This is a genomic window from Aquimarina atlantica (assembly GCF_000626715.1).
Taxonomy (GTDB): Bacteria; Bacteroidota; Bacteroidia; order Flavobacteriales; family Flavobacteriaceae; genus Aquimarina; species Aquimarina atlantica.
In genome coordinates this window covers 403701-461371 of the sequence record NZ_AQRA01000001.1, presented here as the reverse complement: position 1 = coordinate 461371, position 57671 = coordinate 403701, and the positions used below count along the sequence as shown (strand labels likewise).

The 57671-nt window shown below is 32.0% G+C and carries 60 protein-coding genes (2 of these 60 cut by a window edge); 31 read left to right on the top strand and 29 right to left on the bottom strand.

Translation table 11 applies throughout. The annotated features are described in order from the left end of the window. Positions 1 to 925, bottom strand: the 5' portion of a protein-coding gene (locus tag ATO12_RS02055) for a hypothetical protein (protein WP_034238192.1). The gene continues 182 nt to the left of window position 1, outside the view; only the first 925 of its 1107 coding nucleotides appear in the window; it begins with the start codon at positions 923 to 925; the stop codon falls past the left edge of the window. A 122-nt stretch (positions 926 to 1047) separates the two neighbouring features. Here ATO12_RS02055 and ATO12_RS02050 point away from each other — a divergent pair, with 122 nt between their 5' ends. After that, positions 1048 to 2319, top strand: a complete 1272-nt coding sequence (locus ATO12_RS02050; RefSeq protein ID WP_034238190.1) for a hypothetical protein — start codon at positions 1048 to 1050, stop codon at positions 2317 to 2319. A 4-nt stretch (positions 2320 to 2323) separates the two neighbouring features. On the opposite strand, the gene ATO12_RS02045 is transcribed toward ATO12_RS02050, so the two are convergent. The 4 genes from ATO12_RS02045 to ATO12_RS02030 all read right to left on the bottom strand — a co-directional run bounded on the left by ATO12_RS02045 (position 2324) and on the right by ATO12_RS02030 (position 7899). After that, the gene (locus tag ATO12_RS02045; RefSeq protein WP_034238188.1) at positions 2324 to 2749 is read right to left on the bottom strand and encodes an Lrp/AsnC family transcriptional regulator; all 426 of its coding nucleotides are present in this window, start codon (positions 2747 to 2749) and stop codon (positions 2324 to 2326) included. Positions 2750 to 2775: 26 nt separating this feature from the next. Continuing rightward, entirely contained in the window at positions 2776 to 3345 is a 570-nt protein-coding gene (locus ATO12_RS02040; RefSeq protein WP_034238186.1) for a hypothetical protein, read from the bottom strand. A gap of 90 nt (positions 3346 to 3435) precedes the next feature. Continuing rightward, the gene (locus ATO12_RS02035; protein ID WP_034238183.1) at positions 3436 to 7008 is read right to left on the bottom strand and encodes an ABC transporter permease/M1 family aminopeptidase; all 3573 of its coding nucleotides are present in this window, start codon (positions 7006 to 7008) and stop codon (positions 3436 to 3438) included. A gap of 3 nt (positions 7009 to 7011) precedes the next feature. Continuing rightward, positions 7012 to 7899: an ABC transporter ATP-binding protein gene (locus ATO12_RS02030; protein ID WP_034238181.1), complete on the bottom strand. Its 888-nt coding sequence runs from the start codon at positions 7897 to 7899 to the stop codon at positions 7012 to 7014. A 211-nt stretch (positions 7900 to 8110) separates the two neighbouring features. Between ATO12_RS02030 and ATO12_RS02025 the strand changes: the two genes are divergently transcribed. Both ATO12_RS02025 and ATO12_RS02020 read left to right on the top strand, forming a co-directional pair. Continuing rightward, positions 8111 to 9238 carry a sensor histidine kinase gene (locus ATO12_RS02025; protein WP_034238179.1) on the top strand — a complete coding sequence of 376 codons (1128 nt, stop codon included), beginning with the start codon at positions 8111 to 8113 and terminating at the stop codon, positions 9236 to 9238. Continuing rightward, entirely contained in the window at positions 9235 to 9942 is a 708-nt protein-coding gene (locus ATO12_RS02020; RefSeq protein WP_034238177.1) for a LytR/AlgR family response regulator transcription factor, read from the top strand. Before ATO12_RS02025 ends, ATO12_RS02020 begins: the two co-directional genes overlap by 4 nt. 66 nt (positions 9943 to 10008) lie before the next feature. On the opposite strand, the gene ATO12_RS02015 is transcribed toward ATO12_RS02020, so the two are convergent. The 3 genes from ATO12_RS02015 to ATO12_RS02005 all read right to left on the bottom strand — a co-directional run bounded on the left by ATO12_RS02015 (position 10009) and on the right by ATO12_RS02005 (position 11665). After that, positions 10009 to 10548, bottom strand: coding sequence for a class I SAM-dependent methyltransferase (locus ATO12_RS02015; protein ID WP_165583309.1), 540 nt, complete (start codon positions 10546 to 10548; stop codon positions 10009 to 10011). A gap of 23 nt (positions 10549 to 10571) precedes the next feature. Further along, positions 10572 to 11132 (bottom strand): TVP38/TMEM64 family protein, encoded by a 561-nt coding sequence (locus ATO12_RS02010; RefSeq protein WP_034238171.1) that lies wholly within the window; start codon positions 11130 to 11132, stop codon positions 10572 to 10574. Positions 11133 to 11314: 182 nt separating this feature from the next. Beyond that, positions 11315 to 11665 (bottom strand): hypothetical protein, encoded by a 351-nt coding sequence (locus ATO12_RS02005; RefSeq protein WP_034238169.1) that lies wholly within the window; start codon positions 11663 to 11665, stop codon positions 11315 to 11317. A 103-nt stretch (positions 11666 to 11768) separates the two neighbouring features. On the opposite strand from ATO12_RS02005, the gene ATO12_RS02000 reads away from it, so the two are divergent. Next, on the top strand, positions 11769 to 11990 hold the full coding sequence (locus tag ATO12_RS02000) for a hypothetical protein (RefSeq protein WP_131248749.1): 222 nt from the start codon (positions 11769 to 11771) through the stop codon (positions 11988 to 11990). Positions 11991 to 12165: 175 nt separating this feature from the next. Here ATO12_RS02000 and ATO12_RS01995 read toward each other — a convergent pair whose 3' ends face one another. Both ATO12_RS01995 and ATO12_RS01990 read right to left on the bottom strand, forming a co-directional pair. Beyond that, positions 12166 to 13497, bottom strand: a complete 1332-nt coding sequence (locus ATO12_RS01995) for a S41 family peptidase (RefSeq protein ID WP_051575534.1) — start codon at positions 13495 to 13497, stop codon at positions 12166 to 12168. 106 nt (positions 13498 to 13603) lie between these two features. Continuing rightward, positions 13604 to 14392 carry a helix-turn-helix transcriptional regulator gene (locus tag ATO12_RS01990; RefSeq protein ID WP_034238165.1) on the bottom strand — a complete coding sequence of 263 codons (789 nt, stop codon included), beginning with the start codon at positions 14390 to 14392 and terminating at the stop codon, positions 13604 to 13606. 183 nt (positions 14393 to 14575) lie between these two features. On the opposite strand from ATO12_RS01990, the gene ATO12_RS01985 reads away from it, so the two are divergent. Together ATO12_RS01985 and ATO12_RS01980 are read left to right on the top strand one after the other, a co-directional pair. Next, positions 14576 to 15688 carry a hypothetical protein gene (locus ATO12_RS01985; RefSeq protein WP_034238163.1) on the top strand — a complete coding sequence of 371 codons (1113 nt, stop codon included), beginning with the start codon at positions 14576 to 14578 and terminating at the stop codon, positions 15686 to 15688. Then, the gene (locus ATO12_RS01980) at positions 15673 to 16755 is read left to right on the top strand and encodes a PH domain-containing protein (protein WP_034238161.1); all 1083 of its coding nucleotides are present in this window, start codon (positions 15673 to 15675) and stop codon (positions 16753 to 16755) included. Before ATO12_RS01985 ends, ATO12_RS01980 begins: the two co-directional genes overlap by 16 nt. Before the next feature lie 5 nt (positions 16756 to 16760). Here the strand turns inward: ATO12_RS01980 and ATO12_RS01975 are convergent, their stop codons facing one another. Then, the gene (locus ATO12_RS01975) at positions 16761 to 17474 is read right to left on the bottom strand and encodes a LytR/AlgR family response regulator transcription factor (RefSeq protein ID WP_034238160.1); all 714 of its coding nucleotides are present in this window, start codon (positions 17472 to 17474) and stop codon (positions 16761 to 16763) included. Beyond that, positions 17475 to 18452 (bottom strand): sensor histidine kinase, encoded by a 978-nt coding sequence (locus tag ATO12_RS01970; protein WP_034238157.1) that lies wholly within the window; start codon positions 18450 to 18452, stop codon positions 17475 to 17477. It lies immediately after the preceding gene. A 349-nt stretch (positions 18453 to 18801) separates the two neighbouring features. Here ATO12_RS01970 and ATO12_RS01965 point away from each other — a divergent pair, with 349 nt between their 5' ends. Together ATO12_RS01965 and ATO12_RS01960 are read left to right on the top strand one after the other, a co-directional pair. Continuing rightward, complete coding sequence (locus ATO12_RS01965) at positions 18802 to 19662, top strand: ABC transporter ATP-binding protein (protein ID WP_034238156.1); 861 nt, start codon at positions 18802 to 18804, stop codon at positions 19660 to 19662. A 12-nt stretch (positions 19663 to 19674) separates the two neighbouring features. Then, the gene (locus ATO12_RS01960; protein ID WP_034238155.1) at positions 19675 to 21228 is read left to right on the top strand and encodes a hypothetical protein; all 1554 of its coding nucleotides are present in this window, start codon (positions 19675 to 19677) and stop codon (positions 21226 to 21228) included. Between the two features lie 73 nt (positions 21229 to 21301). Here ATO12_RS01960 and ATO12_RS24530 read toward each other — a convergent pair whose 3' ends face one another. The 3 genes from ATO12_RS24530 to ATO12_RS01940 form a co-directional block, all read right to left on the bottom strand. Next, entirely contained in the window at positions 21302 to 24535 is a 3234-nt protein-coding gene (locus ATO12_RS24530; RefSeq protein ID WP_081801938.1) for a M14 family zinc carboxypeptidase, read from the bottom strand. Positions 24536 to 24757: 222 nt separating this feature from the next. Further along, the gene (locus tag ATO12_RS01945; protein WP_051575532.1) at positions 24758 to 26212 is read right to left on the bottom strand and encodes a DUF692 domain-containing protein; all 1455 of its coding nucleotides are present in this window, start codon (positions 26210 to 26212) and stop codon (positions 24758 to 24760) included. Between the two features lie 8 nt (positions 26213 to 26220). Next, entirely contained in the window at positions 26221 to 26628 is a 408-nt protein-coding gene (locus ATO12_RS01940; protein ID WP_034238154.1) for a hypothetical protein, read from the bottom strand. A 270-nt stretch (positions 26629 to 26898) separates the two neighbouring features. Between ATO12_RS01940 and ATO12_RS01935 the strand changes: the two genes are divergently transcribed. From ATO12_RS01935 to ATO12_RS01920, 4 genes are all read left to right on the top strand, one after another. Further along, the gene (locus ATO12_RS01935) at positions 26899 to 28422 is read left to right on the top strand and encodes an aldehyde dehydrogenase family protein (protein WP_034238151.1); all 1524 of its coding nucleotides are present in this window, start codon (positions 26899 to 26901) and stop codon (positions 28420 to 28422) included. A gap of 12 nt (positions 28423 to 28434) precedes the next feature. After that, positions 28435 to 28809 carry a DUF779 domain-containing protein gene (locus ATO12_RS01930; RefSeq protein WP_034239159.1) on the top strand — a complete coding sequence of 125 codons (375 nt, stop codon included), beginning with the start codon at positions 28435 to 28437 and terminating at the stop codon, positions 28807 to 28809. Between the two features lie 110 nt (positions 28810 to 28919). Beyond that, positions 28920 to 30053, top strand: coding sequence for a helix-turn-helix domain-containing protein (locus ATO12_RS01925; RefSeq protein WP_051575531.1), 1134 nt, complete (start codon positions 28920 to 28922; stop codon positions 30051 to 30053). 97 nt (positions 30054 to 30150) lie between these two features. Next, positions 30151 to 31386, top strand: a complete 1236-nt coding sequence (locus tag ATO12_RS01920; RefSeq protein WP_051575530.1) for a serine hydrolase domain-containing protein — start codon at positions 30151 to 30153, stop codon at positions 31384 to 31386. Positions 31387 to 31395: 9 nt separating this feature from the next. On the opposite strand, the gene ATO12_RS01915 is transcribed toward ATO12_RS01920, so the two are convergent. The 3 genes from ATO12_RS01915 to ATO12_RS01905 all read right to left on the bottom strand — a co-directional run bounded on the left by ATO12_RS01915 (position 31396) and on the right by ATO12_RS01905 (position 33420). Further along, entirely contained in the window at positions 31396 to 32055 is a 660-nt protein-coding gene (locus ATO12_RS01915) for a class I SAM-dependent methyltransferase (RefSeq protein ID WP_034238150.1), read from the bottom strand. A 99-nt stretch (positions 32056 to 32154) separates the two neighbouring features. Beyond that, the gene (locus ATO12_RS01910; RefSeq protein ID WP_034238148.1) at positions 32155 to 32550 is read right to left on the bottom strand and encodes a cupin domain-containing protein; all 396 of its coding nucleotides are present in this window, start codon (positions 32548 to 32550) and stop codon (positions 32155 to 32157) included. Positions 32551 to 32574: 24 nt separating this feature from the next. After that, positions 32575 to 33420: a sterol desaturase family protein gene (locus ATO12_RS01905; RefSeq protein ID WP_034238147.1), complete on the bottom strand. Its 846-nt coding sequence runs from the start codon at positions 33418 to 33420 to the stop codon at positions 32575 to 32577. A 166-nt stretch (positions 33421 to 33586) separates the two neighbouring features. Here ATO12_RS01905 and ATO12_RS01900 point away from each other — a divergent pair, with 166 nt between their 5' ends. Then, positions 33587 to 34012, top strand: coding sequence for an SRPBCC family protein (locus tag ATO12_RS01900; RefSeq protein WP_034238145.1), 426 nt, complete (start codon positions 33587 to 33589; stop codon positions 34010 to 34012). Next, entirely contained in the window at positions 34002 to 34325 is a 324-nt protein-coding gene (locus tag ATO12_RS01895; protein WP_034238144.1) for an ArsR/SmtB family transcription factor, read from the top strand. Before ATO12_RS01900 ends, ATO12_RS01895 begins: the two co-directional genes overlap by 11 nt. A gap of 20 nt (positions 34326 to 34345) precedes the next feature. Here ATO12_RS01895 and ATO12_RS01890 read toward each other — a convergent pair whose 3' ends face one another. Next, positions 34346 to 34756, bottom strand: a complete 411-nt coding sequence (locus ATO12_RS01890; RefSeq protein WP_034238142.1) for a hypothetical protein — start codon at positions 34754 to 34756, stop codon at positions 34346 to 34348. Positions 34757 to 35086: 330 nt separating this feature from the next. Between ATO12_RS01890 and ATO12_RS01885 the strand changes: the two genes are divergently transcribed. Together ATO12_RS01885 and ATO12_RS01880 are read left to right on the top strand one after the other, a co-directional pair. Beyond that, positions 35087 to 35515, top strand: a complete 429-nt coding sequence (locus ATO12_RS01885; RefSeq protein ID WP_034238141.1) for a hypothetical protein — start codon at positions 35087 to 35089, stop codon at positions 35513 to 35515. Positions 35516 to 35764: 249 nt separating this feature from the next. Then, positions 35765 to 36934 (top strand): M12 family metallopeptidase, encoded by a 1170-nt coding sequence (locus ATO12_RS01880; protein WP_051575529.1) that lies wholly within the window; start codon positions 35765 to 35767, stop codon positions 36932 to 36934. Between the two features lie 84 nt (positions 36935 to 37018). Here the strand turns inward: ATO12_RS01880 and ATO12_RS01875 are convergent, their stop codons facing one another. The 3 genes from ATO12_RS01875 to ATO12_RS01865 form a co-directional block, all read right to left on the bottom strand. Next, a complete protein-coding gene (locus tag ATO12_RS01875) occupies positions 37019 to 37636 on the bottom strand; it encodes a hypothetical protein (protein ID WP_034238140.1) in 618 nt (205 codons plus the stop codon). A gap of 5 nt (positions 37637 to 37641) precedes the next feature. Then, positions 37642 to 38130, bottom strand: coding sequence for an RNA polymerase sigma factor (locus tag ATO12_RS01870; protein WP_034238139.1), 489 nt, complete (start codon positions 38128 to 38130; stop codon positions 37642 to 37644). A gap of 154 nt (positions 38131 to 38284) precedes the next feature. Then, entirely contained in the window at positions 38285 to 38947 is a 663-nt protein-coding gene (locus ATO12_RS01865) for a hypothetical protein (protein ID WP_131248748.1), read from the bottom strand. 362 nt (positions 38948 to 39309) lie between these two features. On the opposite strand from ATO12_RS01865, the gene ATO12_RS01860 reads away from it, so the two are divergent. Continuing rightward, on the top strand, positions 39310 to 40566 hold the full coding sequence (locus tag ATO12_RS01860) for a response regulator (RefSeq protein WP_034238138.1): 1257 nt from the start codon (positions 39310 to 39312) through the stop codon (positions 40564 to 40566). On the opposite strand, the gene ATO12_RS01855 is transcribed toward ATO12_RS01860, so the two are convergent. After that, positions 40567 to 41466 carry a M23 family metallopeptidase gene (locus ATO12_RS01855; RefSeq protein ID WP_051575527.1) on the bottom strand — a complete coding sequence of 300 codons (900 nt, stop codon included), beginning with the start codon at positions 41464 to 41466 and terminating at the stop codon, positions 40567 to 40569. It abuts the gene before it with no gap. 396 nt (positions 41467 to 41862) lie between these two features. Here ATO12_RS01855 and ATO12_RS01850 point away from each other — a divergent pair, with 396 nt between their 5' ends. Together ATO12_RS01850 and ATO12_RS01845 are read left to right on the top strand one after the other, a co-directional pair. Next, positions 41863 to 42696 (top strand): OmpA/MotB family protein, encoded by an 834-nt coding sequence (locus ATO12_RS01850; protein ID WP_034238136.1) that lies wholly within the window; start codon positions 41863 to 41865, stop codon positions 42694 to 42696. A gap of 150 nt (positions 42697 to 42846) precedes the next feature. Next, a complete protein-coding gene (locus ATO12_RS01845; RefSeq protein WP_034238134.1) occupies positions 42847 to 43257 on the top strand; it encodes a DUF2541 family protein in 411 nt (136 codons plus the stop codon). A 45-nt stretch (positions 43258 to 43302) separates the two neighbouring features. On the opposite strand, the gene ATO12_RS01840 is transcribed toward ATO12_RS01845, so the two are convergent. Then, positions 43303 to 44517 carry a class I SAM-dependent rRNA methyltransferase gene (locus ATO12_RS01840; RefSeq protein ID WP_034238132.1) on the bottom strand — a complete coding sequence of 405 codons (1215 nt, stop codon included), beginning with the start codon at positions 44515 to 44517 and terminating at the stop codon, positions 43303 to 43305. A 213-nt stretch (positions 44518 to 44730) separates the two neighbouring features. Next, on the bottom strand, positions 44731 to 44922 hold the full coding sequence (locus tag ATO12_RS01835) for a hypothetical protein (RefSeq protein ID WP_034238129.1): 192 nt from the start codon (positions 44920 to 44922) through the stop codon (positions 44731 to 44733). 589 nt (positions 44923 to 45511) lie between these two features. On the opposite strand from ATO12_RS01835, the gene ATO12_RS01830 reads away from it, so the two are divergent. The 5 genes from ATO12_RS01830 to ATO12_RS01810 are packed head-to-tail and all read left to right on the top strand — an operon-like array spanning position 45512 to position 48416. Beyond that, the gene (locus ATO12_RS01830; RefSeq protein ID WP_034238126.1) at positions 45512 to 45823 is read left to right on the top strand and encodes an ArsR/SmtB family transcription factor; all 312 of its coding nucleotides are present in this window, start codon (positions 45512 to 45514) and stop codon (positions 45821 to 45823) included. 56 nt (positions 45824 to 45879) lie between these two features. After that, positions 45880 to 46245: a cupin domain-containing protein gene (locus tag ATO12_RS01825; protein ID WP_034238124.1), complete on the top strand. Its 366-nt coding sequence runs from the start codon at positions 45880 to 45882 to the stop codon at positions 46243 to 46245. 13 nt (positions 46246 to 46258) lie between these two features. Then, on the top strand, positions 46259 to 46858 hold the full coding sequence (locus tag ATO12_RS01820) for a short chain dehydrogenase (protein WP_034238121.1): 600 nt from the start codon (positions 46259 to 46261) through the stop codon (positions 46856 to 46858). A 19-nt stretch (positions 46859 to 46877) separates the two neighbouring features. Further along, a complete protein-coding gene (locus ATO12_RS01815; protein WP_034238118.1) occupies positions 46878 to 47663 on the top strand; it encodes a PhzF family phenazine biosynthesis protein in 786 nt (261 codons plus the stop codon). A 48-nt stretch (positions 47664 to 47711) separates the two neighbouring features. Continuing rightward, complete coding sequence (locus tag ATO12_RS01810) at positions 47712 to 48416, top strand: aspartate/glutamate racemase family protein (RefSeq protein WP_034238117.1); 705 nt, start codon at positions 47712 to 47714, stop codon at positions 48414 to 48416. A gap of 72 nt (positions 48417 to 48488) precedes the next feature. Here the strand turns inward: ATO12_RS01810 and ATO12_RS01805 are convergent, their stop codons facing one another. Beyond that, a complete protein-coding gene (locus ATO12_RS01805; protein ID WP_034238113.1) occupies positions 48489 to 50009 on the bottom strand; it encodes a DEAD/DEAH box helicase in 1521 nt (506 codons plus the stop codon). A gap of 257 nt (positions 50010 to 50266) precedes the next feature. Here ATO12_RS01805 and ATO12_RS01800 point away from each other — a divergent pair, with 257 nt between their 5' ends. The 5 genes from ATO12_RS01800 (at position 50267) to lpdA (ending at position 54202) form a co-directional block, all read left to right on the top strand. Then, the gene (locus ATO12_RS01800) at positions 50267 to 51136 is read left to right on the top strand and encodes an alpha/beta hydrolase (RefSeq protein WP_034238112.1); all 870 of its coding nucleotides are present in this window, start codon (positions 50267 to 50269) and stop codon (positions 51134 to 51136) included. Between the two features lie 72 nt (positions 51137 to 51208). Next, a complete protein-coding gene (msrB, locus tag ATO12_RS01795) occupies positions 51209 to 51691 on the top strand; it encodes a peptide-methionine (R)-S-oxide reductase MsrB (RefSeq protein ID WP_034238111.1) in 483 nt (160 codons plus the stop codon). 4 nt (positions 51692 to 51695) lie between these two features. Beyond that, positions 51696 to 52091, top strand: a complete 396-nt coding sequence (gene msrB / locus ATO12_RS01790) for a peptide-methionine (R)-S-oxide reductase MsrB (RefSeq protein WP_034239145.1) — start codon at positions 51696 to 51698, stop codon at positions 52089 to 52091. A 27-nt stretch (positions 52092 to 52118) separates the two neighbouring features. Then, positions 52119 to 52616, top strand: coding sequence for a hypothetical protein (locus ATO12_RS01785; protein WP_034238110.1), 498 nt, complete (start codon positions 52119 to 52121; stop codon positions 52614 to 52616). Positions 52617 to 52810: 194 nt separating this feature from the next. Further along, a complete protein-coding gene (gene lpdA, locus ATO12_RS01780; protein WP_034238108.1) occupies positions 52811 to 54202 on the top strand; it encodes a dihydrolipoyl dehydrogenase in 1392 nt (463 codons plus the stop codon). An 89-nt stretch (positions 54203 to 54291) separates the two neighbouring features. Here lpdA and aroQ read toward each other — a convergent pair whose 3' ends face one another. Both aroQ and ATO12_RS01770 read right to left on the bottom strand, forming a co-directional pair. Next, positions 54292 to 54711, bottom strand: coding sequence for a type II 3-dehydroquinate dehydratase (gene aroQ / locus ATO12_RS01775; RefSeq protein WP_034238107.1), 420 nt, complete (start codon positions 54709 to 54711; stop codon positions 54292 to 54294). 55 nt (positions 54712 to 54766) lie between these two features. Then, the gene (locus tag ATO12_RS01770) at positions 54767 to 55396 is read right to left on the bottom strand and encodes a porin family protein (RefSeq protein ID WP_081801936.1); all 630 of its coding nucleotides are present in this window, start codon (positions 55394 to 55396) and stop codon (positions 54767 to 54769) included. 275 nt (positions 55397 to 55671) lie between these two features. On the opposite strand from ATO12_RS01770, the gene ATO12_RS01765 reads away from it, so the two are divergent. Beyond that, positions 55672 to 56205 carry a hypothetical protein gene (locus ATO12_RS01765; protein ID WP_034238106.1) on the top strand — a complete coding sequence of 178 codons (534 nt, stop codon included), beginning with the start codon at positions 55672 to 55674 and terminating at the stop codon, positions 56203 to 56205. A 77-nt stretch (positions 56206 to 56282) separates the two neighbouring features. Continuing rightward, entirely contained in the window at positions 56283 to 57179 is an 897-nt protein-coding gene (gene xerD, locus ATO12_RS01760) for a site-specific tyrosine recombinase XerD (RefSeq protein ID WP_034238104.1), read from the top strand. 100 nt (positions 57180 to 57279) lie between these two features. Here xerD and ATO12_RS01755 read toward each other — a convergent pair whose 3' ends face one another. Next, positions 57280 to 57671, bottom strand: the final stretch of a protein-coding gene (locus ATO12_RS01755) for an anti-sigma factor (protein WP_051575525.1). It continues 490 nt past the right edge of the window; the window shows 392 of its 882 coding nt (coding positions 491–882); its start codon lies beyond the right edge, outside the window — the gene reads right to left on this strand; its stop codon occupies positions 57280 to 57282.

Sequence of the window (57671 nt, the reverse complement as noted above, 5' to 3'; positions counted from 1 at the left end):
TATATATAGGTCTACCGTTTAAAATAGCTACTACTCTATCACTGTATCCAAATTCAAACAGTTTTATTTGATCTTTGTTTGAAGTAATATTGATTTTTGTAAAAACAGTGTTTGCGGGAGCTCCATTAACCAAAACTACTTCTCTTGCAATATTTGCTGCCGTACCTTCTTCTACCTGGATTGTTTTTCCCCATTTTCTAGATTGAATTACTTCTTTTAGTTTCTTTGGGTTATTTACCAGTTTTTCTTCAAACATATCAGATACTTGCCATTTTGAAATCAATCCTTCAATTGGTTTTCTTTTTATAGGCTTAAAATCTACTATTTCATATTTACTTTTATCAATCTTAAAATTCGCATAGTGCATGGCTGCGGCACCCCCGCCTCCTATTGCAATTCCTCCTTCCTTGGGATCATGAACTAGATTCCATGATAGATGTGGAGTTTCAGAATAGTCTAGGTATATCTGTGCTCTACGGCCATTAACGACTATTTTTACATGGGTCCAGTCATCATAATTATAGTCATATGCAAAAGAGTATTTTGGCCCAAAATAAAGTTGCCATGGTGTTATACCATTAATAACAGGAGCCGCTTGATTGGCATCGGGTTTACCCGAAAGATGAGCTCGCAGGTAAAAAGATTCCATATTATTTCTATCAGATGCTCTAAAACGAATACCAGGAAACCCTTGTCGATTGGTAAGATATACATCAAATTCAATAGTACCATTCAAGAATTTGGTATCTTTCAAATAGGCCAAGCCACGCTGAATATAAATGGCATCTTTCCCTTTATAATTTTCTAAGACATAAGATTGAGCATTTATTTCCCAATGAATCGTATCTAAAGGAATTATATTTTGAGAATTCCCATTTTGAATAAAAAAAGTGCAGGCTATAATGATTACAATATATCTGATCATAAGTATTATTTTTTGATTTTATTCAAAGATCCTATCTATGGGTATACAAAGCATAAACAAGTTCGTGCAAATCGGTTCAATGTTGTTCAAGTCGTAATTTTTAATGATTTTTGTTTGATATTATGAACACGTATCCAGAACATACATTAGTGCAACAATGTTTGCTAGAAATCGAAGAGAAACTCGAGTGGGGAAACTCTGATCAATGGCATAATGATGTATTTATAGAACTTAGTGAAAGTATCCAGCAAAGCACAGGTATTCTTTTAAGTCCAACAACCTTAAAACGTGTTTGGGGTAAGGTAAAATATAAGAGTGCTCCTAGTATTAGTACACTAAATACGCTTTCACAATTTGCAGGATATGCAAACTGGAGAGATTTCAAAAATAAAAAAGATGTCAAAAAGCCTTCATGGCTAGGAAAAAAGATAACTCATAACCTTGGTGTTATTATGGTTTCTGCCTCGATCATGACTATCGTGTTTATTTCGTTTTATTCTATGATTGGAGCCAAAAAAAATGAAGATACTACTATTGATTTCTCAAAAATCACTTTTAGTAGTAGACCAATAACCCAAGGATTACCTAATTCTGTAGTCTTTGATTTTGATCTAAATACGATTAAATCTGATAGCATATACATTCAACAATTCTGGGATGTTACCAAAACCATTAAAATAAAACCAGGGCAAAAAAAAGCTACTGGTATTTACTATTTTCCTGGATATTTTGGTGCCAAACTTCTGGTTGATGGGCAAATCATAAAGGAGCATGATTTGTTTATTACTTCTAATAACTGGGTAAGTACTATAGATTATAAACCTATTCCAAAATACGTCTCTAATACAGACATGCTTCGAGATAGGCTATCGTTTTCAAATACAATCCTCAATGAAATAAAATCTGCCACAGAACCTGTGGTTTCTACTTTTCATTTGGTAAAGGATTTTAAAGATGTATCTGGAGATAATATTAAAATCAAGACCTCTGTTCGTAACCTGTATAGAGAAAAATGGGCTGTTTGTCAAAAACTCAGAATAGTTATATTAGGTACTAATGGAGCTATAATAGTACCATTTTCTATTCCGGGATGTGTTTCAGATATTAATGTAATGCTTAATGATGTGTACTTAAAAGGTAAGGAACATGATCTTTCTGCCTTTGGTGTTGATTTTTCTGATTTCAGAATTATTGATATCAATATTATAGAAAAAAAATTGACTGTCTTTGTTGATGATACAGAAATCTATTCGAGACAATACAACGAGTCTATAGGAAAATTAGTGGGTATTCGTTATCGATTTTTAGGTGCTGGAGAAGTTCGTCACTTAAACATTACAGAACAACCTAATGGAGCTACAATCATAAATGATGATTTTAAAATAGATCCATGATATTTTATTGCTTCTCTTCTATAAGGTTTGATAAAATCAAATATGTTGTAGGGTCACCATATCGCAATAATTTATCAATAAACTGTTGTAAATGTAATTGATCAACCAATATCACCTTCATAGAGATATTGTGAGAACCTGTAACACGATGTGCTTCAGTAATTTCTGGAAATTTATCCAATTCTTCACAAAATACATTCAGGTTTCCACTAAATAATTTGAGCATAATAAGAACTTCTATACCAAAGCCTAGTTTTTTAGTATCTAACTCGAGTCTATACCCCTTTATTATCCCAAGATCCTCTAATTTTTGAATACGCTCTCTAACCGAAGATGGAGAAAGTCCTATATGTCGACCAATTTCTACATAGGATGCTCTTGAATTATCTTTAAGCCTATTGATAATTTTATGATCTATATTATCCAACATAATACAACACTATACTTAAGAATGTATTAATTATCTTCCCAACCCCAAGGAGCTTCGGGGTTTTCTACTGGTTTTGTGATATCCATTACAACTTTAAAAACACGTGGAGTTCCTAAACGTCTTAAGTTATAGGTAAAAGTTGTATCATCAACCGTAATCCACCAAACATTAGTAGAGGCCGCCGGGATCATTTTTTTTGTTTCTTCATCTGCAGGAAACACTTGTATACCTTGCTGCCCTGTATTTGTTGTACTACCACCGTATTGCGTAATTTTATCCTCAGAACCATCTTCATGTCTATGATCATGTTTTAAAATAATACGGTTATCCTTATACGTTAACACCCAGGTTCTGGATCTATCATCTCCAACAAAAAAAGGGATTTTTATAATACTATCACTACAATAACGCACATGCATCACTAATCGTTTACCACCAAATTGCTCGTCATCTACAGGTAACTCCAGGGTTCCTTCAAATGATTTTCCACATAAATTCTGTAATGAGTTCCAAAATTGCTGAGCTTCATTTACATCCTGAGAGAAGGATGCTGTAAAACAACCTAACAAAAAAATAAGGAAGTGTATTTTATTCATAAATTCAATGTAATAGAATTTCGAAAGTTATGAATTCTTTTTTACACTCCCATTATTTTTCACCATATCATAAATTATACTACTTACACTTTAAATACGTGTGGGTTTCTTAGTGTTGTCAATAGTATTTTCATCCAAACGAGTACCAAAAGGATCAATTGAGATATATTGAGGAATCTCATCTACGATAAATTTAAGCTTCATTTGATTTGTATTGATCTGATGAGGCTTTAAATATAGTATGGCATCTTGATTATCTATTGTACCAGGCTCTTTTGAAAACATTCCAATTTGAATAGGCTCATCTATTAAAATTGCTACCGCTTCTCCATTTTCTTTGGTTTCAAAACGTTTTGCCGAAACCTCTATAGTAACTTCATATTTACCAGTATCGAGTACAGCAACTTCTGCATTTTCGATTTTTAAATCATAGGTAATAATACGTTTAAACCAATCATCTATCAAAATATGGTATTTCTCTGGAGTAACCGCATAAAATTCGTTTAATAATTCTGTTGATGTAACTTTAGATTCTTTTTCATCTTTATATTGGATTATTAACCCTCTTAGGGCTTCGTTCATTTTCTGTTCTCCTATCAAATCTTTAAGAGCTACCAGAGAAACATAGCTTTTTCCGTAAAGTAAATAAGACTGTCCTTCTTCAGTGTATAAAGGAGGTTCTGGATCAGTAGCATAAGAACGACCAGTAAAATATCTTGTGGTAGCAGATTTGCTTAATTGCCAAATTGCCTTTTTGCCATAATATTTTTCCATAATCACTGCTTCGGTATATTTGGTTAATCCTTCTGTGATTACCCCTCCTCCATCTACATTTTTAGGAGTAAGCATATGACCCCACCATTGGTGTGCAACTTCATGAATAGTTCGTTTGGCTACAAGATCAAAATTATCCGTATTACGATTGTCGGTTAAATATAATCGATTTTCTACCATCGCAATAGTTCCTGGTTGTGCTTGTCCGCCAAATCGCCAATGCCCTGGTATTTCTGCAATTCGAATATGATCAAATTTATACTCTGTAAAGTGTTTTTGGCAATAGTCCAACGTTTGCCTGGTACTCTTAGAAATAGTATTGATGTTATAATAATGCCCTGGGTGATAATATTGTTCGATTTCTACTCCTTTATAGTTTTCTTTCTCGATCTTATAAGATCCTGAATAGTAAGCTATAAAAGGAATAATATCATGAGACGATTTATAATGGTAATAGTTCCTATCGTTTTCTTGCCAGGTTTTTACTAATTCTCCTGCTGCTATAGCAGTTTGGTTTTTTTGCGTGGATACAACAGTTTCATATGGTAATTTAACATGTGATACATCAGCATGAAAATGGCTAGCATTGTCTTCATTCTCTATTTGTTTTGGCAATCCTCGTTTTTCTCTTTCAAACGCATCTGTAATTTCTAAACTCGTAGTATATCCCAAAATGGGTTCAAAATTACTATGCTGTATAAATGACCCGTTATTAACCAAAATAGAACTGGTTTCAAACCCTTTTTTTTGGTAGGTTAGTATATAGGAGTATTTTACCTGTTCTCCTGGAGCCAAAGGTTCTTCGAATTTAAAAATTCGAATATCATAAACACTATCATGTTTTTCTAATACTGCATTTTCTATAAACATGTTGGTAACCGGAACCCTCTCTGAAATAAAGATTTCTCGTAAACTATCTTTCCCTCTATTTTCGAGAATATAATTGGCTTTAATAGTATAGAAATTTTCATCTGGATATATGTCCATCTTGGTTTTCATTGCCACCGGAACGAGCTGCCTGGGAACATCGTATTTCTTATATTTTTTTTCATATGTTTCACAAAAATCTAAACTATCACTTACTGTAACATATTCATTTATGACATTTTTGTTATAGTAAATAGTTACTCCCGAGGCTATAAAAAGTATTCCAAAAAATACTAGTGTCACAAGTTCCCATTTTTTCCAATGATATCGAAGTTGTTTTAACCTGAAAATAAACTTGTGTATTGTCCCTCGTTGCCATAATTTAAAAGATAATACGGTGAGTACTAAACCTAATGAAGTCCAATAAACAGCATAATGATGAAAAGGTTTGGTATAATCTCCATAACCTGTCATATTGGTATATTCTGTAGCAGGTAAACTCCCTATTCTTAACAATGGATGTTCAATTCCTATAAATGAAGCCAGAGAGCTCCCGAAAAGAATAATAATCAATCCCGTAATTGCCATACCTACATATTTATTAGGTGATAAACTTTGGGTAAACAGGGCTAATAAAATGTAAAAGAGAAAACTCATTCCTAAATAATAAAACATAGAGAGGTATTGCCCGATTTCAAAAAGATAATAGCCTTTTGTAATTTGAATCCCAATAGCGGTAATAATACTTATTGTGATTAATATAACCGGTAGTAGAATAAGTGTTATGGCTTTTGATAAAAAGAATACCATATTTGATGCTGGCGTAGCATCAATTATACCATTAAACTGCAAGCTACGTTCACGCCAAACTAATTCTCCGCTATAAAATACAATTAGCAATAACCCTAAAAATGGTAATGGATCTTTAATTAGCCAAATGAGTAGATCTGTTGTTGGATATAAACTATCATTATATGCTCCTCCCTGATTAACTCTTGTATACATTTCGGTAACAAGAATAACGATCCAAATTAATATAATAGCGATAAACGGTAAACTTTTAAATACATTGGTAAGCTCAATTCTTAATAGGGATTTAAAACCTTCTACATGCGCTTTTATAGCTGTCGTTATAGTAGTAATGGGTTGATATACTCTCTTTACCATTTCTTTTTCTTCAATAGGTGTTGTCTTTTTTCTTTTTTGTTTTAATTTCTTAAATGAAAAATAGGTATACGTTATTTTTAAGAGTAGTAATGATATCGAAATCCAGAGTACCCTGTTCCACAGAAAATTACCCGAAAAAGAAAGTAATCTTGTATTTTTTTCAAAAGGAGTCCAGTATTGAGTTTGTTCAAAAAAGGCCGAAAGCCCAAATGGATCTGCCAATGCCGCTATAATCAAATTTTCTGGAGAAGCAGGTGTTGCATTAGCCAACAAGGGAGAGTTAAAAAAGATAGAGCAAATCCAATATAGTGCATATATTGTAATTGCGCTACTATATGTGGCGATGTTATTTTTGGTAAATGCACTAACCGAAAAAACAAATGCAGTACAAACAAAAACATTGGGTAAAACTACGAGTAACCATGTCCATAGATAATAACTTAAATGAAAAGAGGTTAAACGTTCTGGATCTAACCAAGGCATAAATGTACCCAAAGCAAAACCGATTAGAGTCATCGAGAAAACAAGCAAACTAAATACAAATACTCCAAGAAATCGACTAAGAAAAAAATGAGATTTCTTTATTGGTGTACTATAGATTATAGCTTCCATTCGATATTGCTTATCTCTTAGCATTCCGCTAATAGCAAAAAACATAATAGCAAACATACACCCCAGTGATAATATAGCAATGTTATAACTAATCTGATATGCAGAATTAAAATTTACTTTAGCCAAAGAAGCTCCCTGGCTTCCCAACATAAATCCAAAAAGAAGGAAAATAATGATAAAACCAATAAATGCCTTTTGTTTGAGTTGGTAGCTGGCTTCAAAACGTAATAAAGAAGATATCATAGCTTAGCTGTTTATATGTTGGTTATTAAATAATGTAGAGAAGTACACACTTTCGAGATCAGGTTGCATAGTTTCAAATCCATTTTCGGGAATGATCTCGGCAAAAACCTGAATCTGTGTTTTTCCCGAAACTAATCGTGTAGAAATTACATTAAACTGCTCTTTATAGAATTGAAGTTCTTCTTTTGCTATAGTCTTTGTCCAAACATTTCCGGTTAACGCCTTAGTAAGCTTTATAGGGTTGCCTTGTTTTATAATTTTTCCTTCTCCCATAATAGCCATATTTGCACATAAATCACGAACATCTTCTACAATATGGGTAGATAGAATAACAATCACATTCTCTCCTATTTCGCTTAATAAGTTCAAAAATCGGTTACGTTCCTCGGGATCTAATCCTGCAGTTGGCTCGTCTACAATAATGAGCTGTGGGTTACCTAATAGTGCCTGGGCTACTCCAAACCGTTGCCGCATACCACCAGAAAATGTATGTACAGCTTTTTTTCGATGTTGGTATAAGTTTGTTTGTTGTAATAGCGCTTCTATTTGTTCTTTGCGTTCTTTGCTATTCAGTATGCCTTTTAGTATAGCTATATGATCTAATAATCGAATTGCTGATATTTTGGGATATACCCCAAATTCTTGAGGTAAATACCCTAAATGATTTCTAATCTCCTGGGGGTTATTAACAATATCTTTGTCATTAAAAGTTATAGTACCCGATGTAGGTTCCTGTAATGAGGCAATTGTTCTCATTAAAGATGATTTTCCTGCTCCATTGGGTCCTAATAGACCAAACATCCCATTGGTAATAGTAAGAGAGATATTATCCAAAGCTCTTACTCCATTAGGATATGTTTTTGATAAATTTTGAATATGCAATCTGTTCATAATCTGATTAATTAATGATTTCTTACACGAACCTATTCGGAAATAAGATCACTAACCAACTTTCATGATCACTACACTAAAAAAGTTGATACAAACATGTGTAATCGTTACAAAATAGAGTTGATCTAAAAAAGGAATGGGTTTGGGCAAAAAAAAATATCGTTCATCAAATTAATTGTCAAGACACTACAACATCTGTATTTTTGTGGATATGATTACATTTCTGAAAAAATATAAAGCTTTTGTAATTGGTTTTTTTGTAGTTTTTTTTACCATACTATACCTAGAATATATAGGGTTTATAAAAATTTCCAAAGATGAATATATAGAGGTCATTGTTATTTTTACATTTTGGTGGCTTATTGCATCAGTTCCTATTTATAAATTCGAGTATTTCAAAAAAAATAAAATTGTAGTATACAAAATACTTGGGCTAATACTTCTACTCATAGTAGCTGTTATAGTAGATAGTTATTGGAAAACTCCTGATAACCCTATTGTTATATTTTTAATTACATCGTTTTGGTTAGGTATTTTTTATGTAGCGTTTTCTTCATTTTTTAAAAAATATAAGCTCTTCATTTTAGTATTTTATACCATTGCAATATCCTATTTCTTTTATGTTCGCTTGTTTTCTAAAAACTTAGACACCTACCTAAATAATGAAAAAGATACTGCATTCATTATTCTTACTTTACCTATACCCATTCTAATTATACTTTGGTTATTTGAACAATGGAAATGGCTAAAGACATTAAAAGCAGAAAAAGGGAAAGCTGAGTTGGCTTTATTAAAAAGCCAGGTAAATCCACATTTCTTTTTTAATACATTAAACAATCTATATGGCCTAACAGTCGAAAAATCTGATAGTGCTCCAGAAGTAGTTCTAAAACTATCTGATATGATGCGATATACTATTTATGAAGGGAAGCAAGATGTTGTATCATTAAAAGATGAAATCAAATATTTAGAGAACTATATAGAATTACATAAAATACGGTATCAAAAAAAAGTGGTTATAACATTTGATTATACGTATCATGAAGATGATAAAGTTGCACCATTGTTGTTTATTATTTTATTAGAAAATGCATTTAAGCATGGTGTTGAGCGATTAACAAAAGATGCTTATATTCATATTAATTTAACAACCAAAAACAATACTATTTTATTTTGTATTGAGAACAATTATGAGGAACAGAAAGTAACTGATCAAAAAGGTATTGGATTAGATAATTTAAAAGACAGATTAAAACTTATTTATCCCCAAAAACATAGATTACTTATCGAAAAAAACAAGACTGTTTACAAAACAACATTAGAGATAGAAACACAATGATACGATATATTATTATAGACGACGAACCTATTGCACATCGTATTATCGAAGGGTATTGCAATAATCTACCGCACCTGGAAAAAGCAGGTAACTGTTATGATGCTTTCGAGGCTATGCAAATGCTTAATAAAGAACAAGTAGATCTTATGTTTTTGGATGTGAATATGCCAAAATTGTCGGGTTTCGAATTCTTAAAAACATTATCTAACCCTCCTAAGATTATTGTTACAACAGCGTATAAAGAGTTTGCTATCGAGGGATATGAACTAGATATTACGGATTACCTATTAAAACCATTTTCTTTTGAGAGGTTTGTAAAAGCTATTAATAAAACCATTAATACTGTTGTAAAAAATAGATCAGCAACTACCTCATCATCAGCTTTAAAACCAACTCGCTTTTTTATTAAAGGCGATAAAAAATACCACCAAATTGCTACAGAAACAATTTTGTTTATAGAAGCTTATGGAAATTATACCAAACTCTATCTTAATGATGATATAATTGTTAGTCATGAAAAAATATCGTCTTTAGAAGAACTTTTATCAAAAGACAATTTTATACGAGTTCACAAATCTTTTATTGTTGCTATCGATAAAATAAAAACTATCGAAGGCAACAGAATCTTAATCGATACGCACAAAATCCCTATAGGTCAGACATATAAGAGTAGTATTTATAAGCTCTATAGCTCTAATGGTTAGAAATGTATTGTTGTTCTGAAATAGAATTATAGTGTAATATGCATTACGCCAAAAAACTAATGGCATTTAGTTTTTGCAATTATAAATAAACGCTGGTGGAATATTTTTAATACAAAGTGTTGTGCTTGTATCTGTAAAATTGTTTTTTAAGAATTCTAAATCCTTTTTAGAATATTGATATTGAATAAGGCTTCCGCTATCTTTAAGTATAAATTTTACATCTTCAATTAATTGCTTTTTAAATGCGTGTTCAATATTAGCCAAAGGCAAACAAGAGACTACAAAATCTACTTTATTTTCAGAAAAAATAGTAGCCAAATTTGATACGCATGTATTGTGTATGGTTAAGCGCTCATCATTTATAGTCTTTAATATAGGGACAAAGGAAAGGTTTATTTCAAAAGAGTGTAGGTAAGAATTCATTCCTATTTTATTTAAAATTTGCTTTGTAATAATTCCATCTCCAGCACCTAACTCAATCACTACTAAATCTTTATTCCTATCCAAAGGTTCAATAAGTTTATTTGCTAATGTTTTAGAACTTCGAAATAAACTTCCTGTTTGTTTTAAGTTTTTTAAAGCAGTAATTGTGAAAAAGTTTGACATGATTTTTTGATTATGATTGATTTTCAATTGATGATAAACGCACTTCCAAAGATATAAATTGAACATAAAACCAATTCTCCTAATAAAATAGAAGCTATAAATACAGGAATTTTGATTTTAATTGCACCAGATAAGTAACAAATTAAATCTGTAGGTACTATTGGTAAAAAAGACCAGAGGATAATATATAGATAGCCATTTTTACTTAATAATCTATTCTCTATAAGATTGAATTTGGTATTATTTTTTTCAAATACCTTAGAAAAACCTAATGTATTCGAAAAAAAGTAGATTAGTAGTGATGATGTAAGAATCCCTAGTAAAGAAATAACAAGTACCCAAACTAAATTATCAGGAAATAATAACACCCCCGCAAAAATTAAAGGTGTACTAGGCAACAAAATGAAACCTCTTACAACATGTATTAAAAAATAAGCCATCCAAGCGTATTTATGAAACTGCCCAACAAAAGAAGCGATTTTTTCTTTTGTAAACTGAGCTGGATAAATAAAATATATCAACAAACATAAGGCAACAAGACCTATCCAGGTATACTTTATTATGTGTTGAAGTTTTGATGACATTTTGGTCGTTTAAAATATGACGAATATGTTCAAAAATAGTTACACATTAAATCACTAGAGTATTAAAAATCTTGCTATGTATTGTCTATACAGAATACTATTGTACTCATAAAAAAAGAAGCCACACAATGCGGCTTCTTTTTTTATCAAAATAGGTAAGTTCAGGGGTTATTGATTAATTCTTAATCACCTGCTAAGAGCACATAAGAACTCGTTACAGGAGAGATACTATAATCTTTTACATTTTTTATATTCTTTAGGTGCTTATCTGCTTCTTCAAAAGCAGTTTGTAATGCACTTAGGCGTGAGTTTTTACTCACAACAATTGTCTTTGATATTGTATTTCCATTAACATATTCAATCGTCATTTTCCATTTTTTCAGAGAATGAACATTTTTATTTTTTGATGCCTTCTCTTCAACATCTTTCTTACGTTCTGTTTTTTCCTTTTTATCAGTGACAGGCTCTGTTTTAGAAGGGGTTGCATTTCCTATAGATACGCAAAATAGTACTGTTGCAAATAAAAGTTTCATAGTTCGATGATTTGAATTTGTATGCAACGAATATACAAACATTTTTTTAATAATCAAATATTTTTTTAATAAAAATTTATTTGATTAATCAAATGTTATATGTATGTTTGTCATTATGGTTAATAAAAAATTAAAAAGGCTCCTTAAAAAAAGTAAAGGAGCCAAAACGGTATACGGTATATCTAAAGCTTTAGGAGTTAGTCCGCAAGCAGGGGATTATGTGGTTAAGCGAAAAGATCTGGTAAAAGATTTTGAGCGGCTAAAGAAAATCGCCGATTATATGGGAGTAGAAATAAAAGATATTATTGATTATAAAGAGAAATAGTTACATTTTTCTCCCCTTCTATTTTAGTGAATTCATACTTAAGATTTAAGTATTGGATACCATATAGGGTTTGAATATAAAAACAAAACACTAACTAAGTTCTGTAATATAGAACTTAGTTAGTGTTTTGTTTGTGATTTTTGTGATAATCACATATGAATTATTTTACATTATGCTATTGTGACTTAATTCTTTTTAGCATTTCTTTTGCGTTTTCTCCTACTCCTCCTTTAGGATCCATTTCAATAGCTTTTTGATAATATTCGATTGCTTTTTCTTTGTTTTCCAGTCCCAAATAACTTTCTGCAAGACTATCCCAGGCATTTGCAGAATCTGGAAATAATTGAGTATTTGATTCAAAAATAGCTACAGATGTTTCTGGTTTATTGTTTTGTAAATAATAATACCCCATTGCATTAATCTCACTTTCATTTATCATACCAGTTTGAGTTAATAAAACAAGTTGCTTGTATATGGCATTCTTAGATTCTTGGCTTATTGCTTTACCGTTTTCTATGGTTGTAAGAGTTTTTTCTAAAGGCTCAAAAAATGAATCTCTATAGGTCACAGCTTTTGTTGATGCTAGTTTTTTTGCTTTTTCTAAGGCCTTATTTGCAGATATTTTTATATCGGGTTGTACCCCAACACCTTCCCAGTTCGTCTTGGTAACCGGATTTATTGTTCTTGCAAAAGGTATTGCAATCCTAAACCCATTTGGTAAAGAAAAACCTCTGGTTGGGTGTGCTCCTCCTCCCGTAACTTCTCCTATTACAGTAGCTCTACCTCTACTTTGCATGGTATACGAAAAATCTTCAGCACCAGAAAATGTATAATCACTGGTAAGTATATAAACAGGCACCTTAGGCCTTTTAATTCCTTTTACATCTGCTACCCATAATTCTTCGGTATGATCATTGGCACGAGAATAAATAGTATTTAGTAATAACTTCTCGTTAAAGAAGTAACTCGATAAATAATTTACCGTGGTCGGGCTTCCACCACCATTTCTTCTCATATCTATAATTATAGCATCTGCAACAAGCATATCATTCATTACCTGATCTATTTTTGCCAAATGTTCCTCAGAACCACCAAAAAAAGCAAGGTCGATATAGCCAATATTAGATTTCATAAGCTTAAATCCTCTAAGCATAGGAGGTCTATATCTAGATAGGTTCTGTATGAAAGAAGCTTTTGTATCTTTTTTGGATTGTTCTGGCGGTCTGGGAGATAAAAAACGTAGATGCTTGTCTTTTGTGATTTTTCGTAATTCCTGGGTGAGTGTTTTGGCAAAATCTTTTGGGGATTGATTATAAAAAACACCTTTTTTCATCAATGCATCCAAATGAGCATTAGTTTCTTTTGCTTTATCCAAAAAGATATAGTTTTCTTCTAATAATTTTTGTGCTTCTTTAATGATTTCATTATTAGATTGGGCAAAAAAAGATGTTGTAATGAAAAGAAATGCGATTACTATTTTACTTTTCTGTAATACTGCTTGTTTCATGAAAGTTGAATTATTAATTATTGGTAGGTGATTTTTTACCTGATGTAAATTAATAAAGAAAAATCTATGAAAAATAGGATGAAATTAACCTCTAGAATACATTTCTCTATATTCGCCTAAATTCATTGGGTTTGAACCCAGTACAAAGCTTAAAGGTTTTAGAAAAATGACTTTGGTCAGAAAAACCACAAAGGAATGTAATTTCGGTAAGCGACTTGTTTGTATGTTTTAAAAATAAAATTGCTTTTTCTATTTTAATCCTACGCATATACTCTCCCAATGTACAATTAAAATATTTTGAAAAATACCTGGAAATTGTAACTGGATGTATCTGTACTTTTTCTGATAATTCCTTTAGTGTAATAAATTCATCCCATCTGTCGCATAACAATTCTCGAATAGTATCAACCCAAATAGGTTTATAATCAGTCATTTTATGATATCCAGAAAATAATGTAAGTAATGATGAATGAATCGAATCTGAAGAAGATGTATCGTCAATCTTTAATTCCTTATATATTTTTAATAGTTGAAACTGGACTGCAGTATTTTTAAGAATAGAAGTCCTAAAATCTAAAGTTGACAATTCATTTTTTATAAAAAAAGAATCATCGATTTCTATATTTAAATTCTCAGACGGAAATGCAGTATGCCTATTACGATGAACCTCTAACTTATCATATAATACAATACTTCCCGGAAAAATCTGAATATCTTCTCCCTTTCGAGATTCTAAATTACCGCCTTGCAAAACCAAAGAAAGATGATATTTTTCATGAGAATGCCAATCTTCTGAAACCGGTTTATGGTATTTCACCATAGAAATGTCATAGTTTCCAAAAGAAAAATGTTCTGTTGTTGTTCCTAAAAATTCTTTAGTTTTTAATGCAATCATAATATATCACTAAAAAAAGAATCTTTCTTTTTAAAAGATCAAATTCATGAATTGTACAGCAACAAAAATAATGCCACCAAAATAGTTTAAAAAATTGCATTTCATATTGGCATTTCTTTAACTGTAGGCATAGTACTTTTTTCCTACATTTAAGAACTTTGATCATTCTATAAATCAATCATTATGAAAACATTAATAACGTTCGTTCTTTTATTGATCCTTTCTTTTTTAGAAAGTTCTATACTGGCTAATTCTTCTTTAAAAGTAGATTTTAAAACCGGGAATCCCGGTATTACTTCTATTAATTCGATGACCTTTGGACCAGAAGGTATTTTGTTTATTGGTGATAGCAAATCTGCACAAATTGTCGCAATAGACCTAAGTACCCATCCAAAAGTTGATAATAGCGCAGTAAAAATTGATTTTCTTGATAAATTAATTGCTGATATGCTGGGTACTGCTATCGATCAAATACAAATTACGGATATGGCAGTTAACCCAGAAAATGATAATATTTATCTCTCTGTTCATCATAGTTCGGGTAATGTGGTATTATTTCGTATTGAAAATAATACGCTAAAAAAAGTTTCTCTGGATAACATATCTCACAGCAAAACTTCATTAATCGACCCAGTCGATAAAGAAGCCAAGGATAAGCGAGGTCGAAAACTTCGTAAGTGGGCAGTTGCAGATATTAAGTATACTTCTGGCAAAGTATTGCTTTCTGGCTTAAGTAATAAAGAATTTGCTTCTACTTTTAGATCAGTTGATTTTCCTTTTACAGATAAACAAGATTATGGTTCTTTAGAGATTTATCATGCTGCTCACGGGCAATATGAAACTCATGCTCCTATAAAAGCATTTATCTCCACTAAAATAAAAGGTAGTTCTCATATCGTTGCTGGCTATACCTGTACTCCTCTTGTCATTTTTCCTATGAATGATATCAAGCCCGGAAAACATAATAAAGGTAGAACTATTGCAGAATTAGGAAGTGGTAACAGTCCTGTAGATATGGTAGAAATTGAAAACGGAGGGCAACGATACTTACTTATAGCCAATAACAACAGACCTCTCATGAAAATGGAATTTACTGACCTAGAGTCCTACAATGGTTCTCTTACTACTCCGGTTATTAAAAAAGGGGCTGCAGAAGGAGTAAGTTATGTAAACCTACCTTATGTTAATGTACAACAGTTAGACAAATTTGGAGGTTCTGGTTTTCTTATCGTTCAAAGAGAATCTAGTGGAAACCTTACTTTGAAAAAAGGAAATAGCTGGTGGCTCGAGAAATAACAGCACCGGTAAGGTTTGTATTATTTGTTGTAATAGTATTTTTTACTGTTCTGGAGATTTATTCTCAAACATCTCCAGAATTTACTTTTAATAAAGAATATATTACTGTAAAAAAAGATGTAAAAACATCGGGAAATTTCTATGTCTATAGAGGTGAGATTCCTAAAGATGAGTTTTCTAGTATAAATCCGGTATTAGGTAAACTGATCGAGGAAAAAACATCGATACGTTTTACTCCATTAATACCTTTTGGTTGGAATCAAAAATATACGGTAGTATATGGTGATACAATAGAATATTTCGTACTTGATATTCCTGAAGAATACGAATACCTTTCTGTAACGTCGATTTACCCTTCTGCAAAAACTCTTCCCTCCAATCTCTTAAAATGGTATATTCAATTCTCTCACCCTATTAATGAAACCCATATTTATGACCACATTCGATTCATAAATGCTGTAGGAGATACATTACCCAGAGCTGCTTTATCACTAGAGAACGCACTCATTAGTAATCATGGAAAATTGTTAACTGTTTGGGTAGAGCCTGGGCGCCAAAAACGAGATTTAATACCTAATAAGCAACTAGGTCCGGTTTTTAAAAATGAAAACTCATATAAACTCGTAGTTTTAAAAAAGTTGAAGGACATAAATGGAATATCCATGCATGACAATTTTATTCACTCATTTCAGATTACTAATGCCGATCGTATAAAACCCGATATAAATTCATGGAAAATACAAGCTCCGAAAGTAAATTCTAAATCCCGCTTATTAATTTCATGCCATGAACCTCTAGATTATGGTAGTACACAAAACAGTATTACCGTTATAAATACAAAAGGAGAAAAAATTAATGGAAACTGGCAATTTACCGATCATGAATCAACCATGTTCTTCACCCCATTACACCCTTGGAAAAAAGGAAATTATAATATTTTGTTACAACCTCACATTGAAGATTTAGCAGGTAATAATTTAGACAGGCTATTTGATAGCGAAATTACAGATACTATAAGTTCTCATATCTTACCAAAAGTGCATAAAATAAAATTTAGTATTAAATAAATATTCTACATTCCATCTATTTTATCTAAAACCAGTTTTCGATAGGATTTACCAATAGGTAAAGTAGTAGCATTGTTAAGTATTAACTGGTTGCCTTCTATTAGTTTTAATTCATTAAAATTAATGACATACGATTTATGAATTCTTATAAAATCATCTTTAGGAAGTTTATCAAAAAAATCTGATAATGTATTGGGCGTTAAAATCATAGTATCGGTAAAGATCTTAATATAATTACCATACGCTTCTATGTATTGAATATCTTTAAAAAGTACCTTAATTAATTTCTTATCGCTTTTCACAAAAATAGAAGTTGTTGCTTCTTCTTTTTCTGAAAGATGTATTCCTGTAATATCTGTTATATCCTTTTTCTGAATTTTTGTAACCGCCTGGATAAAACGTTCTAATGAAAAAGGTTTTAATAAATAATCTGTTACCGATAGTTCAAAACCTTCAATAGCGTACTCTGGATATGCAGTTGTGATAATTACATCTGGTCGTTTCTGCATTGTTTTTAACAAACTTAAACCTGATAATTTTGGCATATTAATATCTAAAAAAAGAATATCAGCAGATTGATTTTGAAGAATTTTCATAACCTCAAAAGCATCTTTACAAGATGCTAATACTTCTAAATTGGGGATTTGCTCAATATAGTTTTCTAATATCTGACGAGCAATAGGCTCATCATCGGCAATAATGCATTTTAAAATCTCCATTTATAATTTTATGGTTAATTGAACTTCGAACTCTTCTTCTTTTTTATTAATATTCAAGGTATATCTTTCTGGATATATCAGGGTCAATCGTTTTTTTGCATTTTGCAAACCAATACCGCTTTTACCCTTTTCGAGATTAGATTCATCATCACTTTTGTAATCAGCTGTATTTACACAACTAAACAATAGTTCCTCTTCGATTATCTGAGTAGTAATCACTACTCTACTCTCTCCTTTCTTAGATACTCCCAAATGCTTAAAAGCATTTTCTACAAACACAATCAAAAGCATTGGAGCAATATTTAAAGTGCTCATTTCACCAGAAGTACTTAAGGTTATCTTTGTTCTATCTTCTAAACGTATACGTTCTAAAGACACATAATTTTGTAAATATTGAATTTCTTTTTGCAAAGGCACCAATTGTTCTTTGGTATCATATAAGCTATATCGTAGTAAATCTGAAAGCTTAAGCATTAAACCTGGTAGTTTATCAGAGTTTACAACCGATAAGCCATATAAATTATTTAATGTATTAAACAGAAAATGCGGATTTAATTGTGCCTTTAATAATTTTAGTTCTGCATCTTTTATTTCTTGCCTACGAGTAAAACTATCTTTTGCAATTTTTATGGCTGAACTAAACAATAAGGCCAAAACCATTACAGAGAAAAGATTATATAGCATCTGCCATTCGAATTTCTCAAACTGCTTACTCATAAAAAAAACAGCAATACTACTAAACAAAAAAGCATTTAGACAAAAAAGTCCAATTCCCAAAAGTTTATTTTTTCTGTTAAATAGTGGTAGTATTTTTAGGTTGTTTATATACACAGGAACAATAAGATATAGGGTTACCCATATAGCAGTAAGAAGTCTGTTTTCTGACTGAATTGACATTGCAAGAATTAATGCAGTAAAAAGCCATACCACAAGATTCTGTACAAAACGATTATCTATCCATTGATCTAATTTGGACATATTTTTTCTTTAAATGTCCTCAAAAATAATAGAAAATGCTTCTAAAACACAGATATTAATGATCAAAGGAGCTCTTTTGATTGTAAACGTCTTCAATATACTGATAAAGGGAAAAAACTCACCTTTATACTATTGATCATTAAATCAGGCACATTGATCATTCTTTCTTTTTAATGTATTGACTTACCCTCACTTTTGAAGTGTTAATTCAAAAATCAATCAATATGGAATCAATTGTAAACTTATGCCTTCTTATTGTACTATGTATTATTAGCATAATAAAAACTTTTGTTGCAATCTAAAAAGGTGAATTATAAAGACATATCAAAACCTCTAAAACAATAACAATATGAAACTAGATATACAAAACGTATCCAAAAAATACAATAGCAATAAATATGGTCTAAAAGAATATACCCTTAACATCGAGAATGGTATTTTAGGATTACTTGGTCCTAATGGTGCAGGAAAATCTACATTATTAAAAATGATCGCTACAATTAGTAAACCTTCAAATGGAAGCATCTTATTAAACAAAAACAATGTTGTAAAAGATCCAAATTATATGCGGAAACAACTAGGGTATCTACCACAAGATTTTGGAGTATATCCCAACTTGAATGCTTATGAATTCTTAGAATACATGGCTGCGCTAAAAGGTATCGGAGGATCACAATTAAAGCAAAGAATTGCTTTTCTTCTAGAAGGATTAAACTTAACCGAAGTGGCCAAAAAACCTATTGGAAATTACTCTGGAGGAATGAAACAACGTATCGGGATCGCCCAGGCATTACTTAATCACCCTAAAATATTATTATTTGATGAACCGACCGTTGGTTTGGATCCCGAAGAACGTGTACGTTTTAGAAATTTAATTTCAGAATTAGCCAATGATTGTATTGTTATTTTGTCTTCACATATTGTTTCTGATATTGATACCATAGCAGATCAGGTAGCTATAATGAAAGAAGGTCGGTTATTATGCCAGGGAAATCAAAAAGCTATTATCAACAACGTAAAAAATAAAGTATATGAAATAACAATGAATAAAGAAGATACTCCCAATTTTATAAAACAACATATTGTTCTAAATACTATTCGAAAAAAAGATACGGTTACGGTACGATACATCTCTGACACATCAATAGCATCTGCAATACCATGTGAAGCAACCTTAGAGGATGCTTATCTCTACACTACTAAAAAATAACACAATTGACTTATGAAAAACTTTATAACGATAATAAAATCAGATTATTTACAACGTACCCGTAGCTACGCTTTTTTGATTACTCTATGCATTAGTCTTGCTGTAGCGTATTCATTTATCCCTGCTCCGGGTGCAAGTTATTCTACCATTCGAATCGGAGATTACCTGGGTTTTTACAACTCCTCCTGGATTGGTTATGTAACAGCACTCATGACCAGTATTTTTCTTTCTTTAGTCGGTTTTTACCTAGTTAACGGCACAATTAAAAATGACATCAATAGTAAAGTAGGTCAGATCATAGCTACTACAAGAGTTTCAAATTTTGGATACCTATTATCTAAAACAATTAGTAACTTTTTAGTCTTATGTACTATAGCGATTATTATATTTATAATGAGCATTATACTATTCTTCTTATATAATGAAGGGTTTTCTTTTGAAATACTTCAATTCATTACTCCATATAGTATTATTGTTATTCCATCATTGTTTTTCATTTCAGTACTGGCAGTATTATTTGAAGTCTTTTTCATTCAAAAATCTATACTTCAGAATGTTCTATTTTTCTTTCTTTTTTCGATAATGGCCCTTTCTGGCTCTACCGATGATACATCAAAGAATTTTTATTTGGATGCATTTGGTACTAAGATCATTACATCTCAAATGGAAGAAACGGTAAGAAGTACTGTTGGTCAAGAAGATTTAGGTGGGCTAAACATTGGATTTGTATTAGGAAATGTATCTGAAGCTAATCATTTTCTTTTTGATGGAGTAGATTTTCCTATAGGTTATATTTTAAGTCGTATAGGATGGATCATTTTCGGAATTCTTTTACTTGGCCTTGCCTCTTTGTTTTTTCATAGATTTAAAGTGAAAGAACGATTTCAATTAAAAAGTAAAAAAACGCTCTTACAAACCAAAATTGATAATGATATCGACATTTCTATACTTCCAAAAGTTGCTCTCTCATTTAAAATATTGCCTCTTATAAAAACCGAATTTATATTATTGGTACGAAGTGGATATAAATGGTTATGGATATTAAATATTGCGGGTATGTTGGGGTTATGTTTTGCTCCTCTATCTATTGCTCATCAAATGATATTGCCCATACTATGGTTCTTGCAAGTAAGCAGATGGTCTTCTTTGGTAACCAAAGAGCGAATATTTAGCACACACTTCTTTACTTTTGCTTCATATCAACCGCTTAAAAGACTTTTGTTATCTCAAGTATTATCTGGTATTTTATTGGCTCTTTTACTTGCTTTACCTCTATTATTAAGGTATATGATACAGCTTGATTTTATGCATATTACTTCTATTATATTAGGTGGGATTTTTATTGTTTCGCTTGCTGTTCTAACTGGGATTTTAACCAAAGGAAAGAAATTATTTGAAATCTTATTCTTTATGATCACCTATGCTAATATTAATGCAATACCATTTACAGATTATTTTGGCGGCTTACATCACCAATATAGCTATCTCGGCGGTATTGCTATTCTGGTAGTGATATTGCTAACCATTAGCTATAGTATTAGGAATATTGAATTAAAAAGAATCTAAATATAATCCATACTTCAATCAAAAAAGCTTCCGGAAATATAATTCTCCGGAAGCCTTTATTATGTATATAAAATTACTTAGTTATAATAAACTTTTTGGTAATCGTTTCATTACCCGTGTTAACTTCTATAAAGTACATTCCATTAGATAAACGTGCTACATTGATTTTATTAACAGATAATTGATCTTGCATTACTGTTTGCCCCATATAGTTAACGATTTTAAAGGACACATTTTTTTGATTTACATTTTTTATAAATAACACTCCGTCTTTTATCGGATTTGGATATAGTACTAAATCATTTATTAAAGAAGGTTTATCTCCTTTAGAAAGTAAAGCAGTGCTAATATTTACAGTATAATCTTCTACTTCTCCATAGGTAAAGGTATCACATGGCCCAGATGCTGTACTGTATTTCATAGACACACGCATTCTTGTATTACCCGCTACAGCTGTAGTAGGAACATCAAAGTTAAAAGATTGATTAGCACTACTATTGGATAAATTTGATACAATCTGCTCTGCTGCATCAAAAGTACCATCATGGTTATAATCAATCCAAACACTCCAATATTCTCTGTATGCCGTATTTACAAAACCGGCGCTCACTATAATTGTATTTGTTCCGATTCCGATATTTGCAACTAAATTAGTAAAATCTCCATAGCCCGCATTTGCCGCTGTTGCATTTGTAATACCACCTAACTCTACATAATCGATATATTCATAATTTACATTATTCCCTTTAGAAGTACAATATGTAATTGAAGTGTCTGATGTGGTAGCACTAACTGTGTTACTAGATGCAGAAGTATTCCCTGCTGCGTCTTTAGCTTTTACAGAAAAAGTATAGCTGGTATTAGGAGTTAACCCAGTAACGGTATAACTTGTACCTGTTGCGGTAGTAACCAAAGTAGTCCCTTGGTATACTTCATATCCAGATACTCCTATATTATCTGTCGAAGCATTCCAGGATAACCCAATAGTAGTCGAAGTAACCGACGATGTCGTGAGTCCTGTTGGCACAGAAGGAGCTTCTGTATCAGGAGCAGAAGATTTTATGCTAATATTATCTATTGCCATATCACTTCTAAAACTTGATCCAGTAGTACCTTTAAATTGCAGTTTTATGACCGATCCCGCATATGCGGTAAGATCAATTGTTGCTTGGTTCCAACTATTCCCCAGGTCTCCACTCTTTGTCCATAATGATGTATAATTAGCTCCATCATCTGTACTCACTAAGACTTCCATGCTTCCCATATTTGATCCATACATATGATATCCAAATTCTAAAGAAATCCCAGAAAGAGTTGCTAAATCAATACAGGGGCTATTAAGAAGTGCTGTCTTATTTGGACTTCCTGGTGGTGTAACATTTGTAGAAGCTTCGGTATATAGATAAAACGTACCATCCTGAGCCGACGAAGGTCCTGTAGAAGATGAAGAAGTTCCTCCAGAATCTCTTGTCCAATCAATATCATCTCCGGTAGCATTTGTCCAAAGCCCTAAACCGGTCTCAAAACTTTCTGTATAAGGAAAACTATTTATTCCTGTACAGGCTTGAGTAGCTGTAGTTGTAAAGTTTATTAAAGGGCTATAAGGAGAACTTGCTCCTCCTGCACAATTACTTCTTACCTGAGTTTCATATTGAGTTGAAGCGGTTAACCCGGTTATATTAATTGTATTAGTATTTGATGATAAAGTAGTCCAATTCGAGCTTCCTGTAGCACGATATCTTACATCATATGTAGCTCCAGAATTAGCATTCCAGTTTAATGTTGCTGTTGTAGGTTGTATATTTGAAGCCGCTAATCCTGTTGGTGCTACTCCACCTATTGGAGTTAACTGAACATTTTTAACCACTGTAGCATAGTCTGCTACTGTTACTCCGGTTAAAGTAAGTGATTCATAACATTCTGCTTCATATAAAATATCATAAGTCCCTGCTTTTATTGGTCTGTAATAATCTCCTTCTGGCAATTCTGTTGGTACCCAGGAATCATAACTCTCACGACCTACAATAGTTACTTTAGCTTGTATTGACTGGTTGGTCGATGCATCAGTTACTACACCACGAATACCATAATTTACTTGTTTCAAAAATGCCAGAAGAGCTTCTCTGTTATAGTTCCAATAATTTACCAATTGATTAGCAGGAGGGGTTTTATTGTTGGACAATTCAACCGTTACTTCTCTTCCTTTATGATTATATATCTGGTAATCCTGTCTACCTCCTTGTACCTCATACCAGGCATAGCCATTTGTGATACCATTATTTTGTCCGGTAAAATATCCAGCAGGACTATTAGCCTGACAGTGATCTCTGTATTCTTTAGATACATAAATGAAGTAATCCTCATCGGGATGTGCTCCTGCATAGGTATCCCATGGATAATTGATTAATTCTATTCCTCCATGAAAATTAGCAGACAATACAAAATGTTTGGTACCTGCAAAATTCATAAAAGCGACAGTTTCTGTCTGATAACTGTTACCATCTGGATGCGCTCCATCATCGGGATCGGGATAATTTCTGTTTAAATCTACATTATTTGCATTTCCTCGGGTAGCATTAGCTACAGATGTGTTATTAGCACTATTGCGATATGTACCATCAGGATTTGCCAATGGATTAATCCAAACTTCATTATTATCCAAAAGATTTTTGATCTCGGCATGTTTTGGATGACTTGTATTATTATAAGCACCTAGTAAATAATCAATAAGATTAAGCATCATAGGAAATCCTGCAATCTCATCACCATGCATAGATGATGTATACATTACTCGAGGTTCCTGCTCGTTTTGGTCTACATTATCTGATAATTTTACAAATAATATCGATTTATCCCCTTCTCCCGTAGCTCCAATATTTTCTACTTTACATAAAGATGGATTATTAGTAGCAAAATCATTCATCATTGTTACATAATCAGCATATGTGGGATATGCGATAAGAGGAAACGTAGCTGCTTTTATCGCTAGATCAGAGGTCATGGTTCTATACCCTACGATATTATCTTCTGAAGTGAGGGTAAAAGGAACATTTTTTTGTAAGAAAGAAGAAAACTGGCTTTTATTTGCCATTACTTTAACACTATTGGTATTTTCATCAAAATGAACAATAGCTAATTCTTTGGTAATAGTACTTAATTCTGTTTTGTTGTTGATTGTGAAGCTAAAAATTACTTCACCTTTTAGGTTCAGGTATTCATTGGCGAGCTCTTTATTACTTTTTTGCGCAAAAAGAGAAATGCTCATGGTGCAATACACCAACAGCATTAACATGATGTTTTTTTTCATTGGTTTAAGAGTAATTTAAATTGAGTTAATATTTAGGTTTTAGTGATATCGTGTAATAAATATCAAACCTAAAGGTACTAAATTCGTGAGAATTAAGTAGAAACGTTTTTTCTTTGTTTTTACAGAAAGTTCCTTTTAACTCTTTCTTATAGAAAACATTATAAAAAAAACAACCCAAAATAATTACCGTAAATATCTTGTGTAGATACTTTATTTTTAGCATTATATCACCATCCAGTTCGTAGTAGAAGTCTCTGGAGTAATTTCAACCTCATAATCTCCCAAATCTCCTATCTTTTCTGGTAGTTTTCCTTGAGAAAGCGCATTAAACATAGGTGTAGGATCTGCATCAAATGTAACGACTCTAAGAGTTTCATCCATCAAAGTATCAAGTACAGCAACTTCATAATTAAGTAATCGGTCTAACCAAGGAAGTTTATAATCTTTATGTAATAGATAAGCGGCAAAATTCTTAGCTTCTTTATGACTTAGTTGTTCTGGTGGATATTGTTTCCAAAAATCATTAAGAATTGCAGCAAATACTTCCATCCCTAACACCAACATCATATACCGTGTAGTAAGTTTAAATATTCGAGCTACCATAGAAGCTCTAAATTCTTTTATTAATTTTTGATATATTTTAATTCTTTCTTCATTCTTTAATACATTATGTTCATCTATTCGGCCAATAACATGATTACCCAATATATTTTCCCATTCGACAGGGTCAAATTCCTGGTTAAGGTTTTGAATATTATATACTGTTTTTGGTAATTTTTCTTCTTCAGGAATATGATACTGCTCTTTTCTATTTTCCCAAAGCTCTCTTACTTTTTCCATTTCAGAAATAATAAGGGTATCACCTACTACAGGAATATAAGAATCAAATATTTCATAAGTAACAGCTTTTAAATTAGTAAGATCTGGTAAAATTTCTTTTGTTATAGCTAGTAACCTTTTATCTATAGGTCCAGAATGAGAATCCATCCATAAATTATTTAATTCTGTCCCTCCTGCAATATGCATTTCTATCACATGTTCTAATGGTATTTCTTTTAAGAAATCTGTGATGCTTTGACGACCATTTAACTGGTTGGCAAAAATATTATGAATGTCTAATAATACTCCACATCCAGTTTCTTTACACAATTCTGCGACAAATCTTCCATCATTCATTTCATGACTATTGGGTTTTAGGTAATTTACTCCGGTTTCAATAGCAATTGGTTTTCCTATTTTATCTTGAAGATACTTTATATTTCGTATGACTAATTCTAACCCTTTTTCTGTTTGACAAGGTGGAAGAAAAAAACCAGTGTTAAATTCTGTAGTGGCATTAAAACTAAGATGTTCTGTTACCCACGGACTATCGAAAAGAGCCGTTGCATATCTAATTAATGCCAACTGGTCATTTTTGGGTAGTAAGCTTCCTCCTACAGGCGCCCCTATACTATGCACCAGTTTATGATATGGTAATTCGCTTATTTCTTCAAAAACTTCTGTCGGTACCTTCAAATTGTCATTTTCGTCTCTAATGCACAGTGTTTGGGGTTCTATTTCAAAAGTATCAATTAACCCCTTAGGGAAATTAATTTTGGCGACTGTAGGCGAGTAAATAATGCCTACCCCTAATTGTGGTAGGCATTCTAATTCTAGCGTTTTTTTAAGTACACCCATGATTTGTTTTAAAAATTAAAATCAAACTGGTTTTGAAAGAAGATATCATTTCCCGAACAACATGCCAGGCACCCTATTTCTTCAAAAATACTTTTTATAGCCTCATCAATCTTACCAATATCATATGATACTGCCGGAGATACCCCAACATTTAGAGTTTTTGTTGCTAATAGTTTACTAGGTTGTGGAGAAGAATCTCTAAAAGCCAGTGATCGTGAAACTACATTTTCTCTTGGGTCTAAAACATAATCTCTAATCGTTTGAAAATAGCAGTCTACACCAGAAAAACATTTTGGACATCCCAATTCATCTAACAGCTCATAAATACTATTCTGAAAGGCTTTTGCATCATATGCAACTTTTGCTGGAATCGATAATCTTACTGCCCCTCTTCCCACTCTTTGATTAATTTTCATCTTTTTTTGTGTTTTAATTATTAATTACATAAAAATACTCACACAATTATCTATAAAACAGAGTTTTACCACTATAAAACACAAGGTAAACACCCCATAAATATATGGGGCTTATACTCCTTAAAAATCTACGATAATATTAACAGTGTTCACTAAAGTAATATGGTCAAAATGCCGTATATTTAAGGATAGATCTCTTCTTGTCAACACATTACACATGTAGACAATACACACACATTTTATTACTTAAAAACCTTTAAATCTAAAATTATGAGTATCTCACAAGCATCTCCTAAACGTAAAATGGAAAGACCCAACTTTAAGGACCAATATGATAATTATATTGGAGGAAAATGGACCTCACCAGTAAAAGGCTTATATTTTGAAAACATCTCCCCGGTTGACGGAAATAGCTTTACCAAAGTGGCTCGTTCTACCAGTGAGGATATAGAACTTGCCATTGACGCTGCATGGGCCGCTGCACCAGAGTGGAATAATTCTTCTGCTACCTACCGCAGTAACTGTTTATTAAAAATTGCAACGGTATTAGAAGAAAATTTAGAAGCATTAGCCCGGGCAGAAACCTGGGATAATGGAAAAGCATTACGCGAAACTCTTGCTGCAGACCTTCCGCTGGCGATTGATCATTTTAGGTACTTTGCAGGAGTAATTCGTGCAGAAGAAGGCTCGGTTAGTGAACTCGATGCCAATACAGTATCTATAAATGTACCAGAACCTTTGGGGGTTGTTGGGCAAATTATCCCATGGAATTTCCCTTTATTAATGGCGACCTGGAAAATTGCTCCGGCACTGGCAGCAGGTAACTGTGTTGTTTTAAAACCAGCAGAACAAACTCCCGTAGGAATTATGATTTTAATAGAACTTATTGAAGGTATACTTCCTGCCGGTGTTCTTAATGTAGTGAATGGTTTTGGAGTTGAAGCAGGTAAACCCTTAGCATCAAGTCCACGCATTAATAAAATAGCTTTTACCGGAGAAACCACTACTGGACAACTTATCATGCAATATGCATCAAAAAATATCATTCCGGTCACTCTGGAACTTGGAGGGAAATCGCCAAATATCTTTTTTGAAAGTATTATGGAAGCCGATGATGAGTTTTTTGATAAATCTTTAGAAGGAGCAGTAATGTTTGCTCTTAATCAAGGCGAAGTATGTACCTGTCCCTCCAGAATTTTAATTCAGGAAAGTATATATGACCAATTTATAGAACGTGTTATTGAGCGTACAGAAGCTATTAAATTAGGGCACCCATTAGACCCCGAAACAATGATGGGAGCTCAAGCCTCTAATGATCAATATGAAAAAATACTAAACTACCTTGCTATCGGAAAAGAAGAAGGATGCGAAGTATTAACAGGAGGAGAATCTGCCTATATCGAAGGGCTCGAAAATGGCTACTATATACAACCTACACTTCTAAAAGGAAATAACAAAATGCGTGTATTTCAGGAAGAAATCTTTGGTCCCGTAGCGTGTGTTACTACGTTTAAAGATCAGGCAGAAGCTATTGAGATAGCAAACGATACACTTTATGGATTAGGTGCCGGAGTATGGACTCGCGATACTCACCAGGCATATCAGGTTTCGAGAGCTGTACAGGCAGGTCGTGTATGGGTAAATTGCTATCATACCTATCCAGCACATGCTCCTTTTGGAGGGTATAAAAAATCTGGTATCGGTAGAGAAACCCACAAAATGATGCTTAATCACTATCGCCAGACTAAAAACATGCTCATATCTTACGATAAAAAAGCAATGGGCTTCTTCTAAAAAATGAAAAAAATGATATCACGTATTAAGATTACCGATGCAGCAAAAGCTGTAATCGATACCCTTACTGCAAAACACGGGGAGTTGATGTTTCATCAAAGCGGAGGATGCTGCGATGGCTCCTCCCCGATGTGTTTTCAAAAAGGAGAATTAATGATTAATGAAACAGACATCTGGCTGGGCAATATCCATGGTTGTGACTTCTATATGTCTGAAGACCAATTCGAATATTGGAAACATACACAATTAACAATAGATACTGTAAAAGGTAGAGGATCTAGTTTTTCGCTCGAAATCCCTATGGGAATTCGTTTTGTAATCAAATCAAGAATATATACTGAACAAGAAATGAAAGAGCTAAGCGTTATCCACATTGGTGAAATATAGATGATCAAACAATTTGATATACTGTGATAGTAACATTAATTATTTATATTAGTCTATATTAAAAATCGGATCAATCTCTGATAATATAAGATTAATAAAAAAATGGATGAATGGCCCTAATTCTGGATTTTATCTTAGTTGTTGGTATTACGATTACCGTTTTAATTCTATTTTTATTAATAAAATCAAAAGAAAAACAATTACCAAAGTACATCCTTATCGTTCTATTTGTTTTTCTATTATTTGTTTCTATATTTTTTTATGCCAACTTACATGATATAGATATATTACAACTTATAAGTTTTATTCCTTTTGATACTACGCAATGGTTAATAGGTCCTTTATTGTATTTATATATTAAATCCTTGTTTCTTAAAGAGGAAAAATTAATAAAGAACACCATAGCACATTTTATCCCTTTCGGTATCTATCTTGTGTTTATTTCTATTCCCGAATTAGTATCAGATGTTATTGAAAAAACGGTATTTAATTATTTAGATTTTTATTTCGAACATTCGATCATAGAAGCTGAATTCTCTAATGCGTATACTCTTTTTTACATATTCTTATCTTTCAAATTACTTTCTCGTTATAGAAAAGCCATGAAATCTAATTATTCTAATCTTACAGAGAAAGATGTCGGATGGATTAAACATCTATTATTAGGCAGTGGGATAGTTATTAGTATTGATTTACTAATACTACTCTATGAACATATTTTTAATTATCCAGACACAGATCATGGCTACATCACGGTTATAGCAATGATACTTCTTATTTCATACTTAGGATATTATGGTATAAACCAATCAAAAGTATTGTTACCCGATTTTTTAATCCTTGATGATACCTCTGAAACTACCAAAAAAGAACGTATTCATCATTTATCAAATTCGACTGATGCTGAACTTTCTGAACTAAAACTAAAGTTAGAACAGGTACTAGAAAATGAAAAACCATACCTGGATGAAGAACTTACTCTTATAAAACTAGCTCAACGTATTCCCACCACAGATAAAAAACTATCTGCACTTTTAAATCAGTACATGAATGTCTCTTTCTATGATATTATTAATACTTATCGTGTACATGCGGTAAAAGAAAAAATAAATTCTGCCAAATACGAAAACTATACACTTTTAGGCATCGCTTATGAATGTGGTTTCAACTCTAAAACCAGTTTTTACAGGATATTCAAGAAAGAAACTGGGCTTTCTCCTTCAGAATATAAAAACAGCCTTTAATCACTATTTAATTTTTATAAAACTAGTTCCAATGTATCCATTGGAACGTATGGTACTCATTTTATTTTTTGATTTGTAGTCTAAAATATTCTAATACATGATAAAGATAATTCTAATAATAGCTCTGTTTGTGTTAAACCAGATATATGCACAAAACAATGATAATACAGAGCATAATAATTCTTTGACCTGTGAATTAAAAGTGTTACAAAAACAAGGATATATTAATGGTTTTTCTGTTGCTATTGTAGATAGAGATGCTGTTTTATATAAAAAAGGGTTTGGGTATGCAGATGTGTCAAAAAAAAAGGAATATACACCTTATACCATACAAAATATTGCTTCGGTTTCTAAAACACTGATCGGTATTGCTTTAATGAAAGCTCAGGAACAAGGAAAACTAAATCTTGATGATCCTGTAAATATGTATTTACCTTTTAGTGTGATCAATCCTCACTACCCTCAAACATCAATAAAAATAAGGCATTTGGCTACGCATACATCTACGATACTAGATACCAAGTACTATGACAAATCTTATATTCTGAAAAATAATAAAGGTGTAAATGAAGGTATACTCATGAAAAAATATCGAATTTTTAATGATCCCGAAGAAACTATTGCTCTACCGATTTTTTTAAGAAACTTACTTTCAAAAGATGGGGAATGGTACAGAAAGAAAAACTATCTCAAAAATGAACCCGGGTCCATTTTTAAATATAGTAATATAGGAGCAACTCTGGCTGCTTATATTATAGAACAAGCAACAGGGGTTCCTTATGACGAATATACCACCAAACATATTTTAAAACCGTTGGGTATGGATGCTTCAGGTTGGTCATTTGATACAATAGATATAGATAATCACTCTGTACTTTACTCCAGCACTAAAGATAGTTTACCAAAATATTCTCTTATTACTTATCCCGATGGAGGTTTATTAACAGATATAAACGATTTTAGCAAGTATCTTATCGAACTCATCAAAGGATATTATGGAGTAGGTACTTTATTGGATAAAAACAGTTATTCAGAATTATTTAAAGAACAACTTTCTTCTAACAACTTACCTGGTAGAAATACAAAAAATCCATATAACGAGGAGTATAATAGTGGCCTTTTTATGGGAATAACTCCCGTTGGTTATATTGGTCATACAGGTAGTGACCCTGGGACCGAGACCTATATGTTTTTTGATCCTAAAACCGGAACAGGTAAGATATTAGTGATCAATACAGCTATTGTTTCAAAAGAAGATTACAGGCATTATAAAGCTATAATGAGTGTTTTAGACAAATACGAACGTCTCTTAACACAGGAATCAAAGATATAAGTAGTAAAATTAATTGTTTTTGGTTCCTACCAAAATCCAAATCGTCTTATCAGATTCATTTTTCCATTTTCCAAAATCTTTAATTTCGTTAGAGATCGTAAATCCTGCTTTTTGCAATTCTTTCTTCACATATTTTAAAGATAATGTATGTGCTTCAGTTTGCTCTGCCCTTGATGTATTGAGCATATGTTTTTTAAATTTCTCAATAATTACAATCCTTCCTTCCTGTTTTAGTGCGTTTTTTATATGACCCAGAATTTTCATGTAATCATCCATTTCATGATATGTATCCATTACAACAACTACATCCAGTGTTTCATTTGGTAATTTAGGATCATCATAATCTCCAACTACAGTTTTTATATTTTGAAGCTTACGATCTTTAATATATGTATTTAACTTATCAATCCTATCTTCTCTTACATCTACCGCATAGACTTTTCCAGATTCTCCTACTTTTTGGGCCAAATGCATTGTAAAATATCCTTCGTGGCAACCAACATCTGCAACTGCATTACCTTCCTCTACTCTTGCAAGTTTAAGGATTCTGGGGACATTCATCCACGTATCCCTTTCTTCCCAATCTATTTTTTTATATTGGGCATAACTTATCTCTACTATCAATATCAAAATTGATAAAACTAAAAACTGTACTCGTTGTTGTGGCATACCAAATATTTTTACAACTGCTTTTAGTTTTGAAAATACTTTTTAATTGAATACAGTGGATCGATTTTATGAAAATTTTGTGCTTTCGAAGTGTCAATATTACTCTACAAATACTCGATCTTTTCCTTCAAATTCCGGAGTTTGTACAGAAATTACTTTCAACGGTATTTTGGATAAGACTTTTACCGCATGTACAGTTTGTTCTGGTATAGTAACCCAATCCCCTTTTTGCACTATAATTTCTTTATCATTTAATTGTACACTTGCTTTACCCTGTAACACGAATACCTGTTCTGTATGTTTTATATGTTTATGGGGTTTGACATTCTTTTTAATCCATATTACAAAAGTCGAAGTATGTGTATCGCTATATACTTTTTTAACTAATATATTATCATAATCCTGATCGGGTTCAAAATCCAGAATTGTATTTTTAGTTTGTGCGAAAAGCCCTGCTGAAATGATAAAACAACAAATAATGGGTATAACTTTCATGAATTTCTATTTTAGTGCATTAGATTACGATTTTTCGGATTCAAACTTTGCACCAGTTGGTGCGCGATATCCTGAAAAAGGAAGTTTTAATAATTTACCCACATTTGCATTTGAATCCACATCTGGATAGGTATCTACCCCATATATCAAGTCTTCATTTCGTATTTTGGCAAAAGTGCCAAAAATTCTATCCCAAATAGAAAAGATATTACCATAATTTGTATCTGTATACGGCAATACATAATGATGATGTACTTTATGCATATCTGGAGAAACTATTATCCAGCTTATCATATCATCTACTTTTTTTGGTAGAGATATATTGGCATGATTAAATTGAGATAATACTACAGATAAAGATTGGTATAACATAATTATACCTATAGGTGCTCCTACAATAAATACGGCCAGAGTGGTAAACAAAAATCGAATAACACTTTCTCCCGGATGGTGTCTATTAGCTGTTGTGGTATCTACATGATTATCGGTATGATGTATAAGATGAAACATCCATAACGGTTTTACGATATGTTGAACATAATGTGCCAACCAAGCCCCTATTAGATCAAGTAAGGCAATACCTAGGATTATTGTAACCCATAACGGTAATGCTAACCATTGCAACACTCCAAATTGATTAGCTACCGTCCAATCACTGGTTTTAAGTAATATAAAAGCCAATACAAAATTGATAATTATAGTTGTTAGTGTAAAAAATATGTTAGGCCATGCATGTTTAAACTTTTTATAATTAAATTTAAACAAAGGCATAGCATATTCTATAAGCCAGAAAAAAGTAATCCCTCCTACCAAAATTAAACTACGGTGAGATGATGGTATCGTTTCAAAATAATTAATTATACTTTCCATACACACAAAATATTCTATTTTTAATAATTAGACAATTGTTTTTCTATAAATATGAATGATATAATGATGGTTTGCCTTTATAAGCAACCAAAAAGTTGCGTATTAAATATATTTATTTATATTTGCAACCATATAGTTGCATATTAATTTAAAAAACTTAATACATATGAAAGATGTAATAATCAAAGAGAGAATACTTAATCACCCTATTGATAAAGTATGGAACGCCATAACCAATGCCAAAGAGATTTCGACCTGGTTTATAGAAGCAGACTTTAAAGCTGAAAAAGGGTATCAATATACTTTTAATGCTTCTGGAGGAGAATGTTCTCCGATAAAAGGTGAAGTAAAACGGGCAAATCCCTATACTTTAGTATATTCGTGGATTGTAACAGAAAACCCTTTAGAGACTACGGTAAAGTGGGTATTGGAAGAAGTTGAAGAAGGTACCAAATTGTATCTCGAACATTCAGGTATTTCTGGTTATAAAGGAGAAACTGCTGTTGAAATGTTTAATAGTTTTAATGGTGGATGGGATAATTGTATTTCGGGATTAACCGATTATTTAAAACAAATGATTCATGCAGGATAGAATCACCACAATATTAAAAGCGGTTGCAGACCCCACCAGGCGTGAAATTTTTCACGCTTTGGTGGTTGCAACTACTGCTCTACCAATAACTCAGATATCAAGTCAATTCGATATTAGCCGCCAGGGTATTACCAAACACTTAAAAACTCTAGAAGGAGCAGGTTTGATTAATATAGATACCAAAGGAAGAGAGCGTTTTTGCTATGCCAATCCTAATCCACTGAAAGAAGTAAATCAATGGTTAAAGTTTTACGAGCAATTCTGGGATGGCGCTCTGGATGATTTAAGTAATTATTTAGACAATATATCTTAATATTGTAATGTGTTAAATGTTTAGGTGTTAGAGTCGTTTTTTAGTTTTTCTATAACCCACTTAATTGCATCTTTAATATTTTCGAAAGACACAATACCTTCTTGATAAAACATATTTTCTATTCTTATACTTGTCTTCTGAGATTCGTTGTACGTAACTGCAGCAAAAGCTTTTATATTCGGAAACACATCCTTTATTTTCATATAATCTGTAGCTTCTAGTGAGTATGAATTTATTCTATGAGAGATATAACCAAAAGAGCGATCACCAAAATGTAAATTGGTTAACAGAGATAATGTTTTTGCTTTTTGGTAATCAAAACAAACACCTTCTGCCACTTCAATGATCAAATAATTTTCATAGAAAAAAACTTTACCTAACTCAAGATCATATTGTTTAATAAGTTTGTCATTCTTTATAGGGTCTGACATATTTAATATCCAGGTTTTAGAGTAAAAAATCAGAATATAAACATTTCTACTTTTTTTAACGAACGTTAGAAATTACTTAGTTTTTCGTTTTTCCCTAACTAAAACTTGTTAATTCTATATATTTCAACTTATAAAACCAAGCAACCTTACATTAAAAGTACTAATTATTATCGGTATTTTATGGTTACAAGAAGTATATCGCTTTATGCTAAAAAGAGATCTTTTTAGTATGTTGTACTTAGAAAAATAGTATCCGTAAAATTCTTAATTTGTATTTCATTGAGTTTCTAACTACATTGTTACAGCAAAACAACTTAATATCAACAGATTATGGAAACAAAAACAAAAACTCCCGTATGGTTTTGGATTGTTAGTGTCTTAGCACTTTTATGGAATATCATGGGAGTAATGGCATATATTGCTCAAGCTTTTATGACAGACGAAGTATTGGCCACCTTGCCAGAAGGGGAGCAAAATTTTTATAACAATACACCAGCTTGGGTAACTGCTGCTTTTGCTATAGCAGTATTTGCAGGAACTTTGGGCTGCCTTGCGTTACTCCTTAGAAAAAAATGGGCTTCTCCTCTCCTACTTCTTTCACTCATCGCGGTTATTGCACAAGCTACATATAATTTCTTTTTGCAGGATTTTGTGACTTTATCTGGCAGCCGAGTTATAATGCCAATCATGATTATAGTCGTTGCTATCTTTTTAGTTTGGTTTTCGAGAAATTCTATAGCTAAAGGATTGATTTCATAATAAAAACATTCTACTCTACTATATAACTGCCTGAATCACGATTGTTGATTCAGGCTTTTTTTATGAATTTATCTTATATGCAAAGTACAATTATACTAGCTCGATTTCATCAAATGTTGAAGCCCAATCATTAATTTTAAGAAAGTTTAACGGTTTTTTTAACTCGGTCTTAAAGACTAATCAGGTGTGTCACCAGTTTAAACAATGTGCACAGATTAAATTAAAATCATAAACTCAAAATTAAACTTAATGAAAACGAAAACCGTATTAAACCGATTTAAAATCGGAGCTTTGGCAGTTGCTCTATCTTTTGCATCCTGTCAAAAAAATGAAGATTTTGATCAAAATCCAGATACTATTGGAGAGCAAGATCAATTTATCGAAAAGTATTTCCTGGGAGACCGTGTCCTTATAAAAAAAGAAGATGATGGAACGTATAGTCTGCAAGGAACCGATGCCAGATTATTTGAAGATCAGTTAACCGATACACAAGTTCCTCTCTCTGATAAGATAGCACCAGATGCAGGAATAAATGCAAAGTTAGGACTTGGTGGAGGCGTTCGTAAATGGACAAACAATACTATAGTCTATGTAATTAATGGACTGAGCCAATCTGTGAGAAGTGAACTTCAAAAATCGATGGATGAGTGGACGAGCAAAACTAATGTTCGTTTTAAAGAACGTACTAATGAATCTAATTATGTTACCATTAGTAGTAATGGAGATAACTGTAATTGTGGCGTTGCGACTCTGGGAATGAATGGATCGAGAGGATTTATTCGTTTGGGTACTCGTACAACGGCTCTTGTAATTATTCATGAAATAGGACATACTCTGGGGTATATCCATGAGCAAAACCGCTCGGATAGAGATAATCATATTATTATCAATTTTGACAATATCCAGAATGGTGCTGCTAACCAGTTTTACAAAAGTAATTCTGCAACTTTGCTAACCAGAGATTTTGATATTAAATCTACAATGATGTATGGTAGTTATACATTTAGCAAAAACGGAAAACCTACCATAACAGATCTTAACGGGAATGTTTTGCCGAGAAGACAAGCTGCTCTTTCTACTCTTGATATCGAAGGAACAAACAAAGCATATCCATCTGATGGTAATCCTCCTGTAGGGACAAATCCATGTGACGGTATTGCAGAATGGGTAAGCGGACAAAGCTATTCTGTAGGAGATAAAGTAACGTATCGCGGGTTCTTATACGAAAGAGATTTTACAAGATGGAATCGAATTGCAGAATGTAAAGACACCACGCCAAGTGCAGATATTTGTGAAGGAGTTAACGAATATAGTAGAAATAACAGCTATACTGCCGGAGATAAAGTAACTTATAACGGGTTTTTATATATACTAGGAACCAATGGAAGATGGAGCAATGGTGGACGTTGTGGATCATAAACTTTTTTTGCCTTAAATTAAAAGAGAAAAGGGCTGTTGTTAGACAGCCCTTTTATAGTATGGTTATGTTTGGGTATTTCACTTCTATGATACATCAACATCTTTAAGCTCTTTAAATAATGCCTCTGCAGAATTCATATTGTTATTATAACATCTGCCGACCCATCTCGAAAAAGTAATAAAAACTATAATAGCAATTGGTATCGATATTACAAATGGCCAAATAGATTTGGTACCAGAAAACAAGTCTTTATTATTAAGAATCTTTGTAGCTACTGGCAGGATAGCAAACATTAAAAAGAAACCTAAATAGAGCCCTATTTTGGTTACCATCTGAAATCGTTTTTTACCTTTACTATATTCTAGTAATGTTTCCTTATAATTATTTACAGCAATATTTACTTTTTTCATTTGATAAATTGACCTTAGCGATAACACGGGCAAAACTAATAGAATAACCATAGATACTATTCCTGATAATAAAGTATACCAGTTATCTAACTTGTTAACATTAATTAATATCAATATTGCAGTACCATAACATATAATGGCTCCTATCATCTCTGGATATGCAATTTTATTTAATTTTTGCCTGTATTGTTCTTGTGTCATCATAATGATCATTTTATCGGTTAATTTTTTTTGTTTTTCTATCTGGTCACTCATCTGAGACCAAACTGCTTGCATTTCTTCCAATTCCATCTCGTTTATTTTTTTACAATTTGTGTTTTTAATTTTTGCTTGATCCTAGAGATTTTGGTTCCAACGTTAGTTGGTGACAAACCTGTTATCACTGCTATTTCGTCATATTTTTTACCTTCCAAAAGCAATAAAATCAATCCTTTATCTAATTCATTGAGGTTATGTATATGAGCATATAATTTTTTCAATCGTTCTTCAAATTCTGTGTCATATTGTTCGGTTTGCCTCATGATCACATCATATATTTCTATTTGATTTCCCCTTCGTTTTTCTTTTTTCAATCTTGTAATGGCTGTATTAAGTCCAACGCGATACATCCAGGTACTAATTTTAGAATCTCCTTTAAAACTATCGTATGACTTCCATAGCTGGTAAACAATTTCCTGATAGAGATCTTTTTGATCCTCATAATTGTTAGTATAAATGGTAGTTATCTTAAAAATAACTCCTTCATTCTCCTTAATAATTCGAGTAAACTCGTATTCTTTACTCATATAGACCTACTTTTTCATTATTAGTATGAGACATATCAAAAAAATCACAGAATATGTTATAAATATTTTGTGAAGTACTAATTATACTCGTAAAATTTACTGAAAAATAAGCTTACCACAACAATAATGAGCAGCTCTTAAAAAGGTAAGTATCTTAATCTTTTACCACAATCAATGTTGCTTTAACACCAGTGGTGAGATTCCATTCGCTACTGGTAAGGAGATTTCCTTTCTCATCATAAAGATGAAACTCTGCCGTATTAGGTCCAGATTCTCCTTGATTTAATGCCTGTATGTCTATTTTATTAAATCCTTTGGCAAGATCAACCGAAATTCCTTTAAAATCTCCAGAAAGAAATATTTTAGAAACAATAACGGCATCATTAAGATATATTCTAACTACATCACCATCTACAAACTGATGATCTCTATACATCAATCTTACAAATTCTCCGTTACTTTTAAAATCACCAAGATATTGATCACTTCTATACTCGTCTTTGATTTCATTATCTTTTTTGAACCATTTTGGAACAGCATCTGTTTTGGGTTTAAAAAAACCATCATTACCTGTCATATCAAAAGTTGGCTTACTACGAGCATACTCAGATAATGCTTCTGGAGTTTTATATAAAGACGAATCGCTATTAAAATTAGGGTTTACGCCTTTAGACAGACTATACTTATTGGTATTAAGATCACTTTTGGCATCAATTCGCAAAGAAGTAGAATTTTCTATTTGAGCATGCATTACCATTCCCATACATAACAAAAAAACTATACAAAAATTAGCTTTCATCTCTTTTATGCCGCTCATTAATTTTAAGTAAAGATAAATATTATAGGTCTTTTATAACTGTTAATTTGCTATAAAATCTTATTTCTTATCTACTATTTGTACTCATAAAGACGTTATAAATCTGTAATAATTACAATTGCCAACAGTATTAGTTATGTCTGCTAATAATCAATTTATCATATTTTAGGGTGTTTTTATGTTAATTTTAAAAGAGCCCCCCATTAAAACACTACGTATTTTGATCTCTAAATAGCTGAATTTGTTCTTCTTACCCTAATATTTTTACGGTAAACCATAAATTATTAGAAATATGTAAAAAAATACACCTACAAACTTGTAAGATAAACCTTATATTTATTATTTTGTTATTAAAAATAGGTATGATCTATTATGCTATCGGGGGAGTACTTCTGGTTATGCTCCTTTTTTTGTATTTACAGTACAGAAAAGTTACCCAAAAACTTGAAAAAAAGAATATTGAATTAAAATCCTTAAGCAAGGAAACAGAAAAACAGTTTCAATTGCAACAAAACCTTATTTCTATTCTTAGTCAAGAGTTGAGAACACCTTTGTATGGAATAATGGGACTCACCAATCTCCTAGAAGAAGAATATCCCGATCTTAAAAATGATAAAAACCTGAAGTCCTTAAAATTTTCTGGGGATTATCTTTTTACACTTATTAATAATGTTTTGCATGTTAATTTTTTGGATTCTGAAGAAATTACCGTACAAAATGTATTATTTGATATAAAAGAGGTTACTCAAAACCTTATACATTCCTTTAGTTATGCTACAGAGAACAGTGATAACATATTACATTTTGAGTTTGACCCAGAAATTGATCAAATGATTTATGGTGACCCTGGTATTCTTTCTCAAATACTGATGAATTTGATAAGTAATGCTTTACGTTTTACCAAAAATGGAAATGTATATTTCTCGGTAATGTTAATTAAGAAAAAAGGAAACACATTTACTATTTCTTTTAAAATTAATCACGATGGAGATGAGCTTTCAAAAGAAGACAAAAAATCTATATATCAAGAGTTTATTAATGTCGGGAATGCCAAAAAAACATATCTGGGTACAGGAATTAATTCAAAAATAATAAATAGACTTGCTTCGGCACTAGATGCCGAAATTATTATCCAAAATAATTCTCATGTAGGATCTGAGTATGCATTGGTTATTGATTTTAAGTCACAAGTTAATCAGGAAGGAATAAATCATAACGCTTCTTTTACTAATTCTAATGCTTCTAAACTTAAAGTATTAATTGTAGATGACAATAAATTAAATCTCTTGGTTGCAGATAAAATCCTATCAAAAGAGAACTTTGACTGTACGACCATAGATAATGGTTTTGATGCCATAGAATTGGTTAGAGAAAATGAGTATAATGTAATACTTATGGATATTAATATGCCTAAGTTAAATGGAATTGGTACCACAAAGAGGATACGTGAGTTTGATACAAAAACGCCAATCATTGCCTTAACTGCAGTAGATGTTACCCAATTAAACAGACAGATTGTACAAGCAGGATTAAACGACTATATATTAAAACCTTACAATAAGAATCATTTATTAGAAATGATCCACAGGCATATAGACAATCCAATACATACCCATTAATTAGTTTATAATTATTTGTTGCCCGATTTTTAGCACCGAATTATATTTTAACGAATTGGTTTTACATATTTCAGAAACTGCCAATCCATACTTATTAGCAATTCGATGAAGAGTATCTCCTTTACGCACCGTATAGATCTTTTTTTGTTCTTCTTTAATCCTGGCAATATCCTCCATAGTTTTATGAATCACTATTTTGCTCATACGAGTAGATCTATGATATCTGGGTGTCATCCATTTTTTAGTCACAAAAAGAGTATCTGATCGAACTTTTGTATCACTAGCAAACTCGAATAGATATTCTGGATTAATACTTTTACCATGATATCGTACTTCTAAGTGTAAATGACTACCTCTTGCATTTCCTGTTACTCCTCCTGTACCTATAATTTGTCCTTTTTTTACCTCGTCGTTCTCTTTTACCAAAGACTTAGAAAGATGAGCATATACAGTCTCTAATCCATTATAGTGTCGTACCACTACTGTATTTCCATGTCCACCATGATATCCAACATATCGAATTTTACCTTCTAATATTGATTTTACACTATCTCCTACCTGAAGATCAATATCTATACCTTGATGTGGCCGCCCTCTTCTCCAACCATAACGAGACGTAATTACCATTTTGCGATCAACCGGTGGTGAAAAATCTTCATCCTGAAATGCTAACTGAAAGGGAAATGTAAGTTCCTCATTCCAATACGGATTAAATTGTTGGTTATCCCATTTTGTATTATAGGCTTCTAAATTTTCTGACAAATCATTTTCTTCAGGAAAATAATTACTATTTTTTTTGGGATAAATAGGTAAGCAGATGATCTCACCTTGTACGACTAACTTTTTATGATCAACCGGAATATTTTCTGTCTGCTCCAAAGTTTCTTGTGCTACTACCATTACGAATGGTGAAAATATCAAGAAATAAAATACAAGCCTTTTTTTAATTAAAAACATCAATTATTGTTATACATTTTTAGTAATTAAAGTAGACCTGGGTAGTAGGGTTTATTTTCTACAATATAACTGTAAAAATAATACGTTATTACAATAAGTTAATAATTTATTTTTTAACATTTGCCATCTTTTTTTCGACAATCAACTTACTTCTTTGATAATCAATATATTAATAAACATAAGCTATACAGGCTTTCCGTAGGTATTTTACGGGATAATATGTATCCAAAAAATCATTAACACTTTTTAAGAAATTGATATGAAAACATTAGTAATTAGTACAACAATAAATGACCGTAGTAGTAGTTTAAAATAACACTAATTATTAATTAAATAACCATGAAAAGATCATTCACATTTATTGCTTTGTCGGGGGCATTAATCATGACATCGTGTGTGTCAAAGAAGAAGTATGTTGCATTAGAGCAAGAATTGCAAGATACTCGTAGTACATTACAAAAGACTGCAGTTGAAAAAGATGAATTGGAAGGCAAGTTTGCTAAAATTGAAGCTAGAGTAGCAGATTATAATGCTAAGATCAATTCTTTAAAAGATTCTAATGATGAAAAAATGGTAATGGTAGAAGATGTTGCAGCAATATCTAACAAGACCAAAGAAAAAATGAAAGAAACATTAGCCAAAGTTGATCAGCAAAAACTTCAGGGAGCTAAATCCTTAAAAGATTCGATGAATTTGGCAGTATCTCATAATTTAAAAAATTCTTTATCAGATGATCTAAAACAAGATGAAGATATTTCTATAGATATCGATAATACAGTAGTTATGATATCTATTTCTGATAAAATGTTATTCAAAAGCGGTAGTTACAGAATAAGTAATAAAGCTGATGAAGTATTAAAAAAATTAGCAGATGTAATTAATTCTGAGCCAAGTATTGAAGTAATGGTAGAAGGGCATACTGATCCAAGAACCATTAGTAATGCAGTTGTGCAAGATAACTGGGATTTAAGTGTAAAAAGAGCAACATCTATTATTAGAAAACTACAGTCTAACTATAACGTTGACCCTGCCAAATTAATTGCCTCTGGAAGAAGTAGTTACAAGCCTCTTGTAGAAAATGATAGTGAAGAAAATATGGCAATCAACAGACGTACAAGAATCGTATTATTACCAAATATGGATAAGTTTTTTGCAATGCTGTCTTCTAACTAATCATATCTTTTAAATAACAACTACGTTATTTTTTAAAAACGAGATGGATCATCATATTCATCTCGTTTTTAATTTTATGATATAAAGAATACAAATTAAACCTTTTTATGGTTAGAATGTCTTAGTACTAAATCAAAACATTTAGAAACTATGAAAAATATAACACTACAAAAAATCCCTGCTTTTTTATTCTTACTAATAACACTACTTATAACAAGTAGTTTTACTTCTACTATAAATAATTGGGAACACCTCGGTTCAAGAACAGTAAATTATAGATTAGATAAAGATGTTATAAAGGTAACGGCAAGAAAAGGAGGATTCAAAAAACTTAAAGTTAAGGTTACAGGAGGTTCTTTAAACATGCACAAAATGGTTATTCAATATGGTAATGGGAAAAAAGATGTAATTCAATTAAAACATAATTTCTCTCGTAAAAGTGAAACAAGAATAATAGACCTTAAAGGTGGAAAGCGAATAATTAGAGATATTACCTTTTTTTATGATACTAAAAATTTATCCAGAAAAAAGGCAAAGGTTCATGTCTTTGGAAAGCATTAAAAAAATAATACGATACCAGGTTTATCTAAACAAACCTGGTATTATTTAATCAAGTCTATAATATCCGCATTTAAGATAAGCTCCTTCAGGAAAGGAAATAGGATGATCAATATCATGATTGGTTTTTTCTAATACACTAAACTTTCTTCCAGATTTAAGAATACTCTCTTCAGAAATTTTAAAAAAATCCTCGGCCAAAACTCTCGAAGAACAAGAAGCTAACACCAAAATCCCGTTAGGAGATACCAGGGATGAACCTAGTTCTGCTAATCGGGCATAACTAATCATAGCCTTATGAATTTCGCTTGCTCTTTTTGCAAAAGAAGGAGGGTCTATTACTACAATGTCAAATACCGTTTTATGATCTATTAATTTCTGTAATCCATCAAAAGCATCGGCTACAATAACATCGTGTTTTCCATGATGTATATTTAAAGCAACATTCTCTTTAGCCATATCCAAAGCTTGCTTACTAATATCCAAACTTGCTACTTTCTTTGCACCGCCTTTTAAAGCATGAACCGAAAACCCACCAGCATAAGAAAACACATCCAAAAGAGTTTTATCACAGGCAAGCTCCCCTACTCTTTTTCTATTATGGCGGTGATCAAGGAAATATCCTGTTTTATGACCTTTAATTACATTTGCAGAAAATAAAACTCCATGTTCTCTAAAAACTACAACTTCATTTTCCAGAGTTCCATAGATTACCTGGCCATCCTCTAAATCATATACTTTTCCTTTAGACTGCAACAACCTACTAAGCCTAAGTACAACACAGTTACAACCCGATACAGCAACCAAATGTTCTACAATCCAGTTTAAATAAGGAAACCAGATATGTGAATATAGCTTAATTACCAGAACTTGATCATACACATCTGCAATACATCCGGGAAGATGGTCATTCTCTCCAAATAACAATCTGTAGCTATTGGTATCTGTTTCTAATAAAGGGATCCTTTTTTTGTATGCCTCAGAAATTTTTTCGGCAAACCACGTTTTATTAATCTGTGCCGCTTTTTTAAACTGAATTAATTTAATACGTATAGGAGAATATGGATCATATAAACCACAAGCTAAAAAGCTATTCTTTTTAGTATCATAAACGATTACTAAATCGCCTGCTTCTCCTTCTACATTTTGTTTTATAATACTATCTTCAAAAACCCAGGGATGTCTTTGCTTTATTATCTTTTCTGCCGCAGGCCTTACCTTAACAGCAAGTCTTTTAGTTGTTATTTCAGGAACAATATTCATCGTATGCAAGAATAGTGAATATTTTGTTTCCCTAAAATAATTATGTCAAAAGAAAAAGTATATTACCTATAAATAAACGTACCAAAAAACAACATACCTGTCCAGAATTAAGAAGCCCTAACAGAAAAGGAGGGTAAAACTAATGATAACTGAAACAAAAAACGAGACTGTTTCATTACAGTCTCGTTTTTAAACTTGTTTTTCGAGTAATGATCAATACCAGAGACAACCTCCAGATCCACCAATACCAGTACAGATACCAGCATCACAGAACGGACCTCCCGGAGCAAGTTCACAACACATTCTACCTCTTTGTGTGCAGGCATAACGTCCTGCCCCAGAGATTTTGCTTTGCTCCTCTTTGCTTAGAGTTTTTACGCCCTCTAGGTTTAAGATAATTTTCATTGGTGTAAATATTTGTGGTTAATTGAAATTTCACAGTATTTATTTGATTAGTCTTCAGTTAATCAATAGAATATAGCCTTAATAACAAATTCTAAATTCATAGAATACTAATCTCAGTAAAAGTAATATAATTACGTAGTATCTGGATACAGGAAAAACTCAAAAAAAGTACTGTTTAATTATCAGAATGGCCATAAAAAAAGCATCCATCCCAAGATGTATCAGGATAAACGCTCTTATATATATTATTTGAATCAAGAATTCTTTAAAGTACAGAAACTCAATTCTATGATTGGTTTAAAGCAAATAAACCTTTTTTTAAAGCACTTATCTCAAGATGTATCAAGATACGCGCCTTATAGGTATCGTTAAAACTAATTTGCTTATATTCAAGAAATTAATCATTTCTTTACTGCCTACACTTACTAGACGAACATTCTCTATTTTTGTTACACAACAAAATCACATTATTTTTCAAACACCTTATTATCAGTAATTTACAATTAAAAAATAATGATCAATCAGCATAATGTGAACACTTTAAAAAGGTTTTATCATATTTATAAAATTAAATATGTATATTTGTTGCATGAACAATGCAAGAATACTTGAAATAAATAAAGCTTTATCTAATGCGACACGTTTAGATATACTAAAATGGTTAAAAGACCCTGAAGCCAATTTTCCTCCCCACGAAGAGCTTGGGCATTTTAACGATGGTGTATGTGGCCAACATATCAAAGATAAATCAGGATTATCACAACCTACCATATCACATTATCTAACTGGTATGCATAAGGCTGGTCTATTAATCACCACAAGACATGGGAAATGGACATATTTTAAAAGGAATGAACCTGTAATTAAAGAGTTTTTGGAAACTATAAATAAAGAGTTGTAAAAAAATTTAAATCAACATATTCATAAAACTAAATATATAATTATAATAATATTAAAATGAATATAGAAAAAGTAAACATCAACGACAAGCTCTCTCTCTTTTCTGATCATTGGAATCCACGAATTATTGGCGAACTTAATGGACAACATGTAAAGTTAGTTAAGTTCAAAGGTGAATTTGTATGGCATAAACATGATAACGAAGATGAAATGTTTTATGTTCTAAATGGTGAATTTAAAATGGAGTTTCGTGATCGAACCGTACACTTAAAGGCTAATGAGTTTTTGATTATTCCAAAAGGAACAGAACATAGACCCGTAGCAGATCAAGAAGTTTCTGTAATGCTCTTCGAACCCAACACTACAATCAATACAGGGAATGCTCCAGGAAATTTAACGCAGGATAAATTAGAAACCATCTAAAAAGAAAAAATGTATGAAAATCTTAGTTATTGGTGCCACCGGTACAATAGGCAGTGCAATTTATAACACTCTAAAGAATGAGTACGACAATGTATTTGGTGCTCATCGAAATAGTAAATCCTACCCTATCGATATTACGGATAAAAAATCTATAAAAGCATTATTTGAAAAACTACCTAAAATAGATGCAGTAATTAATGCAGCAGGCACAGCTTCCTGGAAACCATTATCAGAATTAACCGAAGAAGATTATTACATCGGGATACGTAGTAAACTAATGGGGCAGGTAAACCTTGTACATGTAGCAAAAGAGTATATAAATGACAATGCCTCAATAACCTTAACAACCGGTATTCTGGCAGAGCATTATGAACCCAATGCTGTCGGGTTATCACTGGTAAATGGGGCTTTGCATAGTTTTGTTCATGCTGCATCAAAAGAACTGGATCGAGGAATTCGGCTAAATGTTGTAGCTCCTGGTGCTATTGCAGGAGATTTTCCCGAAGATCAAAAATTTGCTGGATACTACCCTGTTCATATTACAGATGTAGTAGATAGCTACAAACAACTATTTAATAATAATAACACAGGTACTATTTGTAAAAAATATTAACAACGAAACACATAAAATCATGAAAATTTCAATGTATCAGATCGATGCTTTTACTAAAACATTATTTGGAGGTAATCCAGCGGCAATATGCCATTTGCCACATTGGTTAGAAGATCAAACTCTACAGAATATTGCAGTAGAAAATAATTTGGCAGAAACTGGTTTTTTTGTAAAAAAAGATAACATCTACGAAATAAGATGGTTTATGCCTCATGCAGAAATTGACTTATGTGGTCATGCTACACTTGCATCGGCATATGTAATTTTCAATTATCTTGATACTTCTATTAATGAAGTTAAGTTTTCTTCAAAAAGCGGAATTCTAAAAGCTAAAAAAGAGGATAATGGAGCAATCACATTAGATTTTCCTTCGAGACCACCAGAACCTGTTGAAATTCCATCCGAAATTCACCAAGCTTTGAAAGCAAAACCTATTGCTACTTTTGCTGCTCGTGATTTGGTAATCAGACTTTCGTCTGAAGAAGAAGTACTAAATGAAAATCCTAAACTCGATTTACTTAAAGACCTACCCTATTTATGTATTGTAATCACTGCCGAGGGAAAACACGTAGACTTTGTTTCTCGTGTATTTGATGCAAATGGTATTATTCAACCCGAAGATCCGGTAACAGGTTCTGCTCATGCTTCTTTGGTTCCATTTTGGGCTAAAAAACTAGGAAAAAATGACCTTAAAGCTCAGCAATTGTCTGCTCGTAGAGGAGAGTTAGATTGTAAATTAGAAGGAGATCGGGTTTTCCTTAGCGGACATTCGGTTCCATACCTGATAGGAGAAATAGAAATCTAATCTTTGAAAAAAAATTAAAAAAAAGAATAATCTATAAAATTAAAACTCATGAAAACTATAGGACTAATTGGGGGAATGAGCTGGGAATCATCGGCTCTCTATTATGAATTGATTAATAAACATACAAAAGAACTTTTGGGAGGTTTTCATTCTGCCAAATGTATTTTAGCTTCTGTCGACTTTGCAGAAATCGAAAATTTACAACGTAATGATGATTGGGATGAGTTAAATACATTAATGGTTAAATCTGCAAAACAATTAGAAAACGCCGGAGCAGATTTGATAATTCTATGTACAAACACCATGCATTTATGTAGTGAGGAAATAATTAAGAGTACCTCAGTTCCTTTTCTACATATTGCAAGTGCTACAGGTAAAAATATTAAGTCTAAAGGATTAAAAAAACTAGCTCTTCTCGGTACCAAATTTACAATGGAGAGAGATTTTTACAGAAATACCTTAAAAGAGTTCGATATTGAAATAGTACTTCCCAATCAAAATGACCGTGAGCTTATTCACCAGATAATTTATAAAGAACTGGTACTCGGAAATATCAAAGATAGTTCTAGAGAAGAATTTAAACGAATTATAAAAGCATTAGAGCATGAAGGTGCAGAAGGTGTAATTCTGGGATGTACAGAAATACCATTATTGATCAAGCAAGATGATGTTGATATTCCTGTATTCGATACCACAAAAATTCACGCAGAAAGTGCAGTTGAAATAGCTTTACAAAAAGAATATATAGTATAATATATTAAAGTGATAATTTACCATTAAAGAATATATTCGAGATATACTATTCTTTAGTGGTAGATTACGTTATTACTCATCCATGAATAGTTGATTGATTTTAGATCTCAATTTTCGTTTATAATCTTCTTCTAACCAATCTCTGTAGTTTTTAGTGCTTTTACTAATACAATAAGAGTATCTACGTACACGATATTCTATGTCCTGATCCAAAAGTTTACTTAGGATTCGTGCATCAAAAACATCTTCACTATTTTGCACACACATTACTGCATGTTGTTCTATAGATTTTTCGAGAACTGTTAAGCTTCTATATCCATAACGTTTTGTTTTTGCATATTCGGCTTCGATATCAAACTCTATATCATCAGATTTTAAAAACTCTTTTCTTAACTCCTCTGGTAATACATACTTAAAATTACGTTCTATCTCTTCATCCCCTACCAGATTATCATAATAGAAATCCGGCGACCTAAAAATAGATTGCCAGTCAACATCAGAATTCCATAACCCAAATCTTGCAGTATTGTTTCCTAAATCGATTATTGAAAATTCTGGTTTAGTAGGTAATATACGAGATCCCCTACCAATCATCTGAAAATATAATGTAAGTGATTTTGTCGCTCTGTTAAGAATAATACTCTCCACTGTAGGTTCATCAAATCCCGTAGTAAGAATACTTACAGAAGTAAGTATTGCATCATCTGTATTTTTAAACCATGCCAAAATATCTTCTCTTTCCTGCTTACTATTTGTGTTATCAAGATGACGAATGGGATACCCTGCTTTTTTAAAAGTTTCATAAACATAAATAGAAGTATTGATTCCGTTATTAAAAATCAATGTTTTTTTTCCTTTTGATCTTTCCTCATAAGCATGTAATAGTTTATCCTGCATTAGCATGTTGGTGTACAAATCTTCTGAAGATTTTACAGTATAGTCACCATTCATTCCTATTTTTAATGATCCTAATCCAACATCATAGGTATAAATTACAGGTTTGGCTAAAAACCCACTATTAATTAATGAACTAATTGTATCACCTACAATCAATTCATTATAATTATCCTTCATCGGGAGTTTCATATTAGAACTAAGAGGTGTAGCAGTAACTCCAAGGATAAAACAATTGCTAAAAAATTTAAAAAGCTTTCTAAACGAATTATAATGAGCTTCATCAATAATAACCATTCCTACATTGTGTAGTTCTAAATGATCATCATTAAGCCTGTTATTAAGGGTTTCTACCATTGCAACAAAACACATATATTCGTTTTGATCATCGAGTTCCTTAACAGAGCTATTTATGATTTTATTCTTTACCCCAAACTCGCTTAGCATTTTTGAGGTTTGACCACAGAGTTCAATTCGATGTGTAAGAACAACAACTTTTTTTCGAGTAGATTCTATATATCTTCTAACAATTTCAGAAAAAATAACCGTTTTTCCTCCTCCGGTAGGAAGCTGATACAGCAGATTATATTTCTGGGAAAATTCTTTTAGACGATTAAATATCTTATCTATATCCCGTTTCTGATAATCGTAAAGTACTTTTTGTTCTTTTTTATCTACCCTCTTGGGTTGTAATCCCATGTAACTCCTATTAAAAAATAAACTACAAAATTAAACACTTTTAAAGGTTATACGAAAGAATTGAGAAGATATATTTGATCTATTTACATTTTATTTATACTATCTTATCAGAATTCATATAAGTCCAAATATGCATGTAAAAACTAGACATTTTTTGTTTCTTTACGTTTTTTTATATACTATTAATTTATCATAATTATATATTTCAATAACAGTTGTTATTTTAATTTTATCCTTTTCAATTAATTATTTATTTAATGGCTAAAGTAGACAAAGACCTAATTCCTGTACAGGCACTTTTAATTCCTAAATCTATTGTATATACTGCAAAAATATTGAATTGGATATCCCCTATTCTGGCTTCAAGATTTGCCGCCAGAATATTCTTAACTCCTTTTGGTTATAAAATGCCGGACAGAGAGAAAGAAATGTATGAAAAAAGCAAAAAGGAAAGAATTCGAATTAAAAAAATTAACCGAGAAGTTATCGTCTATAACTATGGAAATTCTGATAAGAAAATTCTTTTAGCTCACGGTTGGTCCGGAAGCGGAACGCAACTTTCTAAAATTGCAGATCAATTATTAGAACATGGATATAGCACTGTAAGTTTTGATGCTCCGGCACACGGTCATGCTCCGGGAAAAAGAAGTATGCTACCCTTTTTTATCGAAACAATACATCAATTAGAAAAAACTCACGGTCCATTTGAAACAGCAATAGGACATTCATTAGGCGGAATGTCGTTATTAAGAACTACTCGGTTTGGATTACAAATCAAATCCCTTGTTATTATTGGTACTGCCAATAGCATCACTGCAATCACTAAAAATTTTGCAAAAAACTTACAATTAAACCAAAAAGTAGGTCGTTTATTAAAAACATACTTTGATAAAAGGTATGGAGAAGATCTTGACAATTACTCTGGAGCAACCTCTGCTTCTGGTGTTAAAATACCTACTCTGGTAGTACATGACAAAAATGATGTTGACGTACATTATAGTGCAGCTCATGAAATCATTAATAATCTAGAAAACGGGCAACTGCTTCTAACTGAACAATTAGGCCATCGAAAAATTTTGGGAGACCCAAAAGTAATATCCAAAATCATAGAATTTATTTTGGAATAGTTATTGATTAGTTATTCTTAGCCAGTTTATACGACTACTTAGGTATAACTTTAATAAAAAATTAGAAAAACTATGAAACGTTTTATTGTAGTATGTATTAGTATTCTGGCAATAAGTTGTACAAGTACAGCGCAAAAAGAAGGTAAAAAAGAGAATAAAGTGTATGCCGTTTCTAAAACGAATGCCGAATGGAAAAAGATTCTAACATCCGAGCAATACTATATTCTTAGGCAAGCCGGAACAGAAAGACCATTTTCTAGTCCTTTAAACAAATTGTATGCTCATGGTACATTTCATTGTGCAGCATGTAATACTCCGTTATACGAAAGTAAATACAAATTTGATAGCGGGACAGGTTGGCCAAGTTTTGACCGTGCAATAGAAGGTAGTATCGATAAGGATATAGATCACAAATTAGGATATGCTCGATCCGAACTCTTATGTGCTACTTGTGGTGGACATTTAGGTCATGTATTTAGTGATGGTCCCAGAGAAACGACAGGAATGAGACATTGCATTAATGGTGATGCTCTAGTATTTAAACCTAATGAGTAAAGAAATGAGCAAGTATTCGATACAAAAATCTGAAGCTGAATGGAAAGAAAAGCTAACAGAAGAACAATATAGAGTGTTAAGACAAAAAGGAACCGAAAGACCGTTTACCGGAGAGTATAATATGCATTTCGAAGATGGAGTGTATACCTGCATGGCTTGTGATGTCCCCTTATTTAAAAGTGTTTCTAAATTTGATTCGGGATGTGGATGGCCAAGTTTTGATGAATCAATAGAAGGAAGTGTAGAATATATAAAAGATACATCGCACGGTATGATACGTACAGAAATATTATGTGCGAATTGCGGTAGTCACTTAGGCCATGTATTTAATGATGGCCCGACAACTACAGGTCAGCGTTATTGTGTAAACTCTGTTAGTATAGACTTTAATAAAAAATAAATCGATAATAAATAAAATTTAGAATTCATGAGAAAAATTTTCGCACTACTATGTCTAGCCACATTTATATTTACATCTTGTTCTAACGATGATGATACAGATTTTGATACTATAGCAAATACTTTTGAAGTAACAGGAACATTTAATACAGCTAATAACTTTCGAATAGAAGCTGTAGTACCAGACAATGTTAATGTGTTAGACTCAGATGTTGCGTTGGTTTATGTACTCGATCCTGAAAAGTCTACAGCTCAGGTTGATGTATGGGAACCCTTACCAAGGACTTTTTTCTTTGCTCCTGGTGAGTTTGCTCAATTTCAATTCAATTTTATTTTTAATGAGGCACAAAATATTGCAAGTATTGATATATTTTTAGAGAGTGATGATCTAAATGCATTGGATGCTGATATTACAGACAATCAGTCTTTCAGGATTGTAGTTATACCTTCAACATTTGCAAAAAATTCAAAAATAGATTTCTCTGATTTTAATACTGTAAAAAGAGAACTTAAGCTGAAATTTTAAAGAAATACATAATTCAATTATGCTTTACAATAAGCACTAATCATAACAAAAAACATTAAAAATTAACACCATGTTTATATAACATGGTGTTTTTTTATCCTTTTTAATGAAAATCTTATTCTTAGGGAATACTTAATTCCTTTTTTGGTTAGCTGAATTATCCTTAAATTCGTGACTTCAAAAAATCGACATTTATGAGCACATATGATATCATCGTTTTAGGAAGCGGTCCCGGAGGTTATGTAACTGCAATTAGAGCTTCACAATTAGGGTTTAAAACCGCAGTAATTGAAAAAGAAAGCTTAGGCGGAGTATGCTTAAACTGGGGATGTATTCCTACAAAAGCACTATTAAAAAGTGCTCAGGTATTCGAATACCTAAAACATGCTTCTGATTATGGTCTTACTGTAGACAAATTTGATAAAGATTTTGATGCAGTTGTAAAACGTAGTCGTGGTGTGGCAGAAGGAATGAGCAAAGGAGTTCAGTTTCTTATGAAGAAAAATAAAATCGATGTTATCGAAGGCTTTGGTACATTAAAAGCCAGTAATAAAATAACAGTAACAGATGCAGATGGAAAAGCAACTGATTATGAAGCAAAACATATTATTATAGCTACAGGAGCTAGATCTAGAGAGTTACCTAATTTACCTCAAGATGGTAAAAAAGTAATTGGTTACAGACAAGCAATGACCTTAGAATCTCAACCCAAAAAGATGATTGTGGTTGGATCGGGAGCAATTGGAGTCGAATTTGCACATTTCTATAATGCAATGGGTACAGAGGTTACCATCGTAGAATTTTTACCTAACCTCGTTCCTCTTGAAGATGAAGAAGTATCAAAACAGTTCGAACGTAATTTCAAAAAAGCAGGAATTAAGGTAATGACTAATTCTTCTGTAGAAAGTGTAGATACAAGTGGTGATGGAGTAAAAGCAACTGTAAAAACCAAAAAAGGAGAAGAAATCCTAGAAGCAGATGTTGTATTATCTGCAGTGGGTATCAAAACCAATATAGAAAACATAGGATTAGAAGAATTAGGTATAGCTACAGATAGAGATAAAATTGTAGTAAACGATTGGTATCAGACTAATATCCCGGGAATTTATGCAATTGGTGATGTAGTCCCTGGCCCTGCCCTGGCCCATGTTGCCTCTGCAGAAGGAATTACCTGTGTTGAAAAAATCGCAGGAATGCATGTAGAACCAATCGATTATGGAAATATCCCTGGATGTACATATGCTTCTCCAGAAATTGCCAGTGTAGGAATGACCGAAAAACAAGCCAAAGAAGCTGGTTACGAATTAAAAGTAGGAAAATTCCCTTTTTCTGCCTCGGGTAAAGCGAGTGCTGCAGGAACCAAAGATGGTTTTGTAAAGGTAATTTTTGATGCGAAATATGGGGAGTGGCTAGGTTGTCATATGATTGGTGCCGGAGTTACCGATATGATTGCAGAAGCTGTATTAGGTAGAAAATTAGAAACTACTGGTCACGAAGTATTAAAAGCTATCCATCCTCACCCAACAATGAGTGAAGCTGTAATGGAAGCGGTAGCAGACGCATACGATGAAGTAATTCATTTATAAATAAGTTATATATCATAAAAAACGCCTTATTATCTTGGATAATAAGGCGTTTTTGTATTAATTACTTTAAAATAGGTATTTATTCTGAACTATTTTGTAGAAAAACTTTGTATTGCCAGTATATAGCTTTGTAAACCAAACCCAAGAATAACACCTTTTGCGTTAGGTGATATATAAGATTGATGTCTAAACTCTTCTCTGCCAAAAGTATTTGATATATGGACTTCTACAACAGGAATTGATATTGCCTTTATAGCATCTCCGATACCAATAGAAGTATGAGTATATGCACCTGCATTAAGGATAACCCCATCACACCAATCATCTGCTTCCTGTAGTTTAGTGATCAACTCCCCTTCTATATTAGATTGATAGTAAGATAACTCTAGTGTAGAAAAATCAGATTGTAATTGAGTAAAGAACTCATCAAAAGTTTGATTTCCATATACGTCTGGTTCTCTTTTCCCAAGAAGGTTTAGATTAGGACCATTTATGATTAATAATTTCACGCGCTTAATTTTTTAGTAATTAACCAATAATAAACAATTATGCATTACATGCTTATTATTCGATATTAGGATCTTGTCTTCGGTTATTCTTAGTTTTAAACAAATATCCAACCGATAATTGCGCAACAGAATGTTTAAAATCTATGTTTAACGCATCAATATCATTAATATTTGTTAAGCCCAGATTATATCGTAATTGGAAAAACAAACCAGATTCTAACTTATATCCAGCTCCGAATCCCCAGCTAAAATCAAAACTATTAAAAGAATCAAAGAACTCATCGGGAGTATCCTCTGCAGATTCTGTAGCATTTGCCAATATAGCCAATTGAGGCCCTGTCTCCAGGCTAAATTTATCTGTGAAATAATATTTAGCAATAATAGGCAATGTTAAATAATTTAAGCTAATCTTATTTTCTTCTCCATTTTCATCAACTTTATATCCTTGTGCTGTATACAATACTTCTGCCTGCACAAAAAACCGTTGAGATACAGGAAACTCTATAACAGCCCCCAGGTGCATTCGTACCCGGGCATCTGTATTTTTTATATCTCCGGTTATATTTGCATAATTAAGTCCAAATTTAAATCCTGCACGAGTATATAATTCTTCACTCTCTTGCTGAGCAGTTAAAGATGTGATCATCATTAGGGCAGAAACAATAAGAAAAAATTTCTTCATCATATAATAAATACTATTACTACTCAAAAGTAGTTTTATTTTTTAAAAAACCTGAATCTACAAACAAAAAATGCGCTTCAATAGTTTAGAATACTCTTAGACGTCATTATTAAAATAGTTTTAGAAGATTAATGTTCGACCATAAATTAATCTTTTATTCTTTCCCTAATAAAGAATACACGTACAAAATTAGTATCTAAAATATTAATAACTAATTAACTTTTCGTACTAACAAATTGGATAGTTTAGCAACCAATTTTAAATCCAATAAATGAATTATGAAAAAAACGGTATTAATTACTTTGGCTATACTAAGTTTTGTCTTTGCAAATGCTCAAAACAATGGTCAAACCACTAAAGGCAAATGGCTAATCGAAGCTAATACAAATTTTGGAGCGGCAAGTGCTTCTAATACGAGTATTCAATTTACAAGTTTTTCTGATAATGGAGGATCAACCTTTAATATTGGTGCCGAAGTGGGTTATTTTATTATGGATGATTTATCTCTAAAAGCAGGTTTAGGTTATGGATCTGTAGATAAAGGTGGAGACTCTGAATCATTCGATTCTTTTTCATATAAAATAGGAGCCAAATATTATATTATTGGAGTGATCCCTGTACAAATCGATTATAATGGTGCAAGTACAGACCTTAATCAAGATCCATCCTATTTTGGTGTTCAGGGAGGGTATGCTTTTTTTCTAGGAGATAAGGTAAGTATTGAACCTGGATTACGATACAATTTTAGCTTAGATGATCGGTTTCACAAAGACGCTTTTCAATTAAACATAGGATTTGTTATACACCTATAAAAACATTTGATTTATTATTTCTAAACCATCTATAAGTAAATTGGGATGGTTTTCTTTTATATCATATCTTAGTTGTAATGAAATGGGACCACGCAATAAAAGACTACAAACATTACCTAAAAATTGAAAGAGGATTGTCTGAAAACTCAATTATTAACTACACTCTTGATATTCAGCGGTTATTAAAATTTCTCGAACATCAGGATATAGTAACTACTCCCCTTTCTATTGAAAAAGAAATACTTCAGCAATTTATTTTTGAAATAGCAAAACTGGTTAATCCTCGTTCACAATCAAGAATTATTTCTGGATTAAAAAGCTTCTTTAATTATCTTGTTTTTGAAGATTATAGAGAATCTAACCCAATGGAACTTATAGAGTCTCCAAAAATAGGTAGAAAACTACCCGATACACTATCTGTAGAAGAAATAGATCTTATTATTGCTCAAATCGATCTTGGCAAACCAGAAGGAGAACGTAATCGTGCAATTATTGAAACTCTTTATGGATGTGGTTTGCGAGTAAGCGAACTTATCACTCTAAAAAAATCAAGTCTTTTTTTTGATGAAGGGTACATTAGTGTTACCGGAAAAGGTGATAAACAACGTTTTGTACCTATAGGAGAAACCACCCAAAAATATATCAATATTTACACTTCAGAAATCCGCAATCATATTGATATCAAAAAGGGGCATGAAGACACCTTATTTTTAAACCGAAGAGGGAGACAACTCACCCGAGCAATGATTTTTACAATCATAAAACGATTGGTAGAAAAAGCAGGAATCCATAAACAGGTTAGTCCACATACTTTTAGACACTCCTTCGCTACTCATCTTTTAGAAAATGGTGCCGATTTAAGAGCTATTCAATTAATGTTAGGACATGAAAGTATTACGACTACAGAAATATACATGCATATCGACCGAAGTCATTTAAGTGAAGTTATACATAGTTTTCATCCAAGGAGGTAATATATACAACATGCTTTTAAAGTTTATAATATTAAAAAAGGCTGTTTGAAAAGTAGCATTTCAAACAGCCTTTTTTAGTATACTATATCTATTTAAAAAATTAATTTGGTCTTTTTACAATTCCTGAAGGAACAACAGTATTAGACAACATCGTAACAGGATTTCCAGATCCTGTTGTGATTCCAGCATTTGCACTAAGAGGTTCTATAAAAAACGGAGCCGGATCACCATCTCCAACAGGCTCAACTGTAATAAATACTCTTTTACTTGTTACAGCAGCAGGAAGTGTAATTCCTGTAATCGGAACTTGGGTAGGTAAGACAAGGAAATCTTCTCCAGGGAACGGAGGAACATCTCCTCCTGAGCCTTTAAAGAAATTTCCATCATCAACACCGCTAACATTAGAAAAAGTACCTGTAGATAAAGTTTGAGTTCCGAAATCTACCCAGCCTTCATATTTCCATCCGTTAGACAGTGTAGGTAGAGATAACC

Excerpts from the sequence above, each read along its gene's own strand:
- ATO12_RS02050 (WP_034238190.1), top strand. The coding sequence starts at position 1,048 with ATGAACACGTATCCAGAACATACATTAGTGCAACAATGTTTGCTAGAA.
- ATO12_RS02045 (WP_034238188.1), bottom strand. The coding sequence starts at position 2,749 with ATGTTGGATAATATAGATCATAAAATTATCAATAGGCTTAAAGATAAT.
- ATO12_RS02040 (WP_034238186.1), bottom strand. The coding sequence starts at position 3,345 with ATGAATAAAATACACTTCCTTATTTTTTTGTTAGGTTGTTTTACAGCA.
- ATO12_RS02035 (WP_034238183.1), bottom strand. The coding sequence starts at position 7,008 with ATGATATCTTCTTTATTACGTTTTGAAGCCAGCTACCAACTCAAACAA.
- ATO12_RS02030 (WP_034238181.1), bottom strand. The coding sequence starts at position 7,899 with ATGAACAGATTGCATATTCAAAATTTATCAAAAACATATCCTAATGGA.
- ATO12_RS02025 (WP_034238179.1), top strand. The coding sequence starts at position 8,111 with ATGATTACATTTCTGAAAAAATATAAAGCTTTTGTAATTGGTTTTTTT.
- ATO12_RS02020 (WP_034238177.1), top strand. The coding sequence starts at position 9,235 with ATGATACGATATATTATTATAGACGACGAACCTATTGCACATCGTATT.
- ATO12_RS02015 (WP_165583309.1), bottom strand. The coding sequence starts at position 10,548 with ATGTCAAACTTTTTCACAATTACTGCTTTAAAAAACTTAAAACAAACA.
- ATO12_RS02010 (WP_034238171.1), bottom strand. The coding sequence starts at position 11,132 with ATGTCATCAAAACTTCAACACATAATAAAGTATACCTGGATAGGTCTT.
- ATO12_RS02005 (WP_034238169.1), bottom strand. The coding sequence starts at position 11,665 with ATGAAACTTTTATTTGCAACAGTACTATTTTGCGTATCTATAGGAAAT.
- ATO12_RS02000 (WP_131248749.1), top strand. The coding sequence starts at position 11,769 with ATGTTTGTCATTATGGTTAATAAAAAATTAAAAAGGCTCCTTAAAAAA.
- ATO12_RS01995 (WP_051575534.1), bottom strand. The coding sequence starts at position 13,497 with ATGAAACAAGCAGTATTACAGAAAAGTAAAATAGTAATCGCATTTCTT.
- ATO12_RS01990 (WP_034238165.1), bottom strand. The coding sequence starts at position 14,392 with ATGATTGCATTAAAAACTAAAGAATTTTTAGGAACAACAACAGAACAT.
- ATO12_RS01985 (WP_034238163.1), top strand. The coding sequence starts at position 14,576 with ATGAAAACATTAATAACGTTCGTTCTTTTATTGATCCTTTCTTTTTTA.
- ATO12_RS01975 (WP_034238160.1), bottom strand. The coding sequence starts at position 17,474 with ATGGAGATTTTAAAATGCATTATTGCCGATGATGAGCCTATTGCTCGT.
- ATO12_RS01970 (WP_034238157.1), bottom strand. The coding sequence starts at position 18,452 with ATGTCCAAATTAGATCAATGGATAGATAATCGTTTTGTACAGAATCTT.
- ATO12_RS01965 (WP_034238156.1), top strand. The coding sequence starts at position 18,802 with ATGAAACTAGATATACAAAACGTATCCAAAAAATACAATAGCAATAAA.
- ATO12_RS01960 (WP_034238155.1), top strand. The coding sequence starts at position 19,675 with ATGAAAAACTTTATAACGATAATAAAATCAGATTATTTACAACGTACC.
- ATO12_RS24530 (WP_081801938.1), bottom strand. The coding sequence starts at position 24,535 with ATGAAAAAAAACATCATGTTAATGCTGTTGGTGTATTGCACCATGAGC.
- ATO12_RS01945 (WP_051575532.1), bottom strand. The coding sequence starts at position 26,212 with ATGGGTGTACTTAAAAAAACGCTAGAATTAGAATGCCTACCACAATTA.
- ATO12_RS01940 (WP_034238154.1), bottom strand. The coding sequence starts at position 26,628 with ATGAAAATTAATCAAAGAGTGGGAAGAGGGGCAGTAAGATTATCGATT.
- ATO12_RS01935 (WP_034238151.1), top strand. The coding sequence starts at position 26,899 with ATGAGTATCTCACAAGCATCTCCTAAACGTAAAATGGAAAGACCCAAC.
- ATO12_RS01930 (WP_034239159.1), top strand. The coding sequence starts at position 28,435 with ATGATATCACGTATTAAGATTACCGATGCAGCAAAAGCTGTAATCGAT.
- ATO12_RS01925 (WP_051575531.1), top strand. The coding sequence starts at position 28,920 with ATGGCCCTAATTCTGGATTTTATCTTAGTTGTTGGTATTACGATTACC.
- ATO12_RS01920 (WP_051575530.1), top strand. The coding sequence starts at position 30,151 with ATGATAAAGATAATTCTAATAATAGCTCTGTTTGTGTTAAACCAGATA.
- ATO12_RS01915 (WP_034238150.1), bottom strand. The coding sequence starts at position 32,055 with ATGCCACAACAACGAGTACAGTTTTTAGTTTTATCAATTTTGATATTG.
- ATO12_RS01910 (WP_034238148.1), bottom strand. The coding sequence starts at position 32,550 with ATGAAAGTTATACCCATTATTTGTTGTTTTATCATTTCAGCAGGGCTT.
- ATO12_RS01905 (WP_034238147.1), bottom strand. The coding sequence starts at position 33,420 with ATGGAAAGTATAATTAATTATTTTGAAACGATACCATCATCTCACCGT.
- ATO12_RS01900 (WP_034238145.1), top strand. The coding sequence starts at position 33,587 with ATGAAAGATGTAATAATCAAAGAGAGAATACTTAATCACCCTATTGAT.
- ATO12_RS01895 (WP_034238144.1), top strand. The coding sequence starts at position 34,002 with ATGCAGGATAGAATCACCACAATATTAAAAGCGGTTGCAGACCCCACC.
- ATO12_RS01890 (WP_034238142.1), bottom strand. The coding sequence starts at position 34,756 with ATGTCAGACCCTATAAAGAATGACAAACTTATTAAACAATATGATCTT.
- ATO12_RS01885 (WP_034238141.1), top strand. The coding sequence starts at position 35,087 with ATGGAAACAAAAACAAAAACTCCCGTATGGTTTTGGATTGTTAGTGTC.
- ATO12_RS01880 (WP_051575529.1), top strand. The coding sequence starts at position 35,765 with ATGAAAACGAAAACCGTATTAAACCGATTTAAAATCGGAGCTTTGGCA.
- ATO12_RS01875 (WP_034238140.1), bottom strand. The coding sequence starts at position 37,636 with ATGGAATTGGAAGAAATGCAAGCAGTTTGGTCTCAGATGAGTGACCAG.
- ATO12_RS01870 (WP_034238139.1), bottom strand. The coding sequence starts at position 38,130 with ATGAGTAAAGAATACGAGTTTACTCGAATTATTAAGGAGAATGAAGGA.
- ATO12_RS01865 (WP_131248748.1), bottom strand. The coding sequence starts at position 38,947 with ATGAGCGGCATAAAAGAGATGAAAGCTAATTTTTGTATAGTTTTTTTG.
- ATO12_RS01860 (WP_034238138.1), top strand. The coding sequence starts at position 39,310 with ATGATCTATTATGCTATCGGGGGAGTACTTCTGGTTATGCTCCTTTTT.
- ATO12_RS01855 (WP_051575527.1), bottom strand. The coding sequence starts at position 41,466 with ATGGTAGTAGCACAAGAAACTTTGGAGCAGACAGAAAATATTCCGGTT.
- ATO12_RS01850 (WP_034238136.1), top strand. The coding sequence starts at position 41,863 with ATGAAAAGATCATTCACATTTATTGCTTTGTCGGGGGCATTAATCATG.
- ATO12_RS01845 (WP_034238134.1), top strand. The coding sequence starts at position 42,847 with ATGAAAAATATAACACTACAAAAAATCCCTGCTTTTTTATTCTTACTA.
- ATO12_RS01840 (WP_034238132.1), bottom strand. The coding sequence starts at position 44,517 with ATGAATATTGTTCCTGAAATAACAACTAAAAGACTTGCTGTTAAGGTA.
- ATO12_RS01835 (WP_034238129.1), bottom strand. The coding sequence starts at position 44,922 with ATGAAAATTATCTTAAACCTAGAGGGCGTAAAAACTCTAAGCAAAGAG.
- ATO12_RS01830 (WP_034238126.1), top strand. The coding sequence starts at position 45,512 with ATGAACAATGCAAGAATACTTGAAATAAATAAAGCTTTATCTAATGCG.
- ATO12_RS01825 (WP_034238124.1), top strand. The coding sequence starts at position 45,880 with ATGAATATAGAAAAAGTAAACATCAACGACAAGCTCTCTCTCTTTTCT.
- ATO12_RS01820 (WP_034238121.1), top strand. The coding sequence starts at position 46,259 with ATGAAAATCTTAGTTATTGGTGCCACCGGTACAATAGGCAGTGCAATT.
- ATO12_RS01815 (WP_034238118.1), top strand. The coding sequence starts at position 46,878 with ATGAAAATTTCAATGTATCAGATCGATGCTTTTACTAAAACATTATTT.
- ATO12_RS01810 (WP_034238117.1), top strand. The coding sequence starts at position 47,712 with ATGAAAACTATAGGACTAATTGGGGGAATGAGCTGGGAATCATCGGCT.
- ATO12_RS01805 (WP_034238113.1), bottom strand. The coding sequence starts at position 50,009 with ATGGGATTACAACCCAAGAGGGTAGATAAAAAAGAACAAAAAGTACTT.
- ATO12_RS01800 (WP_034238112.1), top strand. The coding sequence starts at position 50,267 with ATGGCTAAAGTAGACAAAGACCTAATTCCTGTACAGGCACTTTTAATT.
- msrB (WP_034238111.1), top strand. The coding sequence starts at position 51,209 with ATGAAACGTTTTATTGTAGTATGTATTAGTATTCTGGCAATAAGTTGT.
- msrB (WP_034239145.1), top strand. The coding sequence starts at position 51,696 with ATGAGCAAGTATTCGATACAAAAATCTGAAGCTGAATGGAAAGAAAAG.
- ATO12_RS01785 (WP_034238110.1), top strand. The coding sequence starts at position 52,119 with ATGAGAAAAATTTTCGCACTACTATGTCTAGCCACATTTATATTTACA.
- lpdA (WP_034238108.1), top strand. The coding sequence starts at position 52,811 with ATGAGCACATATGATATCATCGTTTTAGGAAGCGGTCCCGGAGGTTAT.
- ATO12_RS01770 (WP_081801936.1), bottom strand. The coding sequence starts at position 55,396 with ATGATGAAGAAATTTTTTCTTATTGTTTCTGCCCTAATGATGATCACA.
- ATO12_RS01765 (WP_034238106.1), top strand. The coding sequence starts at position 55,672 with ATGAAAAAAACGGTATTAATTACTTTGGCTATACTAAGTTTTGTCTTT.
- xerD (WP_034238104.1), top strand. The coding sequence starts at position 56,283 with ATGAAATGGGACCACGCAATAAAAGACTACAAACATTACCTAAAAATT.